The organism is Pseudomonas putida W15Oct28, from assembly GCF_000708715.2.
In the GTDB taxonomy this organism is placed as follows: domain Bacteria; phylum Pseudomonadota; class Gammaproteobacteria; order Pseudomonadales; family Pseudomonadaceae; genus Aquipseudomonas; species Aquipseudomonas putida_R.
This window is the reverse complement of sequence record NZ_JENB01000001.1, coordinates 228780-280012: the sequence shown is the minus strand read 5'-3', so window position 1 is coordinate 280012 and position 51233 is coordinate 228780. Positions and strand designations below refer to the sequence as shown.

Sequence of the window (51233 nt, the reverse complement as noted above, 5' to 3'; positions counted from 1 at the left end):
GGCGGCGGTTGCACGTAGACCGGCGGCGGCCCGTAATAGACCGGCTGGCGTTCGACGTACACCGTACGGTCACGCCCGCCATAAACCGTCGCGCCGACCACGGCGCCGACCACTGCCGCACCCAAGAGCGGGCCCGGCCCATACCAGCCACCGCCGCCATGGCCGCCGCCGTGGGCAGCCGCGGGCCCGCTGATGGCCAAGGCACCGACCAGCAGGGCGATGCCGGGAATGTGACGGTTCATAGAGCAACCTCGCAGAGAAACCCCACGTTCGGGGCCTTACTAATATGACTCCAGTCTCTGTCAGCTGAGCACAGGGGAACGGTAAAGGTTGTGTAAGGGACGACCAGTGGTTGCCTCTGTTACGCTGCACAAACGTTTCAGTTATGACAAAGGAGCAGGTTATGTCGACAACTCCCAGCAGGGATACCGTGCTGTGCATCTCCCTGGCCGGCCGCCCCGGCACCTTCGGCGTGCGTTTTCACAACCACCTGTACCAGCAGCTGGGTCTGGACTTCTACTACAAGGCCATGCGCACCGATGACCTGCCTGCGGCGGTGGCGGGTATCCGCGCGCTGGGTATCCGCGGCTGCGGCGTGTCGATGCCGTACAAGGAGGCCTGCATGGCCCTGGTCGACGAAATCGACCCGTCGGCGGCGGCCATCGAGTCGGTCAATACCTTGGTCAATACTGATGGCCACCTGAAGGCCTACAACACCGATTACCTGGCCGTGCGCCAGTTGCTGGCGCAGCATCAGGTCGATCCCGGCACCGCCTTTGCCCTGCGTGGCAGTGGTGGCATGGCCAAGGCCGTGGCCAGTGCCCTGCGCGATGCCGGCTTTGCCGAAGGCATCATCGTTGCGCGCAACGAGCAGGCCGGTCGGCAGTTGGCGGACATGTGTGGTTATCGCTGGGTGCGCGAGCTGGGCGACATCTGCCCGCCGATGCTGGTGAACGTGACGCCGATCGGTATGGCAGGCGGGCCGGAGGCAGAGGCGCTGGCGTTCTCCGAGCAGGCCATCGCGGCGGCGGAGCGGGTGTTTGATGTGGTGGCGATGCCGGCACAGACGCCGTTGATCCGCCGGGCCCAGGCGTTGGGCAAGCCGGTGATCACCGGGCTGGAAGTTATCGCGCTGCAGGCGCTGGAGCAGTTTGTGCTGTACACCGGAGTACGGCCGACGCGGGCGCAGGTGGATGCCGCAGTAGCCTACGCCCGGGACATCTAGGTACTCCGGTGCAGGCCCTTTCGCGGCTAAAGCCGCTCCCACAGGTACAGCGCAGCACCTGAAACCTGTGCGGTACCTGTGGGAGCGGCTTTAGCCGCGAAAGGGCCAGTACAGGCTACAACAGGGTCAGAACACCTTGTGCCCGTCATCCAGCTGCTGGTCGACCAACGCCCGGCCATGGGCCAGCGACACATGCTGCGCATTCTCAAGGTCGGAGAAAAACTTCATGGGCATCGACAGGCGCTTGCTGGTGTGCCCGTCGGGTGCGGTGATCAGGCAGCCGGCGGCATAGGGCAGGGGGGAGTCGGGGTGGGGCATCACGCTTGCGGTGATGGTGTGCTCGCGGTATTCACAGTGAAGAGATTGCATCGTCCTTACCTCGCTGTGGCATGTGAAGCAGTTACCTTCATATACCACAGCAAGGGGCCGGGAGTTCCCGGCCCGACGAGCGAACGGCGATGAACGCTTAGCCCTTGAGCTCGGTCGGCTGGATCACTTCGACCCAGTAACCGTCCGGGTCCTTGACGAAGGCCAGGTGGTTCATGCGCCCGTCCTGCAGGCGTTTCTGGAACGGTACTTCCAATGCTTCGAAGCGCGCACAGGCGGCGCGCACATCCGGCACCGAAATGCAGATGTGGCCAAACCCGCGCGGGTCGGTGTTGCCGTTGTGGTAGGCGAACTCGGCATCGTTTTCAGTGCCGTGGTTGTGGGTCAGCTCCAGTACGCCAGGGATCGACTTCATCCACTGGTGGCGTGCCGCGTCATCGGCGGGAATCTGTGCCGGGTCGACCAGGGCCAGGAAGTACAGGCTGAAGGCGGCTTCCGGGAAGTCGCGCTTGTCCACCAGGCGGAAGCCCAGCACGCGGGTGTAGAAGTCCAGCGACTTCTCGATGTCCTTGACCCGCAGCATGGTGTGGTTGAAGACGAATTGGGCGGTAGCGGCATCCGGTTGGGCGGTGACGCCAGGCAGGGTTTGCAGATCGTGCAGGCTCATGGGAACTCCTGAGACGGGGCCGGCGCAGGGCACCGGCAAAACAGACAGGCTGGCCATGATACGGCAGTGCGCTGATTGCGCAAATGAAAGCGCCCTGCACAAGGCAGGGCGCTGGAATTAGAGGCCCGCATGTGCGGGCGCGTGGGGTCGCTAGTCCTTTAGCTGTCTCGATACTGAGCCAGCCCTTGTGAAAAAAGTGTGAAGCAAGTGTGGACGTTTCATCAGCGTACCCAGCTTTCTACCGTGGCGCCCCCGTACTGTTCTTTCCAGGCCTTGAGGCCCCGGTGGTTGCCACCTTTGGTCTCGATCCGCTCGCCGGTGTGCGGGTTCTGATAAACCTTGACCACGCGCGGGCGGCGCTGTTGCTTGGGCGCTGTGCTGGTAGCCCTGCTCACCGCCTTGGGGTCGAGGATGGCGATGATATCGCGCAGGCTCTTGTCATAGCTTTTCATCAGGCCGACTAGTTTCTGCTCGAATTCGATTTCGCGTTTGAGGCCGGCATCCTTTTTCAAGGCTTCCAGTTGCGCCATCTGCTCCTGGAGCGCTTTTTCGGCAGCACGAAACTCTGCAAGTCTGGACACTGTAATCACTCCTGTACGTCGGTCGTGGCAGGGCGTGACGAACATTGAATACGCATAAAACGCCAGCCACGCGGGTGGGTTCCGCTGTTCGCTGATATCGAGTGTAGTCATTCATGGGTACTGGGTAAACTGCTAACTTTTGTAAGTAAGGCGGGAACTTTCCTAGTTTTGCGTGCGGTATTTTTCAGGTTTTTTACGTTTGCCTTTCAGCGCGTTTAGACCATGGTCCAATGGCCCGGGCCAGAGCCTTTGCGCGATCATTTCAGATGATGGTCGGCGCATGTTCGGCCTTGTCGCAGTGCCGTGGCCAGTTCGTGCCACAGTGTGTTAACTCGCCTTTGATTCTGGATGTTTCTTCGCATGTTTGCCCCTTTCCCCCTCGCCCCCGGGCGCCGTGTTGCCGGCCTGTTCCTGTTGTGTGCCGGCGTCAACGCCCAGGCCGCCGGTTTTCTTGAAGACAGCAGTGCCAAGGTCGAAGCACGCAATGTCTATTTCAACCGGGATTTCCGTGACGGCCACAGCAGTTCCAGCCAAGGCGCGTCCAAGCGGGAAGAATGGGCACAAGGTTTCATCCTTAATGTGCAGTCGGGTTATACCCAAGGCCCGGTAGGTTTTGGCGTGGATGCGCTGGGCATGTTCGGTTTCAAACTCGACTCCAGCCCGGCCGACAGTAACAGTGGCTTGCTGCCTTCTTCCGGGCACGATCCGCGGCACTCGGCTGACCAGTACGCGAAGATGGGGCTGGCGGCCAAGGTCAAGGTGTCCAATACCGTGCTCAAGTACGGTTCGATGATGCCGGATGTGCCGCTGCTCAAATACAACGACGGCCGCCTGCTGCCGACCATGTTCCATGGCGCCATGCTCACCTCTGAAGAACTGCGCGACCTGAAGTTCACCTTGGCCCGCCTGGACAAATACACCGCGCGGGACTCCACCGACCGCCAGGACATTCGCGTGCACTGCAAGAACAAGCGCTATGCCTGCGATATCGAGACTGACCACTTCGACCTGGCCGGTGTCGATTACCGCTTAAACGAGCGAATCAGTGCCCAGTACCAGGTGGCCAAGCTGGAAAACATCTACCGCCAGCACTTCCTTGGCCTGGTCGCCAGCCAGCCGTTGGCGGTGGGCAGCCTGTCGGCCGACCTGCGCCTGATCAAGAGTGATGACATTGGCAATGCCCGCGCCGGAGCCATCGACCATCATGCCTTCAGCGGCATGCTCGGCTACAGCCTGGGCGGCCACAAGATCAGTGCCGGCTGGCAGCGGATGTACGGCGACAGCGCCATGCCGTACCTGGATGGCAGCAACCCGTACCTGGTCAACTATGCGCAGGTCAACGACTTCGCCGCCGCTCAAGAGCGTTCCTGGCAGGTGCGTTACGACTATGACTTCAAGGCGCTGGGCGTGCCCGGCCTGACCTTCTTCACCCGTTACATCAACGGTGACAATATCAAGGTGCCGGGCAGCAATGCCGAAGGCAAGGAATGGGAACGCGACACCGAGTTCAAGTACCAGGTGCAAAGTGGCACTTTCAAGGATGTCAGCGTGCGCCTGCGTAATTCCACTTACCGTAGCAACTATGAAAAGTGGGCGCGTGACATGGATGAGACACGCGTGATTGTCAGCTACAACTTCTCGATCTTCTAAGCGAGCGTTTTGCCAAATACCGGCGGCCGCCTGACAATGGCTGCTGGTTCCCGCAAAGGGCAGGGCGATGAAAGACCTGTTGTTGATCGGCATCGGTGCGGGTGACCCGCGCCAGGTCACTTATGAAGCAGTCGATGCGCTGCGTAGCTCCGGCGTGTTCTTCGTGCTCGACAAGGGCGGGGAAAAGGATGAACTGGTCCTCCTGCGCAAGGCCATTCTGCAACGCTACCGCCCCGAGGGTGGTTATCGCCTGGTGCAGGTGGCCGACCCCGTGCGCGATGGCCAGGCGGATGACTACCTGGGCGCGGTGCAGGATTGGCACAGGCGGCGTGCTGCGCTGTATGCCCGGCTGATCGAGCAGGAAATGGGTGACGGGGAAACCGGCGCCTTTCTGCTGTGGGGCGAGCCAACCCTGTACGACAGCACCCTGCGTATTCTCGATCTGGTCCGCGAACGCGGCGTGGCGTTGCGCCTGCGGATTATCCCGGGTATCAGCAGTGTGCAGGCGCTGGCAGCACGTCATCAGGTGCCGCTCAACCGCATCGGCGAGCCGCTGACGGTGCTGCCAGGGCGGCGCCTGGCCGGGCAGGGGCCTATCGACAATGTGGTGGTGATGCTCGACGGTCAGTGCGCGTTTGCCCAGCTGGATGACCCGGAGCTGGTTATCTACTGGGGCGCTTACCTGGGGACCGAGGATGAAGTGCTGATTGCCGGGCCGTTGCAGGCGGTGAAGGCACGGATACTGGAAGTGCGTGAGCAGCAAAGGCGGCGCAAGGGGTGGATCATGGATACTTACCTCTTGCGCAGGAAGTTGTGAGGTGTGTTGCCTGTGCCGGCCTCTTCGCGGGCTTGCCCGCTCCCACAGGTGCTCCACTGTATGGTGGGCCTGTGGGAGCGGGCAAGCCCGCGAAGCAGGCGACACCGATCTCAAGGGTTACCCAGAATGGCCACCACCTTGTCCCGCAACTGGTCGATGCTGAACGGCTTGCCGATCAGGTGCATGCCCTCGGGCACATTGATGCTGTCGGCATAGCCACTGGCGAACAGCACGGGCAGCAACGGGCGCAACTCGCGTGCTTTACCTGCCAGCACCTCACCGCGCATGTCCGGCAATCCCACATCGGTCATCATCAGTGCCAGTGTCTGGCTCGGGTCTTCGAGCACCCGCAGGGCGGCTGCGGCGTCTTCTGCCTCGATGACCGAGTAGCCCAATTCGTCGAGCACTTCGACCATCAGCATACGGACGATGTCGTCATCTTCGACTACCAGAAGGTGCATGGTTCGGGTCCTGTGCAATGAATGTCTTTAATCTGTGCACTGGTTGGCAGCAGAAGTTCCCGAGGATACCGATCCCTGCAATCAGATGGAACGATTGGCGCACTACGCCTTCAAATACTGGCTAAATGCCCTGCCAGACCCGGTAAAGCTGGTTAGACTCGCTTATCAGGACGGCGCAGTGGCAGATAACAACAACGATTGATCCGCCACTTTTTTTCAATGGACTTTTCTTGCTCGGGCGTTTTCACATGATTCAAGCAGCCTCGATGGACCAGCGAAGCTTCCGCAAACTGCTGAGCCGTAACATTGGCCTACCCTTGGGGGTTGGCCTGCTGGGTGCGGTGGCCTTCGTCGCGGTGATCAACTACCTGCTTTCGGCCATGCAGTGGGTCGAGCACACCGACCGGGTGATCGGCAATGCCAACGAGACGGTCAAACTGTCGATCGACATGGAAACCGGCATGCGCGGCTTCCTGATCACTGGCGACGAGCGTTTCCTTGACCCCTACGAGGTGGCCAAGCCGCGCATTCTCGGCAGCCTGCAAAGCCTGCGCGGCATGGTCGAGGACAACCCGCAGCAGGTTGACCGCATCGAACGGCTGATCGCACTGCAACAGGCCTGGAACACCTTCGGCAGCGAGATGATTGCCTTGCGCCGCACCCAAGGGGACTATCAGGCGTCGATCGGCAATGGCCGTGGCAAGCGCCTGACCGATGAGATCCGCAAGGAATTCGACGGCCTGATCAGCACCGAGCAACAACTGCGCATGGCGCGCAACGAGAAGGTCAGCAGCGTTACCGTCACGGCTATTTCGGTGTTCGTGCTGTTGATCGTCGGCCTCAGCGCCTTGCTGGCCTACCTGGGTCGGCGTGACCTGCTGGCGTTGTCTGGCAGCTATGAAGAAAACGCCAAGGCCCAGCAACGTGCGGCCGAGCGCCTGGAGCACCAGGCCTGGCTGCGCAACGGGCAGACCCAGCTGGCCGAGCAGGTACTGGGGCAGCTGACCTTGCCCATGCTCGGTGACAACATCCTGCGGTTTTTTGCCGGTTACATGGGCAGCGTGGTGGGCGCGGTGTATGTGCGCGATGAGCATGGCCGCCTGGTGCGGGTGGCAACCTATGGCCTGGATGCTGAAGAGCAGGCCCGGGAGCAGGTAAAGGGCGATCATGACGGGCTGTTGGCGCAGGCCGTGCGCGAAGGGCGCTTGCTGTGCCTTGAAGACTTGCCCGAAGACTACTACCGCCTGAGTTCCGGCCTTGGCAGCGGCCTGCCACGCAACGCCCTGCTGATGCCGGCGATCGACGATGGCGGGATCAACGGTGTGATTGAACTGGGCTTCCTGCGGCCCCTGCAGGCGCGCGACCACGAGATGATGGAACGCCTGGGCGGCAACCTCGGCATGTCCATCGAAAGCGCCCGCTATCGTCAGCGCCTGCAGGAGGTGCTGGCCGAGACGCAACAGCTCAACGAAGAGCTGCAAGTGCAGCAGGAAGAACTGAAAACCGCCAACGAAGAACTGGAAGAACAATCCCGCGTGCTCAAGGAGTCCCAGGCCCACCTGGAAACTCAGCAGGCAGAGCTGGAGCAGACCAACGAGCAACTGTCCGAACGCACCGAGGCGCTGGACCGCAAGAACGACGAACTGGTCCAGGCACAGGAAGAGCTGCAGGCGCGTGCCGACGAGTTGCAGCGTTCGAGCAAGTACAAGTCCGAGTTCCTCGCCAACATGTCCCACGAGCTGCGCACGCCACTGAACAGCTCGCTGATTCTGGCCAAGCTGCTGTCGGAAAACGCCGAGGGTAACCTGAGCAATGAACAGGTCAAGTTCGCCGATTCGATCTACTCGGCCGGCAATGACCTGCTCAACCTGATCAACGACATTCTCGACATCGCCAAGGTCGAGGCCGGCAAGCTTGAAGTGCGGCCCGAAACCACCCAGGTGGTACGCCTGGTTGAAGGCTTGCGCGGTATGTTCGAGCCGTTGGCCGGGCACAAGGGGCTGACGTTCGAGGTCACTGCAGAGGCGCAGGTACCGGCCACCCTGTTTACCGACCGCCAGCGCCTGGAACAGATCCTCAAGAACCTGCTGTCCAACGCCATCAAGTTCACTGAACGTGGCAAGGTCAGCCTGAGCATCGGCTACCAGCCGGGCACTGGCATCGTGTTTGCCGTGCGCGATACCGGTATCGGCATTGCGGCTGACCAGCAGCAGGCCATTTTCGGTGCGTTCCACCAGGTCGATGGCACCAGCAACCGCCGCTATGGCGGCACTGGCCTGGGCCTGTCGATCTCCCGTGACCTGGCGCACTTGCTGGGCGGGCAGATCAACGTCGACAGCAGCCCTGGCCAAGGCAGCGTGTTCAGCCTGGTCCTGCCGGAGCGCTATGAAAGTGACGCGCAAGATGTTGAACCCCTCAGCCTGCGCCCGGCCGTCGACACGCTGCCACCGGCCCCGCAGGTGCCGGTATTGGCTGCGCCGAAACGCCCGGTGCAGGCCTTTGACGACGACCGTGAGCTTGCCCCGTTCAGCAACCGCTGCATCCTGGTGATCGAAGACGAACCGAACTTCGCCCGTATCCTGTTCGACCTCGCCCATGAACTGGGTTACAGCTGCCTGGTGGCGCAGGGCGCCGACGAAGGCTTCGAGCTGGCCGCCCAGTACATCCCTGATGCGATCCTGCTGGACATGCGCCTGCCCGACCACTCCGGCCTGACCGTGCTGCAGCGCCTTAAGGAGCTGGCCGGCACCCGGCACATTCCGGTGCATATCATTTCCGTCGAAGACCGGGTCGAGGCCGCCATGCACATGGGCGCCGTAGGCTATGCAGTCAAGCCCACCAGCCGCGAAGAGCTCAAGGAAGTGTTCGCCCGCCTGGAGGCCAAGCTGACCCAGAAACTCAAGCACATCCTGCTGGTGGAAGACGATGACCTGCAGCGCGAGAGCATTGCCCGCCTGATCGGCGACGACGATGTGGAGATCACCGCCGTGGCCATGGCCCAGGACGCCCTGGAGCTGCTGCGCGAGAACATCTATGACTGCATGATCATCGACCTCAAGCTGCCCGACATGCTCGGCAACGAGCTGCTCAAACGCATGACCGCCGAGGATATCCGTTCCTTCCCGCCGGTGATCGTGTACACCGGTCGCAACCTGACCCGCGAAGAAGAAGCCGACCTGCTCAAGTACTCGCGCTCGATCATCATCAAGGGCGCACGCTCGCCGGAGCGCTTGCTGGACGAAGTGACGCTGTTCCTGCACAAGGTCGAGTCGCAGCTGTCCAACGAACGCCAGCGCATGCTCAAGACTGCCCGCAGCCGCGACAAGGTGTTCGAAGGCCGCAAGATACTGCTGGTGGACGACGATGTGCGTAACATCTTCGCCCTCACCAGCGCCTTGGAGCACAAGGGCGCCATCGTCGAGATCGGCCGCAACGGGCGTGAAGCCATCGAGCGCCTGGAGCAGCATGACGACATCGACCTGGTGCTGATGGACGTGATGATGCCTGAAATGGACGGCTTCGAAGCCACCCGGCTGATCCGCCAGCAGCCGCGCTGGCGCAAGCTGCCGATCATCGCTGTGACGGCCAAGGCCATGAAGGATGACCAGCAGCGTTGCCTGCAGGCCGGTGCCAATGATTACCTGGCCAAACCGATCGACCTGGACCGCTTGTTCTCGCTGATCCGTGTTTGGCTGCCGCAACTGGAGCGAATTTGACTAGCGAACGTAACACCGACATTGAAATCCGCTTGTTGATCGAGGCCATCTACCTCAAGTACAGCTACGATTTCCGCAACTATTCCGGCGCTTCGATCAAGCGCCGGATCCTGCACGCGCTGCGCCAGTTCGACTGCCTGACGGTGTCGGCGCTGCAGGAGCGCGTGCTGCACGACCCCGGCATGTTCATGCAGTTGCTGCAGTACCTGACGATCCCGGTCAGCGAGATGTTCCGCGACCCGGGGCATTTTCTGGCGCTGCGCAACGAAGTGGTGCCGCTGCTGCGCACCTGGCCGTCGATCAAGGTGTGGATTGCCGGCTGCAGCACGGGTGAGGAGGTGTATTCCATGGCCATCCTGCTGCGTGAGGAGGGCCTGCTGGACCGCACTATCATCTACGCCACCGACATCAACCCGCGTTCGCTGGACAAGGCCAAGCAGGGCATCTACTCGATGCAGAGCATGCGCGAATACGCCGAGAACTACCGCATTGCCGGTGGGCGCAGGGACTTTTCCGAGTACTACACGGCGGCTTACGGCAACGCCATCATGGACAGCACCCTGCGTGACAACGTGACCTTTGCCGACCACAGCCTGGCCACCGACAGCGTGTTTTCCGAAACCCAGCTGGTGTCGTGCCGCAACGTGCTCATCTATTTCAACAAGGAACTGCAGGACCGCGCCCTGGGTCTGTTCCACGAGTCCTTGTGCCACCGCGGTTTTCTGGTGCTGGGCAGCAAGGAGTCGGTGGACTTCTCCGCTTACAGCGACCACTTCGAGCCGCTGGTCAAACCCGAACGGATCTACCGCAAATCATGAAGGGCGTGCGTGCGGTGGTGATCGGTGCCTCGGCGGGCGGCGTGACGGCGCTGTTCACGGTGTTGGGCGGGTTGCCGGTCGGCTTCAGCGTCCCGGTACTGTGCGTGCTGCACCTGCCCGATAACCGCCACAGTCAGCTGGCTGCAGTGCTGCAGCGCCGCCTGCACCAGCCGGTGCACGAGGCGCAAGACAAGCAGCCGCTGTGCGCCGGGCAGATCTACGTGGCCGGGCCGGGCTACCACCTGTCGGTGGAACGCGACTTCACCCTGTCGTTGAGCCAGGAGCCGCCGGTGCATTTTTCCAGGCCGGCAATCGACTACCTGTTCATGTCCGCGGCCGACGCCTACGGCGACGGCCTGCTTGGCGTGCTGCTCACCGGTGCCAATGAAGACGGTGCCCAAGGGCTTGCCTATATCAAGAACAATGGGGGCCGGACCATCGTCCAGGACCCCCGTGACGCACAGGTGGCGCTGATGCCGGAGGCCGCCCTGGCCCTGCACCAGCCCGACCATATTCTTACTCTGAGTGGCATCGAGCAGTTGCTCGCTGCCCTGGAACCCAGCGCATGCTAAGCCACACCATCGCCAAATTGCTGATCGTCGATGATCTGCCGGAGAACCTGCTGGCCCTCGACGCCCTGATCCAGGGCGAAGACCGCGAGGTACACCAGGCCCAATCTGCCGAGGCTGCGTTGTCGCTGTTGCTCGAACACGAGTTCGCCCTGGCCATTCTCGATGTGCAGATGCCGGGCATGAATGGCTTTGAGCTGGCCGAGCTGATGCGTGGCACGGAAAAGACCCGCAATATCCCCATCGTCTTCGTGACCGCTGCCGGGCGCGAGATGAACTATGCCTTCAAGGGCTACGAGAGCGGCGCGGTTGATTTCCTGTACAAGCCACTCGATACCTTGGCGGTGAAGAGCAAGGTGTCGGTGTTCGTCGACCTGTACCGCCAGCGCAAGGTGCTCGACCGCCAGTTGCAGGCGCTGGAGCGCAGCCGCCAGGAGCAGGAACTGCTGCTGGCCCAGCTGCAAGTGGCGCGCGGTGAGCTGGAGCATGCGGTGCGCATGCGTGATGACTTCATGTCGATCGTCTCCCACGAGGTGCGTACCCCGCTTAATGGCCTCATCCTGGAAACCCAACTACGCAAGATGCACCTGGCGCGTGGCAACCTTGCCGCTTTCAGTGAAGACAAGCTGCAGGCCATGGTCGAGCGCGACGAGCGGCAGATCAACAGCCTGATCCGCCTGATCGAAGACATGCTCGATGTGTCGCGCATCCGTACCGGCAAACTGTCGCTGCGGCCCAAGACGTTCGACCTGGGCCAACTGGTGCGTGGCCTGGTGGAGAACTTTGCGGCCCAGGCCACTGCACTGGACACGCATATCGAACTGCAACGCTGTGAGCCATTGCAGGGTGAGTGGGACGAATTTCGGATTGAACAAGTGGTGGCCAACCTGTTGTCCAATGCCTTGCGTTATGGTGAACGCAAGCCGGTACAGGTGCGCGTGTTCGCGCAGGGCGGCCTGGCGTGCGTGCAGGTGCAGGACCATGGCATCGGCATTGGCGCGGCCAACCAGCAGCGCATTTTCCAGCAGTTCGAGCGGGTCGCCACCCAGCAGGCCAGTGGCGGGTTGGGCTTGGGGCTGTATATATCGGAACAGATCGTCCAGGCCCACGGCGGGTGCATTCGGGTCGAAAGTGAAGAGGGCAAAGGCGCAGCCTTTACCTTGCAATTGCCGCTGGCTACATTCGAACAACAAAACGACCAGGCGCGGGCAACCTCTGCGTAAGCCTGGGGTCTGATGGCCAACTGTAAGAATTTCAAGGCGTTAACATGAGTGAAGATGCACAAGATGTGGTGTTGGTCGTCGAGGACGAACCGGCGATTCGCATGATTTTGCGTGATTACCTGGCAGGTGAGGGGTACCACGTGCTGGTGGCCGAAGATGGCGAACAGGCGTTTGCCATCCTGGCCAGCAAACCGCACCTGGACCTGATGGTGACGGACTTCCGCTTGCCGGGTGGCATCTCCGGGGTGGAGATTGCCGAGCCTGCGGTGAAGTTGCGCCCGGACCTGAAGGTGATTTTCATCAGTGGCTACCCGGCGGAGATTCTCGAGTCAGGCAGCCCGATCACCCGCAAGGCGCCGATCCTGGCCAAGCCGTTTGACCTGGATACCTTGCACGAGCAGATCCAGGCACTGCTGCGCTGAAAGCAAATCTTCAGGCGGAGTGCGGCCCCTGTAGGAGCGGCCTTGTGTCGCGATGGGGCGCGCAGCGGCCCCAAGGTCTTTGCCTCATCGCGAGATCGCCGGGGCCGCTGCGCGCCCCATCGCGACACAAGGCCGCTCCTACAGGTTCTGTGTTGGCCTGAGTGGCCTAGCGCAGGGTTCGCTCCAACCCTCCCGTCAACATGCTTTCCATCAACCCCAGCCCCTGTTCCTCGGGCAGTGCCTTCAACATCCCCGGCAACTGGTTCAGTAGCGTCGCCACCACCTGCGCCGTGGCCACCAATGCCTCCCCCTGCAACGTCGCCTGCGGCGCAATCAACCTCAGCAACCCTGCCTCATAACGCTTGCGCGCCAGCGCCAGGCGCGCCCGCTGGTCGTCGCTCAGGCAGCACAGGTCCCGTTCGGCCAGCCGAAACTGCATCGGCCGCTCGGCATGCAATTGCCAGTGCGCCGCAATCAGGCAGCCCAAGGCCGACGCCCCGCGGGCCATGGCCCGACGGCCCTGATCCAGGGTGGCCTGCAGTTCTTCGTACAACTCCTCGATCAAGTCGTACAAAAGGTCCTGCTTGCTGGGAAAGTGGTGGTACAGCGAGCCCGCCGTCAGCCCCACATGGGCCGCCAGCTCGCGCATGCTGACCTGGCCAAAGCCCTTTTCGGCAAACAGCGCCATGGCCCGGTCACGTCGCTCTTCAAAGCTGGCACAGCGCATTGCGGCATTGACCGGGGGCATGGCGCCTTGTCCTCAGTAGGTGAAGAAACCGCGGCCGGTCTTGCGCCCCAGCCAACCGGCCGCGACCATTTCCTTGAGCAGCGGGGCAGGGCGGTACTTGCTGTCGCTGAAGCCTTCATGGAAGGCCTCCATGATCGCCAGCAAGGTGTCCAGGCCAATCAGGTCGGCCAGGGCCAGCGGGCCGATGGGCTGGTTGCAGCCCAGGCGCATGCCGGTGTCGATGTCCTCGGCGCTGGCCAGGCCTTCCTGGCGCACGAATATCGCTTCGTTGATCATCGGCACCAGGATGCGATTGACCACGAAGCCTGGGCGGTTGCCGGCGGTGATCGGCGTCTTGCCGATCTTTTCGGTCACCACCAGCGCCTGGGCGTAGGTGCTGTCGCTGGTCTGCAGGCCGCGGATGATCTCGACCAGCGCCATCATCGGCACCGGGTTGAAGAAGTGCACGCCAATGAAACGCTCGGGGTGCTCGATGCTGGCGGCCAGCTGGGTGACCGATAGCGACGAAGTGTTGGTGGCGATCAGACAGTCGGCGGCGACGTTGGCGGCCACTTGCTGCAGGATGCGCTGCTTGAGCTGCAGGCTTTCGGTGGCGGCCTCGATCACCAGCTGCGCGCTGCTGAGCTGGGCGTAGTCGGTGCTGGTGCGGATGCGCGTTTTTGCCGCCGCCGCCTTGTCCGCATCCAGGGTGCCTTTGCTGACCTGGCGCTCGAGGTTTTTGCTCAGGGTGGCCACGCCGCGCTCCAGCGCCGCGTCGGAAACATCCACCAGCAGCACCTGGTAGCCGGCTACTGCACACACCTGGGCAATACCGTTGCCCATGGTGCCGGCGCCGATCACGGCGATCTGTTCAATGCTCATGTGTCAGGCTCCCTCAGACGCGCTCGAAGACCACGGCAATGCCCTGGCCGCCACCGATGCACATGGTGGCCAGCGCATAGCGGCCCTGAACACGCTGCAGTTCATGGATGGCCTTGGTCGCGATGATCGCGCCAGTGGCGCCCACCGGGTGGCCCAGGGAAATACCCGAACCGTTGGGGTTGACCTTCTCTGGGTCGAAGCCCAGCTCGCGGGCCACGGCGCAGGCCTGGGCGGCGAACGCTTCGTTGGACTCGATCACGTCCAGGTCCTGCAGTTTCAGGCAAGTCTTTTCCAGCACCTTGCGGGTAGCCGGGATCGGGCCAAGGCCCATCAGTTCGGGCTCGACACCGGCGTGGGCATAGCCCACCAGGCGCGCCAGCGGCTTCAGGCCCAGGCGACGCACCGCGTCACCGCTGGCCAGCACCAGGCCAGCCGCGCCATCGTTGATACCGCTGGCGTTGCCGGCAGTCACGGTGCCGTCCTTCTTGAACACGGTCTTCATGCCCGCCAGTTGCTCGGCGGTGACGTCGCCACGCACGTGCTCGTCCACGGCGAACTGCACGGTGCCTTTGCGGGTTTTCAGCTCCACCGGGACAATCTGGCTGTCGAAACGGCCTTCGGCAATGGCGCGGGCGGCACGGCGCTGGCTGGTCAGGGCCAGTTCATCCTGCATCTCGCGGGTAATGCCGTGTTTGGCGGCGACGTTTTCCGCGGTGATGCCCATGTGGAAGTGTTCGAACGGGTCTTGCAGTACGCCGACGGTGTAGTCGATGCCTTGCAGGTCGCCCATGCGCGCGCCCCAGCGTGCCTGCGGCAGCAGGTACGGGCCACGGCTCATGGACTCGGCACCGGCGGCCACGGCCACGTCGGCATCACCGAGCAGCAGGCACTGGGTGGCAGAGACGATGGCCTGCAGGCCCGAGCCGCACAGGCGGTTGACGTTGAAGGCAGGTGTTTCCTTGGGGATGCCGGCGTTCATCGCGGCAACCCGCGACAGGTAGGCATCGCGCGGTTCGGTCGGGATCACGGTGCCCATGACCAGATGGCCGATCTGCTCGGCGGCCACGCCCGAGCGCTCGATGGCGGCGCGGGTGATGGTCGTGGCCAGGTCGGCCAGGGGCAGGTCCTTGAGCGAGCCTCCAAAACCACCGATGGCGGAACGCACGGCACTGACGACGTAGATTTCTGGGCTGCTCATAGAGGCTCCGTAAGCTTAGGCATGGCGGGAGCGGGCCAGGCTCTGCGAGAATGGCCGGCGGTCCCGGAGTGGGATCGAGTCTAGGCAAAGGCTCTGTTGCAGCCTATGCCGGATCTGTTCAAACAACCTGGCACTTTTTGCCACTCAGCATAGACAGCGAAAACCACCATGCGCGATAGCGATTCGGTCGCCGTGTACTTCCTCAATGCCATGCTCCACGCCCTGCGCGATAGCCCTGCCGAGCGTGATGCGCAGCTGCGTGCCGTGGGCATCGACCCGCACTTGCTCGAACAGCCCCAGGCGCGTGTACCGGCCAAGGCCTTCTCCGAACTGTGGCTGGCACAGATCCAGCGCCTGGACGACGAGTTTTTCCGCCTCGACAGCCATGGTATGCCGCTGGGCAGTTTTGCCCTGATCTGCCGGGGGCTGATCCTTGAACCGAACCTGGAAAAAGCCTTGCGCCAGTGCCTGGGTGGCTTTGGCCTGTTCCTGCGCGACCTGCGCGGCAGCCTGACGGTGCGCGGTGGGCGCGCGCTGATCAGCGTGCAGTCGAACATTGCCGACCCACTGACCCGGGTGTATGCCGAGGAAACCTACCTGGTGCTGATGATCGGCATGTTGTGCTGGCTGGCCGGGCGGCGGGTCGCCATCGACCGCACCGAGCTGGCAGTGCCGCGCCCGGCCCAGGAAGACGACCTGCTGTTGTGGGGCCCGGACTTGCGCCTGGGCAGCGGGCGTACGGAAGTGGAGTTCGACAGCGCCTACCTGCGCCTGCCAGTGGTGCAGGACCTGGCGACCCTGAAAACCTTTCTGCGCAGTGCGCCCCAGGGGTTGGTGATCCGCTTTCGCAACCAGAACGGGCTGGTGGCCGAGGTGTACCGGCACCTGCGCGCGCGGCACTATGGGCAGTGGCCGACCTTGGCGGCGCTGGCGCAGCAGCAGGGGATCAGTGCCAGTACGTTCCGCCGGCAGCTGGAGCGGGAGGGGCGGTCGTACCAGCAGATCAAGGATGAGGTGCGCCGGGCGATGGCCTTCGAGCGGTTGCGCGAGGGGGTGTTGAGCATTGCGGAGATCGCCGAGCAGGCCGGGTTCCAGGAGCCCAGTGCGTTTCACCGGGCGTTCAAGAAGTGGACCGGGCAGAGCCCCGGCAGCTATCGGGCGCGGTTGGCCGGGCGTTGATGTGTCACCTGTGCGGGCCTCTTCGCGGGCGCGCCCGCTCCCACAAGTACAGCGCAGCCTCAAGGTTGTGCGACATCCCTGTGGGAGCGGGCATGCCCGCGAAGAGGCCCGCACAGGCTGCCGGTCAATGATCAGGCCGGTACCATGGCAAACCCGACACCGAAGCGGTTCCAGGCATTGATGGTGGCAATCGCCAGGGTCAGGTTGGCCACTTCGGCCGGTTCGAAGTGTTCCTGCAAGGCTTCGTACTCCCCCTGCGGTGCCCCACGCTCAGGCAGGCGGGTCAGGCTCTCGACCCAGGCCAGCGCCGCACGTTCACGCGGGGTGAAGTAGGCGGTTTCGCGCCACACGCTCAAAGTCTGCAAGCGTGCTTCGGTCTCACCGGCCTTGCGGGCATCGTTGGCGTGCAGGTTGACGCAGTAGGCGCAGCCGTTGATCTGCGAGGCCCGCAGGCGCACCAGCTCCAGCAGGGCGCTCTCCAGGCCGCTCTTGGCCAGGGCCTGTTCCAGGCCGACCATGGCTTTGTAGGCTTCCGGGGCGTGCTTGGCCCATTCGATACGGTTGTGCATGGCTGTCTCCAAAAGGTATGGGGTGGGAATGGCTCTACTGTAGCGCCGCCCTTTGGCCTCCCCGATAGCCAATTGCACACATAAGCCGGAGGCCAATCGTCCATTCAGGTGGCCACTGACAAGCATCCAATCTCTTCATTTCTGCCAGGCCCGCCAAGCCGGGATAATGGCCGGGTCCTGCTACCCGAGAACCGATGCACAATGAGAGCTGCCTTGAACCTGTTGCTGGTGATTTTGCTGGCGCTGAACCTGCGGCCGATACTGACCAGTATCGGGCCGTTACTCGAACCCATGCGCGCCAGCACCGGCCTGGGCTACCAGCAGGCCGCCCTGCTGACGGCGTTGCCGGTGCTGTGCATGGGCCTGGTGCCGTTGCTGCAGCCGTGGCTGCGTCGCTGGATCAGCGAGCACGGCGGCATGCTCGGGGGCCTGGCGGCCATTGCCCTGGCCTGCCTGTGGCGCCTGCAACTGGACAGCGCCTGGGCGCTTATCGCCAGTGCGGTGGTCGCCGGCCTGGGCGTGGCGGTGGTGCAGGGCATGATGCCGGGGCTGGTCAACCGCTGGTTCCCCAGCCGCCTGGCGGGGGCGATGGGGCTGTACTCGGCAGCGTTGATGAGTGGTGGCGGTATGGCTGCCGTGCTTGGCCCGCATATCAGCGGGCACTTCGGCCACTGGCAAGTCGGCCTGGGCCTGTGGGCGATCCCGGCACTGCTGGCGCTGCTGGCCTGGGCCGTGCTGCGGCCTCGGCAGGGGCCGCCAACGCTGGCCGGGGCCGCTGGCGGGCACTGGTTCGGCACGCGCCGGGCCTGGTTGCTGGCGTTGTACTTCGGCCTGATCAATGGCGGCTACACCAGCATGGTGGCCTGGCTGCCGGCGTACCACATCGAGCACGGCGGCAGCGCTCAGGGCGGCGCAGACCTGGTTGGCCTGATGACGGTCTTCCAGGTAGCCGGTGCACTGGGCTTGCCGCTGTTGCTGCGGCGCTGGGCGGATCGCCGCCCAGGCCTGTGGTTGGCGCTGGCGATCCAGCTGGCCGGTTTCCTCGGCCTGCTGCTGGCACCTACGCAGGCTTCGGGGCTGTGGGTCGCGATGATCGGTTTTGGCCTGGGCGCCTGCTTCAGCCAGAGCCTGACGCTGACCCTGGAGCACCTGAAAACGCCCGCCGAGGCCGGCAGCCTGGCGGCGTTCGTGCAGGGCATCGGCTTCATCATCACCGGTATCGTGCCGTACATCACCGGCTGGCTGCGTGACGTGAGTGGTGACTTCCAGGCGTCGTGGACGCTGCTCACCGTGACCGTGCTGGCCATGCTGCTGGTGACCACCTGCTTCAACCCGCGTGGCTACGCCGCAGCCATCGAGCGCCCGGCCCCGACAGGCAAGGCCGCGCCGGTCAGCTGAGGCGTTGCAGGGTATCGCGCACCCGGTCCAGTGCCGGGTCGATGTCCAGCAGTTCGATGGCGCCGAAGCCCAGCAACAGCCCCGGGCGTACCGGCGCTTCGCTGAAGAACGGCGCCAGCGAATACAGGCCGACTTCCACCTTGCGCGCCAGGTTGGCCAGCAACTCGACATCCACCCCGGGCTTGGCCAGGGCACTGAGGTGGAAGCCGGCGCTGGCGGGGATGGCGCTGAGCCACGGCGACAGGTCACCGCCCAGGCGCGTCAGGATGCGCTCGCGCCGGGCGCTGTAGACCTCGTGGCAGCGGCGGATGTGCTTGTTCAGGTGGCCTTCCCCCAAAAAACGCGCCAGCGCCCACTGCAGCAATGTCGGGCTGTGCCAGTCGCTGAGGTGCTTGGCCACACAGGCGGCCTGCAGTACGGCAGGCGGCAGCACGGCATAGCCCAGGCGCAACTCGGGTAGCAGCGTCTTGGAAAAGGTCCCCACATAGGCCACCAGGCCATGCCGGTCGAGGCGCTGCAGGGCATCCGAGGCCGGCCCGTGGTAGCGGAACTCGCAGTCGTAATCGTCTTCGATGATCAGTGCACCCAGTTCGGCGGCCCGGGCCAGCAGGGCGTGGCGGCGTGGCTCGCTCATCGGCATGCCCAGCGGGAACTGGTGCGAGGGTGTTACGTAGATCAGCCGGGTGCCATCGGCGATCTGCTCCACGCACAGGCCTTCATCATCCACCGGCACGGCCTGCAGGTTGGCGCCCAGGGCCAGGAACAGTTGCCGTGCCGGCGGGTAACCGGGGTCTTCCATGGCCACCTGGCAACCCGGCTCGACCAGTACCCGGGCGATCAGGTCCAGTGCTTGCTGGGCGCCATTGCACACCAGCAGGTCGGCCGCGCTGCAGTGCACGCCACGGGCGTAGGCGATGTGGTGGGCGATCGCCTCGCGCAGCTCCGGCAGGCCCTGGGCCGTGAACTGCCGCTCGGGGTGGCGCTGGCTGCGGCGCAAGGCGTAGTTCAGGCAACTGCGCCACTGGTCGAACGGGAACTGCGCCTTGCTCGAAGCACCGCCGACAAAGTCATAGCGCGAGGGCGCTTGCAACTGGCGTTGGGCGAGCACGGTAGCGCGCTGCTGCCAGCGTTCGAGGGACGCGGCACCGGCCAGCGGAACGCTGGCTGATTCATTGCTACGCAGTGGTTGGCGCGGGGTGATGAACGTGCCGCGGCCGACTACGCCGCTGAGCAGGTTATCGTAGGTAAGCCGCGAATAGGCCTCGGCCACGGTCTTGCGCGACACCCCCAGTTGCTCGGCCAGCAGGCGGGTTGGCGGCAGCTGGGTGCCGGCGGCCAGGTGGCCACTGTCGATACCGGCGCGCAGTTGCTGGTAAAGCTGGTCGGCCAGGCCTTTGCGGCCTTCCAGGCGAATGTGCAGTTCCATGGGGCGGTCCGGAGCGGGGGAGTGCTCAGGATAGCGGATTGGCCAGGCAAGGGCATGGGGCCGCCTTGCGGCCCATCGCCGGCAAGCCAGCTCCCACAGGTATCGCGTATGCATCAGGTTTGACGCGGTCCTGTGGGAGCTGGCTTGCCGGCGATGGGCTGCAAAGCCGCCCCAAAAAACTCAGAACCGGGCTGTGCTCACGGTGATGTAGCCCTTGTCCGCCACCGCGATGCGTATCACCGTCTCGTCTTCCGGCGCCTTGCGGTTGCGCTTGATACGCACGCCATCCACTGCGGCAGCTTTCAAGTGTTCGGCGATGGCCCGCCCGTTGGGGTCGAAGAACACCTCGCTGGCCAGCAACTCGATACGTTCGATCAGTTGCCGGGAGTGCTCGTCGGTGGCGCAGAAGAACATCACCCCCGACAGGTGGGGGTCTTCGTCGGGGTTGCTGATGTCATGGGTGAGCATTTCGCGCAGGCTGCTGCGCAGTTCGGCAATGGAGCGGGCGTACAGGTGCATACGGAGCCTCCTCTGGATCGCGACCTTGCGTTGTCCAGCTCCGATCTTGTTTTCTGTGCGCAGAGGCAGCAAGTAGGACGCTTCCGAGAATGCTGTGGGAAATTTCTGAAGGCGCCGGAATGCCACCCCTGACTGGCAGGTAGCACAGGTCTGCGGCACAATTCGCCCGTCTGATACCTGCCTTGCCGAGGATTGCCATGAACAGCCATTTCCAACCCGTCGACCTGAAAAAGGCCTATCGCCTGCTGAACCATGGCCCGACGGTGCTGGTGTCGGCCAGCCACGAGGGGGTGGACAACGTGATGGCGGCCGCCTGGGCCTGCGCGCTGGATTTCGACCCGCCCAAGGTGACCGTGGTGCTCGACAAGATCGCCCGCACCCGTCAGTTGGTGGAGGGCAGTGGCTGGTTCGTGATCCAGGTGCCGACCGCCGCCCAGGCGCACCTGACGCACCAGGTCGGTACCCGCAGCCTGTTCGACCAGCCCGACAAGCTGGCCAGCATCGGTGTGCAGCTGGCGCGGGTCGAAGGGCATGCGGCGCCGCTGGTGCAAGGTTGCTCGGCCTGGCTGATGTGTCGGGTGATCGAAGAACCGCATAACCAGAGCACCTATGACCTGTTCATTGGCGAGGTGGTGGCGGCCTGGGCTGATGACCGGGTGTTCCGGGATGGGCACTGGGCCTATGAAAATGCCGACCCGCAGTGGCGCAGCTTGCACTACGTGGCGGGTGGGCATTTTTATGCGATTGGCGAGGCGGTGGTGGTCGACTCGCAGGGTTGAGCACCATCGTAAAACGCTGCGTGGTAGGTGTGGGAGCGGGCATGCCCGCGAAGAACCCAGCGCGGTGGATGGCACCGGCTTCGCCGGTGTTCGCGGGCACGCCCGCTCCCACAGTGATCGCGCAATCTTTCAGGTTTTGAGCAAGACAGTTGCTCCCACAATGATGGTGGTGGCCCTTCCCTACAGTTGAACCTCCTGCTTGAAGCGCAACCGCCAGCCATGCAACAACGGCTCGGTATAGCCGCTTGGCTGCTCCCGCCCTTTGAACACCAGCTCCCGCGCAGCGCGGAAGGCATGCGATGCCTCGAAACCGGCCGCCATCGGCCGGTACGCCGGGTCCCCGGCATTCTGCTGGTCGACCACCCTGGCCATGCGCTGCAGGGTCGCTTCGACGTGTTCGTCATCCACCACCCCATGGTGCAACCAGTTGGCAATGTGCTGCGCCGAAATACGCAGGGTGGCGCGGTCCTCCATCAGGCCCACATCGTGAATGTCCGGCACCTTGGAGCAACCGACCCCTTGCTCGACCCAGCGCACCACGTAACCGAGGATGCCTTGGCAGTTGTTGTCCAGCTCGGCCTGGACATCAGCGACGCTCCACGGCCGTTCGGGGCTGACAGGAATGCTCAGCAGGTCATGCAGCAACGCCTGGCGCTGGGCGCCCAGGTCAACCTGTTCAAGCGCCTGTTGCACGGCGGCTACGTCCACCTGATGGTAGTGCAGCGCATGCAGGGTGGCGGCAGTGGGCGACGGTACCCAGGCGGTGTTGGCACCGGCCTTGGGCTGGGCAACCTTTTGTTCGAGCATGGCCGCCATCAGGTCGGGCATGGCCCACATGCCCTTGCCGATCTGCGCCTTGCCGCGCAGGCCACAGGCCAGGCCGACCAGCACGTTGCTGCGTTCGTAGGCCTGGATCCAGGCGCTGCCTTTCATGTCGCCCTTGCGCAGCATGGCGCCGGCTTCCATGGCGCTGTGCATCTCGTCCCCCGTGCGGTCGAGGAAGCCGGTGTTGATGAACACCACCCGTGACGCGGCGCTGGCGATGCAGGCCTTGAGGTTGACGCTGGTGCGCCGCTCTTCGTCCATGATGCCCATCTTCAGGGTATGCGCAGGCAAACCCAGCAGGGCCTCGACGCGGCCGAACAGCTGGTCGGCGAAGGCCACTTCGGCCGGCCCGTGCATCTTCGGCTTGACGATGTACAGGCTGCCTTCGCGGGAATTGCCGCGGCGCTTGAGGTCGTGCAGGCCGATCAGGCTGGTGACCACGGCATCGAGGATGCCTTCGGGGATTTCCCGGCCATCTCGGTCATGGATGGCCGGGTTGGTCATCAGGTGGCCGACGTTGCGGATGAACAGCAGCGAGCGGCCCGGCAGCGTCAGCGGTTGGCCGTTTATACCCTGGTACTGGCGGTCGGCGGCCAGGGTGCGGCTGAAGGCCTTGCCGCCTTTGCTGACCTGCTCGCTGAGGTCGCCCTTCATCAGGCCCAGCCAGTTGCGGTAGACGTTGACCTTGTCGTCGGCATCCACGGCAGCTACCGAGTCTTCGCAGTCGATGATGGTGGTCAGCGCGGCTTCCAGGACGATGTCCTTGACCCCGGCCAGGTCTTGCTGGCCGATTGCACTGGTCGGGTCGATCCGGATTTCGAAATGCAGCTGGTGGTGCTGCAGCAGGATCGCCGTGGGGGTGTTCGGCGCACCCTGGTAGCCCTGTAGTTGTGCAGGATTCTGCAACCCGACCTGACGGCCGTCGGCCAGCGTCACGTGCAGCGTGCCCCGGTTGATCACATAGGCTTTGGCGTCGCTGTGTGACGCACCGTCGAGGGGCGCGCTGGCGTCGAGGAACTGCCGGCCATAGGCAATCACCTTGGCGCCGCGTACCGGGTTGTAGCCCTGGCCGCGTTCGGCGCCAGCGCTTTCGGCAATGGCATCGGTGCCGTACAGCGCATCGTAGAGGGAACCCCAGCGGGCGTTGGCGGCGTTAAGGGCGTAGCGGGCATTGCTCAGCGGCACGACCAGCTGCGGGCCGGCTTGCACGGCGATTTCACGGTCCACATTGGCGGTGCTGATCTGCACGTTTTCGGGGGCCTCGACCAGGTAGCCGATGCCTTGCAGGAAGTGCTGGTAGGCGGCCATGTCGCGGATCGGGCCGGGGTGCTGGCGGTGCCAGTTGTCCAGCTCGGTTTGCAGGCGCTCGCGTTCGGCGAGCAGGGCGCGGTTGTGCGGGGCGAGGTCGTGGACCAGGGTGCTGAAGCCTTGCCAGAAGGTGGCGGCTTCGATGAAGGTGCCGGGGAGGACTTCGTCTTCGATGAAGCGGTGGAGGGTGGGGGCGACCTGGAGTTCGTTGGGCATTGTCTGTTCGCTCGATGTTCTGTCTTCGGGAGTTCAGTCGCCTGTGCGGGCCTCTTCGCGGGCTTGCCCGCTCCCACAGGTACTGCGTGGGATTCGGGACCTGTGCGGTCCTTGTGGGAGCGGGCAAGCCCGCGAAGAGGCCAGCTCAGGACTCAGAGGGCAGCCGCGCCAGCCTTGGCTACCTGGGCATCCTGTTCGGACTTGACCCCGGACACGCCAATGGCACCCACCACCTGGCCATCCACCCGCAGTGGCACGCCACCTTCCAGGCTGGTCAGCAGCGGTGCGGTGACGAACGCGGTGCGGCCACCATTGACCATTTCCTCGTAATCCCGTGTTTCCTTGCGCCCCAGCGCGGAGGTACGGGCTTTCTCCACGGCAATGTAGGCACTGGCCGGCGCACAACCATCCATGCGCTCCAGGGCCAAGGGGTGACCACCGTCGTCGACCACGGCGATGGTCACGTTCCATTGCTGGGCCAGGGCTTCCTGGCGGGCGGCGGTCAGCACACGGGCGACTTCGGCCTGGCCGATCACGAACTTGCTATGCATGGGGGTTCTCCGGGTTCAAGGCTGTTTCGACGATTTCGATCCAGTGCCTTACCGGCGTGCGTCCGGCCCCGTCGAGGTGAGCCTGGCAGCCGATGTTGGCGGTGGCGATGACTTGCGGTTTGCCGCTTTCCAGTGCGTTGAGGCGGTTGTCACGCAGTTGTAGCGATAGCGCCGGTTGGGTCAGCGAATAGGTGCCCGCCGAGCCGCAGCACAGGTGACCGTCCGGCACCGAGGTCAGGGTAAAGCCCAGGCGCGTCAGCAGCGCCTCTACCGCGCCCCCCAGTTTCAGGGCGTGTTGCAGCGTACAGGGGCAATGGAAGGCCAGGCGTTGTTCGGCGCACAGGCCCAGTTGCTCGACCGGCTCATCGCGCAGTACTTCTACCAGATCGCGGGACAGGGCGCTGACCCTTGCCGCTTTGGCGGCGTAGCGGGGGTCGTGCGCCAGCAGGTGGCCATAGTCGCGCACGAACGCGCCGCAGCCGCTGGCGGTTTGCACGATGGCCTCGGCGCCTGCTTCGATGGCCGGCCACCAGGCGTCGATATTGCGCCGTGCACGTTGCAGGCCTTGTTCCTGGGCATTGAGGTGGTAGTCCACCGCGCCACAGCAGCCGGCCTGGTGGATGGGTTCGATGCTGATGCCCAGGCGGTCCAGCAAGCGTGCGGCGGCGGCATTGGTATTGGGCGACAGGGCCGGCTGCACGCAGCCTTCCAGCATCAGCACCCGGCGCACATGGCGCGGTGCCGGGCGCTGGCCGGGTGCGGTCATCCGCGCTGGCAGCTTGCTTTTGAGGGCGGCCGGCAACAGTGGGCGCAGGGCCTGGCCGCTGCGGGTCAGGGCCTTGAACAACGCCGGGCGCGGCACCACCGCGCGCAGGCCCTGGCGCAGCAGGCGCTGGCCAAGCGGGCGTGGCACCTGCTGTTCGACCACGGCGCGGCCGATGTCCAGCAGGTCGTGGTACTTCACCCCGGATGGGCAGGTGGTTTCGCAGTTGCGGCAGGTCAGGCAGCGGTCCAGGTGCAGTTGGGTGCTGGCGGTGACCGGCTCGCCTTCGAGCATCTGCTTGATCAGGTAGATGCGCCCGCGCGGGCCGTCCAGTTCATCGCCCAGCAGTTGGTAGGTGGGGCAGGTGGCGGTGCAGAAACCACAGTGCACGCAGGACCGCAGGATGCTTTCGGCCTCGTCGGCGCGGGCCAGCCGGCGGGATGTTTCGCTCAGGTTGGTTTGCATGGTCTGGCCTCACAGGTCCGGGTACAGGCGGCCAGGGTTGAACACCCCCTGGGGGTCGAGCTGCTGCTTGAGGGCGCGGTGGTAACGCATCAATGCGGCGGGCAGGGGTGGGCTGCTGGCTGCACCGGGGGCGTAGCAGGTGGCGTGGCCACCCACCTTGGCGACCTGGTCGCGAATCGCCTGCGCCGGTGCACTGGACTTCAACCAGCGCTGGGCGCCACCCCAGTCGATCAGTTGCCGGCCGGGCAGGTGCAGCTCGCCGGTGGCGTTGGGCAGCGACAAACGCCAGAGCGGTGCAGGGTCATTGAAAAACGCCAGGCGCTGTTCGCGCAGGTCGCTCCAGAAGCCGCTGTCGAGGGTTTCGCCGCCCAGGCGCTGGCGCGCCGACCGCACCGAGCCTTCACCGCCTTCCAGGCGCAGGTACAGCGCGTCGCCGTCATGGCAGGCGGCGCTGATCGGCAATGGCTGCTGGCCCCACTCGGCCAGCGCTTCCAATGCCTGGTGGCAACCCATCGGCAGGCGCAGGCTCAGGCATTCGCGCGGCCGCGGCAGCACTTTCAGGGACACTTCGGTCAACAGCCCCAGGCAACCAAAGCTGCCCGCCATCAGCCGGGATACATCGTAACCGGCCACGTTCTTCATCACCTCGCCACCAAAACGCAGCAGCTTGCCGTGGCCGGTGATCACCCGCGTGCCGAGCACGTAGTCACGTACCGACCCGGCCCACGGCCGCCTGGGGCCAGACAGGCCCGCCGCGACCATGCCGCCCAAGGTGGCCTCGGGGCCCAGGTGCGGGGGTTCGCAGGGCAGCATCTGGCCAGCCGCGTGCAGGGCAGCTTCGATGTCGCGCAGCGGTGTGCCTGCACGGGCTGTGAGCACCAGTTCGGTCGGGTCGTAGCTGACGATGCCACGGTGGCTGCGGGTGTCGAGTACTTCGTCGGTTACCGGGTTGCCGAGCATGGCCTTGCTGTTGCTGCCCTGGATACGCAATGGCGTGCCCTGGTTCAAGGCCTGGTTGACCTGCTCCAGCAGGGCCTGGCTGATGTCGCGGTCCATGCTCATCAGAAGCGCTCCAGGTCGGGGAAGGGCAGCTGCCCGTGGTGCACGTGCATGGCGCCGAACTCGGCGCAACGGTGCAAGGTGGGAATGTTCTTGCCGGGGTTGAGCAGGCCCTGGGGGTCGAAGGCGGCCTTGACCGCGTGGAACAGGGTGATTTCGTCGCTGTTGAACTGCGCGCACATCTGGTTGATCTTTTCGCGGCCTACGCCGTGCTCGCCGGTAATGCTGCCGCCCACCGCCACGCACAGTTCGAGGATCTTGCCGCCGATGGCTTCAGCCCGCTCCAGTTCGCCGGGCAGGTTGGCATCGAACAGGATCAGCGGGTGCATGTTGCCGTCGCCGGCGTGGAACACGTTGGCCACGCGCAGGCCGTATTCGCTGGACAGGTCACTGATGCCCTTGAGCACCCGCGGCAGTTCGCGGCGTGGGATGGTGCCGTCCATGCAGTAGTAGTCCGGGGAGATGCGCCCCACCGCCGGGAAGGCGTTCTTGCGCCCGGCCCAGAAACGCACGCGCTCGGCCTCGTCGCAGGCCAGCCGCACCTCGCGGGCGCCGGCTTGCGTCAGCACGGCGGCCACCCGTTCGCAGTCGTCGTGCACATCGGCCTCCACGCCATCCAGTTCGCACAACAGGATAGCCGCCGCGTCCACCGGGTAGCCGGCGTGGATGAAGTCTTCGGCAGCGCGGATTGCCAGGTTATCCATCATTTCCAGGCCGCCGGGAATGATGCCGGCGGCAATGATTTCGGCCACCGCCCGGCCAGCGTCCTCGACGCTGTCGAAACTGGCCAGCAGCACCCGCGCCACTTGGGGTTTGGGCAGCAGTTTCACGGTAACTTCGGTGACGATACCGAGCATGCCTTCAGAACCGGTGAACAGTGCCAGCAGGTCGAAGCCGGGGCTGTCCAGGGCATCGCTGCCCAGGGTCAGGTGTTCACCTTCGACTGTGAGAATGTCCACCTTGAGCAGGTTGTGCACGGTCAGGCCGTACTTGAGGCAGTGCACGCCACCTGCGTTCTCGGCAACGTTACCACCGATGGAGCAGGCAATTTGCGAGGACGGGTCGGGTGCGTAGTACATACCATGGGGTGCGGCGGCCTGGGAGATGGCCAGGTTGCGTACGCCGGGCTGCACCCGGGCATAGCGGCCCTGCGGGTTGACTTCAAGGATGCGGTTGAAGCGCGCCATCACCAGCAAGATGCCCTTGGCCAGCGGCAAGGCACCGCCCGACAGGCCGGTACCGGCGCCACGCGCGACCACCGGTACGCCGCGCTGGTGGCAGAGCTTGAGCAGCGTCTGCACCTGCTCCAGGCGCTCGGGCAGCACCACCAGCAGCGGCACCGTGCGATAAGCCGACAGGCCATCGCATTCGTAGGGTTTGAGGTCTTCTTCGCGGTGCAGGACTTCGAGGTCCGGCAGGGCACTGCGCAGTGCCTGCAGCAGCTCTGCCTGGTCCACGGCGGGCAGCGCGCCATCGACGCGTTCGTCGTACAGGATATTCATCGGCTCACTCGGCAACGGTTTTTGTTGTTGTTGGCAAAGCGGTCACCGTTGCAGCCTGCGCGTGCCAGCTGCAGCGGTCGAGCATGACGGGCACTGGTCCTACCAGTTTTCTTCCAGGGTACTGGTTATTGATGGGTTTACCCGGCTAGATTGGGGCAGGTGGTCTAACTGGTCCTACCAGCAGGAGGTGCGCAGTGGTTACTGATGGCAAGGCCAAGGTCGCCGACCAGGTGGCCGAGCGGGTCGAGCGGCTGATCGTCGACGGTGTGCTGAAGGTGGGCCAGGCCCTGCCTTCGGAGCGGCGGCTGGTAGACAAGCTGGGTTGTTCACGCTCGGCCCTGCGCGAAGGGCTACGCATTTTGCGTGGGCGCGGCATCATCGACACCGAGCAGGGGCGAGGCTCGTTCGTCGCCGACCTGACGGGGCAGGCGGGCGCCACACCGTTGATGCACCTGTTCAGCTCGCAGCCACGCACACTGTTCGACTTGCTGGAGGTGCGGGCGTTGCTCGAGGCCGAATCGGCGCGGCTGGCGGCGTTACGTGCCACCGAGGTCGACCGCTTGCTGATCCGCCGGCGTTATGAAGAAATGCTGGCGGCCCACGAGGCGGCGCAGGCGCTGGACGCCCGTGAGCACGCCCGCCGTGACCATGCCTTCCACCGGGCGATCAGCGAGGCGTCACATAACCCGGTATTGGTGCATACCTTGCAATCGCTCAGTGACCTGACCTTGAGCACCGTGTTTGCCTCGGTTAACAACCTGTATTGCCGCCCGGCGCAGAAACGCCAGATTGATCGGCAGCATGCGCGGTTGTATCACGCGGTGATGGAGCAGCTGCCCGAGCAGGCGCAGCGGGCGGCGCGTGAGCATATCAACGGGATACGCGACAGTTTGCGGGAGATCGAGCAGGAAGAGCAGCGTTTGGTCAGGGCGACCATGCGCATGGATGGCTGGGGGTGATGTTGCCTGTACCGGCCCTTTCGCGGGCTTGCCCGCTCCCACAGGGATTGCTGCGGGCCTAAAGCCTGTGCAGTATCTGTGGGAGCGGGCGAGCCCGCGAAAGGGCCGGCACAGGATTGCCTTAGTGATCAGCTATGCGGTCATCCTGGGAAAGAATAGCCCTGGCCAGTTCTTCATCATTTGCCTGGAGGCCTGGGTGGTCCTTGCGGGCCTGTTCCAGCGCCGACTCTACATAGGCGCCACGGATTGCACCGCCGCTGGCGACGAAGGCAGAAAGTTCGTCACGGGCCGGGATGATCCGTTTGTCGTCCTTGAAGGTCGAATACAGCGAAGCGGAAACACCGGCCGAGGTGGCGACGTCGCCCGCATCGACGCGGGCCAGGGCAGCACCGGCAGGCAGCAGGAGCAGCAGCGCAGGGGCGAGGAGTAGGTGGCGCATGACATGTTCTCCAGTAGCGTGAAGCACAGGGAAATAAACCACTCAGTGCTTAAGAGGGCCGGGGAGTGCGGGTAGTTCCCTTTGCTGGCTGGAGATTGTCGGGGCCGCTGTGCAGCCCATCGCGACACAAGGCCACAATCGTAGAACAAAATCACACTCATTGATTGAGCGGGGACTCTGTGGGAGCGGGCTTGCCCCGCGAACACCGGCGAAGCCGGTGCCATGCACCGCGTTGCCCCATTCGCGGGACAAGCCCGCTCCCACAATGACCACTGTTCTTTGCGTGACTGCACAGCCCCGAGGCCCGTTCAGGCCAACTGGTAGGTGGTCTTCACCCGGGCAAAGAATTGCCGCGCATGCGTCCCCTGCTCACGCAGTGCGAATCCTTTTTTCAGAAACCTGGCGGGCGACGAAGTCGCTGATGTTGTCCACGGCGCTGTCCATCAGCTGCTGCATGGCGTCTTCGCTGCTCCAGGCGATGTGCGGGTTGAGCAGGAAGTCGTCGCGGTCGATCAGCTGGAACAGCGGGTTGCTGGGGTGCAGCGGCTCCACTTCCACCACATCCAGCGCCACACCGCCCAGGCGCCCCTGTTGCAGCGCCTGGATCAGCGCCGCTTCGTTGACCACGCCGCCGCGGCCGGTGTTGACCACGATGGCATCGGGCTTCATCAATGCCAGTTGGCCGGCATCGATCAGGTTGTGGGTTTCTGGCGTGAGCGGGCAATTGATCGACAGCACGTCGCAGCTTTTCAGCAGCTCGGCCAGCGGCCGGCAGTCGGCGCCCTGGCGCTTGCCGCCACGGTCTTCGAACAGCACCTGCATACCGAACGCCCGCGCCAGGTGCGCCAGGCGCAGGGCAATCGGGCCGCTGCCGATGATCGCCAGCTGTTTGTCGCGCACATCGCGGATGCGGTGGTTGAAGTAGATGTTCTGGTACGGCTTGTCGCCGGCATGCACCTGGCGCATCAGGCGGGTGAAGGCGGCCGGACGGCGGAACAGTTCAAGGATCATCGCCAGGCTGTGCTCGGCCACGGTGTTGGCGGCATAGCCGGGTACGCTCGATACTTCGATGCCGTGGGCTTCGCAGTAGTCGACATCGACGATGTCGCGGCCGGTCAGGGCCAGCGAGATCATCTTCAGCCTGGGCAACTGGCGCAGGTGCTTTTCGCGCAGCGGCACGCTACAGGTCAGCGCCACCGTCGCGTCTTTCAGGTGCTCCAGCACCTGGTCGGGGTGGGTGTAGGCAAACTGCTGCCAGCTGTGTTCGCAGTCAGGGCGCTTGAGGCGGGTGGAAGGCGCCAGGCCTTCGTCGTCAAGGAAGACGATATGTTCGCTCACGGTCTTGTCCTTATTTTTTTTGCGCGGGCACGTAACCGGCTGGCGCCATGCCGACCAGTTGGCGGGTGATGAAACCGGCATCCTGGTCGTGGTCTTCCAGCGATTCCTTGCGCACCAGCGCATCGCGTACCAGGTGCGCACCAAAGAAGCGGAACGGCTCTGGCGGCAGCAGCTTCATCTTCTGGTTGACCAGGCCACAGTTGGCCCACTCGTCGGTGGCATGGGTGGCCAGCGACTTGATGATGCGGCTGGCAAACACGGTGGTGGCCACGCCGTTGCCGGAAAAACCGATGCCGTAGCTGACGGTCTGGTGATGGTCGAGGTAGCCGAAGTTGGGCAGGCCCTTCATGGTGCGGTCGATTGGCCCGGTCCAACTGCTGACCACCGGTACATCCTGCAGCTGCGGGTACAGGCGGCGCAGTTCGGCAGCCACCTTGTCGGCGGCCGGCGAGGGTTTTTCATACAGGTTGCCGATGCGTCCGGCATAGGCGAACTGGCCCAGCGGCTTGCCGAACACCACGCGCCCGTCCGGGGTGTTGCGCCAGTAGTTGAGCACGGTGCGCGAGTCGGTCATGCATTCGCCGCCGCTGAAACCGATGGCGTCGAGCTTGGCCTTGACCGGCGCGGTGGCGACCATGTCGCTGGACATGATCGCGATCATCCGGCGCAGCTCGGGAAATTGCGCGCCCCAGGCGTTGAGCGCCAGCACCACGTGGTGGGCTTTTACATGGCCTTTGGCGGTGTGCACCACCGGGTGCTTGCCGCGCTGCAGGTGAGTGAACGGCGATTTTTCGAAAATCTGCACGCCCAGTTTCAGTGCCACACGGCGCAGGCCGCGGGCCAGCATGGCGGGCTGTACGGTTGCCGCGTTGGGGTCGAAGATGCCGCCCAGCACCAGCGGCGAGCCGACGCGGCCGCGGATGGTCTGGCGGTCCAGTTCCTGAAACGGGTTGACGTCGAGTTTCTGCAGGCCGTCGGTGAGCACGCGCCAGGAATTCATCTGCCGCTGGTTGGTGGCCGTCCACAGCCAGCCGTCCTTGCGGTACTGGGCGTCGATGCCGTGCTCCTGGCAGAAGCTGCCGATCTCGTCGATGGCCGATTCGGCCGCCTCGCAGATGCGCCGCGCCTCGACATCCCCGCAGATGGTGCGCACCGACAGGTACTTGCCCCACCAGTTGGTAGCCACGCCCCCGTTGCGCCCGCTGGCACCCGAGCCGCAGCGGTCGCGCTCGACGATGACGATGGTTTTTTCCGGGTGCGCCTGTTTCAGGCGGATGGCCGACCACAGGCCAAGGAAGCCACCGCCGACGATGCACACGTCGGCTTGAATCGAGTCCTGCAGGGCAGGGGCCAGGTCGTTGTCCAGGTCAAGCGCCTGGGCATACCAGAATCCACGGTACATGAGGGGTGCCTCTGAGCATGTTTGTCTTGTGCCTACATGATGCTCAGCCGGGCCAGGGGGCTGATATTACAGCCATGACAATTGATAGAACGGCGCCGCCTTTTGTCACGCATTTCCTATTTGTGGTGATGCATATGATATGACGGACGCAGGGCGCGCTTTAGAATGGCGCCATTACGGATGTCACGAGGCCAGCGTCCATGTTTGCCGAACAACAAGAACAACCGGTACAAGCCCCCGTCATCACTGCGCAGGTCAAACCCGAACTGCGGGTAGGCTTCGTGCTGATGAACCACTTCACCCTGGTGCCGGTGGCGGGGTTGGTGGACTCGCTGCGCTTTGCGGCGGACAAGTCATTCCGCAGCCAGCAGGTGTTCTGCCAGTGGGACTGGATGACGCTGGACGACCAGCCGATCACGGCCAGTTGCGGGATGCCCATTTTGCCGACCAAGCCGCTGAACCTGTTTGCCCAGTACGACTATGTGGTGCTGGCCGGTGGCCTGCTGGACGAAACCCGCAACCCGCCGGCCTGGCTGCTGGATGCGCTGCGTGAGGTGCATGCGGCGAATATCCCGATCATCGCCCTGTGCTCGGGGTCGTTCGTGCTGGGTAAAGCCGGGCTGCTCGATGGCCGGCGCTGTGCGCTGCATTTCACCCTGCGTGATGAGTTCAAGGAGCGCTTTCCACTGTCCACGGCGGTGATCGACAAGAGCTACGTGGACGACCGCGGCATCATCACCTGCCCGGGCGGCACGGCCATTGAGCTGGCGGCCAACCTGATCCGCCGGCATTGCGGCGCAGTGCGGGCGCAGAAAGGGCTGGAGTACCTGCTGGTGGATGAGCCTGCTGCAGAGCAGGACAAGGTGGCCAGCGAATGCGTGTACCAGAACGACCGCGTGCAGCGGGCGATCAGTTTCATGCGCGCCAACCTGGACGCCTCGATGACGCTCAAGGCCGTGGCCGAAGCGGTGGGCACCCACCCCCGGCAGTTGCACCGCGAATTTGTCGCCAATACCCAGGAACCGCCGGCCAACTACTGGCGCAAGCTGCGCCTGGACCATGCCCGGCGGTTGCTGGTGAACACTAGCCAGAACATCACCACCATTGCTTTGGCCTGCGGGTTTTCCGATGCGTCGCACTTTATCTTGTGGTTCCGCAAGCAGTATGGCGAGACGCCGTATAGCTTCCGCAAGCGCAGGCATGAAGTGGAGCGGTTTGACTGGCATGGCGACAAGGTGGGGCTGGACCCGGAATTGTAAGCGCCTAACACTCTTCTTGCTGAGGGACGGGGTCTCTGTGGGAGCGGCCTTGTGTCGCGAAAGGGCCGCAACGCGGCCCCAGGATTTCAGCCTTGATGCAAACATTGCTGGGGCTGCTTTGCAGCCCTTTCGCGACACAAGGCCGCTCCCACACCGACCGCGCCGACCTCAAGGCATGTGCTATCTCTGTGGGGCTAGAACTGGCCGAAGGCTTGAATCTCGATGCGGTACTCGGGGGCAGCCAGGGCTGCACCTACACAGGCCCGCACCGGTGGCTGGTCACCGACCCAGGCGTCATATACCTCATTCATCGCGGCAAACTCACCCATATCTGCTAGCCAGATCTGCATGCGGGTGAGGTTGCCTTTGCCTGCGCCGATCTGCGCCAGCCACTGCTCCAGCTGCGTCAGCACGCAGCGGGTTTGCGCAGCAATGTCGCCTGGCAGCAGGGCCACAATACCGGAGGTTTCGATATGGCCATCCACCAGCACCATCTGGCTGGCCCGTTTGCCGGGGTTGATACGTTCAATCATCGGCTCATCCCTTAGAACAGTACGTAAGTCTTGCGCAGGGTTTCGCGAATGTCCCATACACCCTCGCAGTTCTCCGGGAACAGCACTGCGTCGCCGGCGCGCAGCTCCACCGGCTCGCCACCGTCGGGGGTGAAGGTGCACCAGCCGCTGACAATGTGGCTGAACTCACGGTTTTTCAGGTGTCGGCGGAACACGCCCGGGCTGCTTTCCCATACGCCGATGCTGGCGCCGACGGCTTCGTCGGTCTGGTCCTGGGCGGTGGCGGCCTGGGCGACGGGTTCACCGATCGGCAGGCGGGCCGGGGCAGGGGCCCCCAGCGACGCGAGGGGGGCATTGCGCACGACAGTCAGTACTTGGCTCACGAATAGGCTCCTTCAGGCTTTACGAACAACGGGTTTGGCAGCGCAAGTGGTGCGGGTGGAGTTACCCAGCGCCGCGGCTTGCTGCAGGTCGAGCTTGCTGGTCTCGGGGGCCAGCCACCAGGAAATCAGGGCGCCGAACAGCGAGATCAGGGCAGCAGCGAACATGGTGTTGGCAATGCCGTAGGAGGCCAGGGAGATCGGCACCAGGTACGTGCCCACCGCCGCGCCGATGCGTGACAACGAAGTGGCCAGGCCCACCGCCGACGCACGGATTTCGGTGGGGAACAGCTCGTTGGGGTAGACGTATTCAAGCACCTGGGCGCCGCCGATCAGCACGGCATAAGCGCCGAACAGCACCAGTACGGTCGTCGGCGAGGCATCCGGGAACACCCCCAGCAGCACCAGCGACATGCCCGACCAAAGGAAGCTGTGGATCAGCATGTTGCGCCGGCCCAGGCGGTTGATCAGCTTGGTGGCCACCAGGCAGCCCAGGGTGAACAGCAAGGTGATGGCGATGGAGCCAAAGGCCGCCCAGTCACCGGTCAGTTGCAGTGCCTGCAGCACTTTGGGGGCAAACGAGTAGATGGCGAACAGCGGCACGATCGCGCAGGTCCAGAACAGGGTGACGAAGGCCATGCGCTTGCCGTAACCGGAGTGGAACAGCGACCACACCGACACCGGTTTGTCGCTGGTCTGCTCCGGCAGGTCGGCAATGGAGTAGTCGGGCCCATAGACTTTCTTGATCACGGCATCGGCTTCGGCGGTTCGGCCTTTGCTCAGCAGCCAGCGTGGCGACTCCGGTGTGCCACTGCGGGCAACCAGGAACAGCGCACCCGGTATCAGGGCGCTGGCCAATACATAGCGCCAACCGTCTTCACCGCCCACGCGCAGCAGCAGTTCGCCGACCATGTAGGCCACGGCGGCCCCGGCAAACCACATCAATACCATGGCGGCCAACAACGGCCCACGCTGCTTGCGTGGCAGGAACTCGGCCAGTAGCGACGTGGCGATCGGGTAGTCGGCACCGACCGCGATACCGATCAGCAACCGCCAGGCGAACAGGGCCCAGGCCGACTCGACCCAGAACTGCGCCACCGAGAAACCGACGATGGCGACCAGGTCGACCAGGTACAGCACCTTGCGCCCGTATTTGTCGGTGAACCAGCCACCGAGAAAACCACCCAGGAAGACACCGATCAATGCTGACGCGGCGATCAGCCCTTCCCACAGGGCCGACAGCTGCAAGGCATTGGTGATTTGCAGCATGGCGACGCCGATGATGCTCAGTACGTAGCCATCGAGAAAAGGCCCGCCAGCAGAATAGACTGTCAGTTTGCGGTGGAACCCGTTGAGCGGCGCATCTTCTACGGAGCGTTTGGAAACGGACATACGGCTTACCTCTTGTTGTTATGTGGTGCACTAACGTGGCGGCACTATGGCACCGGCTTGCGCGGGCGCCCTATAACGGCTCGGACGAGTCATGGGATGGGATGACCGCGGGTGCCGAGGCCTTGCGCAAGTGGTCATGGATGTTCCAGGGGCGGCAGCGAGGGCTTTTCGGTGGGGCCGACGATGCTGTTGTCGGCCCTGTGATGCTTATTGCTCGGTCAGCTTGGAGCGCGTCAACAACCCATCCAGCACCGTGCCTCCTTGTCAGCTTTCCAGGCCGGCGCGGCGCTGGCCCCAGTGCAGGTTGAGGTTGACGCCCGCGCTCAGCAGCGGCTCCGGCGGGTTACGGTTGGGGCCTGCGGAGCCCAGCAGGAAGTCGATCAGCTCGTCGCGTTCGCCGCTCAGCCAGTCGGCCAGCAGGGTGCCGGTAGCGGTGCCACGGGTGATGCCAAGGCCGTTGCAGCACAGCGCCGCGTGCACGTTGGGCGCGAGGGTGCCGAAGTGCGACAGGTGGTTGCGCGACAGGCACATAGAGCCACCCCAGGTGTATTCGAACGCCATGCCCGACAGCATCGGGAAGCGCCGCTCGAACGAATCGCGGTGCTGGCGCCCGGCACGGGCGATGTGGCGTGGGTTGGCGCGGCCGTCGGCATTGAAGCTGAAGCTGTTGCGCACCAGCAGGCGTTGGTCCGGGGTGCGCCGCAGGGTGCTGCCGAACGGGTCTGCCGGGATGATGCCCCAGGTGTTCTTGCCGCCCAGGCGGGCTTGTTCGTCCTCGGTCAGCGGGCGGGTCATGCTGGCGTAGGTGAAGATCGGCAGCAGGCGGCCAGGCAGGAAGCCGAAGTACGAGGCAAAGGCATTGTTGGTCAGCAGCAGTTGGTCGGCGACGATCTCACCGTTGGCGTGCTTGAGGGTGATGCGCCGGCCCTGCTCGATGTGGGTGATGGTGGTGCGTTCGTGCAGGGTCACGTTGCCCGGCAGGCTGTCGGCCAGGCCTTTGGCCAGGGCGGCCGGTTGCAGCAGCTGGGTGCCCGGGGTGTACAGCGCCTTGCGGTAGAAAGTGGTGCCGAAGTGCTCGGGCAGGTCGCGGGTATCGATCATCTGGTAAGGCTGGCCGAGTTTTTCCAGGCCGCTGCGGTAGGCTTCGAGCACCGCCAGGCCTTTGTCTTCGACGGCCGCCTGGTACTTGCCGTCCGGGCGGATCTGGCAGTCGATGCCGTGCTGGTTGATCAACTCGCGCAAGATCGCCTGCGCGCGCAGGTTGAGCTTGAGGTTCATCCGCGCCGTGGGCAGGTCGCCGATGTAGTCGGCGGCGCCAATGTCGTGTGGCAGGTCGATGGCAAACCCGGAGTTGCGCCCGGAGGCGCCGAAACCGACTGCCTGGGCGTCGACCAGGATCACTTCGTCGTCAGGGTGGTGCAGGGCCAGTTGCCGTGCGGCGGCCAGGCCGGTGAAGCCCGCGCCAAGCACCACCCAGCGCGCCTCGCTCCGCCCCCGGTGCGCGGCGCGTGGCTGGCGCGCAGGGCTGAGGTGGAACCAGCCGCAACCGTTGTCGTCCGCGGGGGTAGAGGTGTTTCTGTACATGGTTTTTATCCGTGTTGTTTTCTCCACTATGGCATTGGCGGTTGGGCGGGGACTATGACGGGAGGGACGGGGAATGGGATGTTTTGGCTGAGGGCATTGACCGTTCCGGGCCGGGCGTGATTTGTTCGGGCTACATGATCATTCAAAGGAAATTGAAGGTCCCACCATGCCCGACTACAAGCTGCATTGCTTCGCCGAATCAGGCAACGCCTACAAGGCTGCGCTCATGCTCGAACTCACGGGCCAGGACTGGCAGCCAGTGTTCGTCGATTTCTTCCATGGCCAGACCCGGGAGCAAACCTGGCGTGACGAGGTGAACGAGCAGGGCGAGGTGCCGGTGCTGGAGCACGCGGGCAAAACCTTCACCCAGTCTGCGCTGATTTTGGAATACCTTGCCGAACAGACCGGCCAGTTCGGCCCGCGTGACGCTGACGAAAAACGCGAGATCTGGCGCTGGATGCTGTTCGACAACCACAAGTTCACCAGCTATTACGCCGCGCTGCGCTTCCTGTTCTGCCTGAAGAACACCGGCGAAACGGACGTGACCCGGTTCCTGCGCGAGCGTGCCACGGCGGCTTACCGCATTGTCGACGCGCACCTGGCGAAGACGCCGTTCATGGTCGGCGGCCGGCTGACCATCGCCGACCTGTCGTTAGCGGGGTACGTGTTCATGCCGGAGGACACCGGTATCCCGTTGGCCGAGTTTACCCATATCGAGGCATGGAAGGCGCGGATCCAGGCGCTGCCGGGGTGGAAGCACCCGTATGAACTGATGCCACGTACGGCATCCTGACCTCTCCATACAGGCACAGCTTGGCCCCAAGCCGACGCAGTACCTGTGGGAGCGGGCGCGTCGATGCGTCGAACCGCCGCGAACACCGGCGAAGCCGGTGCCATTCACTGCGCTGGATTCTTCGCGGGCACGCCCGCTCCCACAAGAAAAGCGTCGGCTTCGGGCCCATGCTGTACCTGTGGGAGCGGCTTTAGCCGCGAAGAGGCCGGTTCAGGTATTACCAAGATCAGATCGACAACCGCACCACCCGGTTGTCCAGCACCTGCTGTTCCTGCCCGCGCCGCTTGTTCACCACCAGCTCGCCAATCGCAATCAGCCGCGTGCGGGTGATGTTGCGCGATAACCCCAGCAACTGCGCGGTATGCACCTGGTTGTAGTGGCAGAACCGATAGGCCGAGCGCAGGAGGGCATTTTCCACTTTCTCGTACAGGTCGCCCGACTGCTCCTCGTACAACCGGCTGAACGCTCGCTGCAGCAAGTCCTCCACGCCATTGCCTGCCGGTTCTTCCTCCTGCCGCTCGATACGCAGGTTGGACAAACGCAGGTCCTGTGCCTGTATCGTACCGTCGCCACAGGTCAGCAAACTGTGGTGAATCACGTTTTCCAGCTCGCGAATATTGCCCGGCCAACTGTATTCCACCAGCTTGGCCTGGGCCGTGGGGCTCAGTTCTATCGGCCCGTAACCCAGCCGGTCGCTGTAACTGCGGATGAAGTGCCGGGCCAGCGGCAGGATGTCACCCGGGCGGTCGCGCAACGGGTGCAACTGCAGGGTCACCACGTTCAGGCGGTAGTACAGGTCTTCACGGAAATGCCCGGCATTGATGGCCTTTTCCAGCTGCACGTTGGTCGCAGCCAGTACCCGCACGTTGATCGGGATGCTCTTGCGCGACCCAAGCCGCACCACCTCGCGCTCCTGCAGCACGCGCAGCAGCTTGACCTGGATCGGCAGCGGCAGGTCGCCGATTTCGTCGAGGAACAGCGTGCCGCCGTTGGCCTCCTCGAACCAGCCGGCCTTGGCCGACAGCGCGCCGGTGAAGGCGCCTTTTTCATGGCCGAACAGTTCGGCTTCCACCAGCGATTCGGAGAACGCGCCACAGTTGACCGCAACAAACGGGCCGTTGCGCCGGCCGCTGAGGTTATGGATGTGGCGTGCGACCAGCTCCTTGCCCGTGCCGGTTTCGCCAATGATCAGGACGCTGGCCTCGCTGGGGGCGACCTGTTGCAAGTGGGCGAGCAGCGCCTGCGACCTGGGGTCTTCGAAGACCTGTGCGGTCGCCCTGATCGAGGTAGCCAGTGTCGGTGACGGGGGGAGGGTCAGCAGTTGCATGGGCAGGCCTCAGGAGTAGAAGGATGGGGCAGGGCGTTTGTCGTTGAGGGCCCACTCGCCGAGTTCGTGGATGCGGTAGTCCACCGGGTCGTGCAGGGTTTGCGTGCGCAGGTTGCGCCAGTGCCGGTCGAAGCGCAGCGAGGCATGGGTGGCACGGGCACCGGTGACTTCGAACAGGCGGTTGCAGATATCCAGGCCGTGGCGGCTGGCGGCGACCTTGGCGGTGCCGATGGCCAGCGCCAGGTCGCCGCGCTCCTCGGCGGTGAGGGCATGTTCCTTGGCCCAGGCAGCGTCCAGCTGGCGCGCCGCCCGTTCGATCAGCAGGCGTACGCTTTCCAGTCCGACCCAGAACTCGCCGTAATGGCGCAGCACGTAAGGGTCTTCGGTAGTGCTGGCGGCGCTGGAGCGAAACCACGGCCGGCTTTCCTTCAGCGTGTACTGGCGGGCTTCGTCGAAGGCGCCCTCGGCAATGCCGAGGAACAGGTTGGCGAAGTGCAGCTGGGCAATCAGAGGCCGCAGGGCGGCAAACGGGGTGCTCAGGGGGCCCGGGTCGAGCAGCAGTTCATTGTGCTCGACCCGCACACGTTCGAACGTGGCGCTGCCACTGTCGGTCTGGCGCTGGCCGATGTTGTTCCAGTCGCTGTGCAGGCTGATGCCGGTGCGGCCGCTGGGAATGGCGGCAATCAGCAGCTTGCCGCCGGCACGTTCGTCCACCGCCGAGGCAATGAGCATTTCCGAGTCGCTGGCGCCGGAGCAGAAGCTTTTCTTGCCAGAGAACTCGCACCAGCCGTCGAAGTGCTTGACCACCGTGCGCGTGTCCAGCGGGTTCAGGGCATTGCCCCAGAACCACTGTTTGCGGGCGGTTTGTTCAAACCACGGCTGCCACTGGTCCGGGCGCGAGAACAGGCGCACGGTGGCCAGCATCAGGTGGTGAAAGCCGAATACATGGGCGATGGAACTGTCGACCCGGGCGAATTCGCGCACCACCGCGAAGGTGTCGTGCCAGTTGGCGCCCTGGCCGCCGAAGGCCTGCGGGATCGCCAGCGACAGCAGGCCGCTGCCACGCAGGGCATCGCGCTCGGCTTTCGGCGTACCGCCGCGCTCGTCGCGCTCGACGGCGGTCTGGGCAAACTGCCCGGCCAGTTCGCGGGCGATGGCCAGGGCCGGGCGCAGCGGGGTATTTACAGGTGCATTCATGGCCGCTCCTCAGGCACTTTTACGCAGTGCGTAGTGGGCGCCGAACAGCGGCACGGCACGTTCGGCGGCCAGGCGGATACGGGCAGCGAGCGCATCGCTGGAAACCCGGTAGTCGGCCAGTTCCGCCTGGCTGGCGAACACGCCGATGGGCAGGGTCAGGGCCTGCAGGAAGCTGAACAGCGGGCGCAGCTGGTGGTCGAGCACCAGTGCATGGCGTTCGCTGCCACCGGTGGCGGCAAGCAGTACCGGGGTGTCGACCAGGGCGTCCTGGCCGATCAGGTCGAACAGGTGCTTGAAGTGGCCGGTGAAGCTGCCGCGGTACACCGGGGTGGTCACCACCAGCAGGTCGGCCCGCTCTACCAGACGCAGCTGCTGTTCGACGGTTTCGGGCAGTTCGCTGCGCCACAGGGCGCTGCCCAGCGGGCGGGCAATGTCGCCCAGTTCGATCAGGTGCGGCTTGATGTGCAGGTGTTCGGCCAGTTCGGCGAGGATCGCCTCGGTCAGGGCTAAGGTACGCGATGGGCGGGAAGTGCCGCCGGACAAGGCTACGACGTTCAGTGGGGTGCTCATGGGCAGGTCTCCGGTTCTGGTTGAGCGGGACTTTGCTTGAGCAATCGTCGTGCCGGGTTCTAGTGTTCTTGTAAATCAACACGTTAGCAGTTTCACAAAGGTGCGCTGCTGTTGCCGGGCGGGCGTTTCGTGTTGATCGGGTGTTGCGCTGCCAACAGTTGGCCAAGTGTTGGCGGCTGTGCAGTGGGGAGAGTTATAGAGGATTACTTTCCAATAAAAAAAGAATAAGAATTCATATTCTTATTCCATCTTGCTGGTGTACGGCGGTTTTGCCGGTCCTGACGATGCCCTGCACGAAGGCCACCAGTTGCTCCCTGGCAGTGATTACCGTCCCCCATTGCGCCTGCCCGCACAGCAAGCCCAGCACAGCATGAGCAATCGACCGCGCCCGCGGTGCCGTCAGCCCGCACTCGGCGGCGACGATGTCGCTGAGTAGCCCGCTGTATTCAGCTTTCAACTGTTCAACCTGCAACAGTTGGTCCTCGTTCAGGTTCATGGCTTCTCGCGTCAGCAACACGAGTTTGTCCGGGTTGGCCTGGCTGTAGGTCACAAAGGCCTGCACGAAACAGGGCAAGCGTTCACTGGTGGCTCGGGCGCCTTTGAGGCATTGTCGGGTTTCATACAGCAGGTCGGTCAGGCTCGACTCGATCAGCTCGAACAGCAGGCCCTGTTTGCTCTCGATATGGTGGTATAGCGAGCCGGCGCGCAGGCCCAGGTGGCTGGCCAGGTCACGCAGGCCGATGGCCTGGTAGCCATGGCTGGCAAACAGCGCGGTGGCCGCATCCAGCAAGCGGTCCCGGGCGTGTGGGGTGGGTACGGGCGAGAGGCTGGAAGCGGGCATGGCAGCACCTGTCGGCGAATTGATGTTTGACCAAATGTAAGACAACAGGCATCTTACGTAAAGACTCAATCGCGGAGGTGTTTTGTGGATAATCAAACGGTGGTGATCGTAGGTGGTGCCTCGGGTCTGGGCCTGGAAACAGCCCGGTTGATGGTGAAGCGTGGCGCCGGCAAAATCGGCCTGATCGACCGCAACGAGCAATTGTTGGTACACGCTGCAGAAGCGCTGCGCGGGCAGGGTGTGGAGGTGGCAATCGCAGTCGGTGACATTGCCCGCAAGGACACCGCCCACGCAGCCTTCGCCCAGATCGTCGAAGGCCTGGGCCGGGTGCATTGCCTGGTCAACAGCGCGGCCATCTACCCGCGTCAGGACATCTTCGAGATCAGCGACGAAGAGTGGGACCTGGAAAACGCCGTCAACATCAAGGGCACCTACCACATGATGGTCGCGGCGGTGCGCCACATGCAGCAGTACGTGGCAGCCCCGGCGGTGACCGGGCGTATCGTCAACGTCACCTCGGTGGATGCCTTCAAGGCCCACCCGCAAAACGCCCACTATGCGGCGACCAAAGCTGCGGTGGTAAGCCTGACCAAGTCCTTCGCCCAGGCCTGTGCCAAAGACCAGATCCTGGTCAACTCGGTGGCGCCGGCCGGTTTTGCCACCGAGCGTGCCAAGCAGTTGGGCTTCCTTGGCGAACTGGCCGCCGCCAACCCGCTGGGCCGCGCGGCGGAGCCGGCAGAAATCGCCGAGTGGATCGTGATGATGGGCAGCAGCCGCAACAGCTACGCCACGGGTGAAAACGTGATTGTCAGCGGGGGTTACATCTATGCCTGAAGTCGCATTCCCCGAGGGCTACCAGCGCGCGCTGGTGACCGGGGCTACCAGCGGTATCGGCAAGGCCATCGTGCTGGCGCTGCGTGACGCCGGCCTGCAGGTGATTGCTGTGGGGCGCAGCCCGCAGGCGCTGGCGGAGCTTGCTGGCGAGCCGGGTGTGACCACCTTGCAGGCGGATGTGCGCGACTACCGGTCGCTGGCCGCCGCGCTGGAAGGGCAGGCGGTGGATGTGCTGGTCAACAACGCGGGCATTCTTTCTACCCGTGCGGCGTTCCAGGACATCGACGAAGCCGAGATCGACAACATGCTCGACATCAACCTCAAGGCGCCGCTGCACCTGGCGCGCCAGGTGTTGCCGGGCATGGTCGGGCGGGGCAGGGGGCATCTGTTCTTCATCGGCTCCAGTGCCGGCCGCGCGCCGCATCCGGGTGCGGCGGTGTACGGGGCGTCCAAGGCCGGCGTCAGCCTGTTCTGCGATGCCTTGCGCTGTGACCTGCTGGGCAGCGGGGTGCGGGTGACCGAGATTGCCCCGGGCAGGGTGCAGACCCAGTTGTACAAGACTGCGATGGGCATGCAGGCAGCGGGTAGCGAGCTGTATGACGGTTATGAGTCGATCCAGCCTGAAGACATCGCACAGCTGCTGCTGGCGGCGCTGAAGATGCCGCGGCAGGTGGATGTGTCGCGGCTGGAAGTGTTCCCCACGGCGCAGGCGGTGGGTGGCGGGCGGATGGTCAAGACTGCGGGTTGATCTAGCAGTTGTGTTGCCTGCACTGGCCTCTTCGCGGGCGCGCCCGCTCCCACAGGTACCGTGGCGCTTCTGTGGGAGCGGGCATGCCCGCGAAGGGGCCGGTACAGGCAAGGCAGATTTGAGCGAATAGGTGCTTGACCACCTGTAAGACAACATATAACTTACATTAAGACCGCTTCAGCCGGTCGAGACAACTACAAAGCACTGCAGGGGATATGACGATGACTGCGACATCATGCCGGGTCGGCGTGGACATAGGCGGTACCTTCACCGATATCGCGCTGGACGTGAACGGCGTGCTGCATTCGACCAAGATCCTGACCGACTACGAGCTGCCCGAGCGGGCCATCCTCACCGGCGTGCGCCAGGTGGTGGAGCAGGCAGGCCTGGCGCTGTCGGACATCGATCAGTTGATCCACGGCACCACCCTGGCCACCAACGCCCTGATCGAGCGCCGTGGCGCACGCACGGCCTTCATCACCACCGAAGGCTTCCGTGACACCTTGGAAATGCGCACCGAAAACCGCTTCGAGCAGTACGACATCAACATCGTGCTGCCGCCGCCGCTGATCGATCGCGAACACCGCTACACCCTGCGCGAGCGCCTTGATGTCAAAGGCCAAGTGCTGATTGCCCCTGCGCAGGCCGAAATCGATGCCCTGGTCGAGCGCATCGCCGAAGGCAACTACCAGAGCGTCGCCATCGGCTTCATCCACAGCTACGTCAACGGCGCCCACGAGCGCCAGCTGCGCGATGCCCTGCAGGCGCGCTTGCCGCAGTTGTCGATTTCCATCTCCAGCGAAGTCTCGCCGCAGATGCGCGAGTTCGAGCGCTTCAATACCGTGTGCGCCAATGCCTACGTCAAGCCGCTGATCAAGTCCTACCTGGACCGCCTGGTGGTGACCCTCAAGCAAGAAGGCGCCGATTGCCCGGTGTTCATGATCCACTCCGGCGGCGGCATCATCTCGGTGCAGAGTGCAGCCGAGTTCCCGGTGCGCCTGGTGGAGTCCGGCCCGGCCGGTGGTGCCATCTTTGCTGCCGACATCGCCCGCCGTTACCAGCTGGAGAGCGTGCTGTCGTTCGACATGGGCGGCACCACGGCAAAAATCTGCCTGATCGAAGACCAGGTGCCGAAAACCGCGAAAACCTTCGAAGTCGCACGTACTTACCGCTTCAAGAAGGGCAGCGGCATGCCGATTTCCATCCCGGTGGTGGAAATGGTCGAGATCGGCGCCGGTGGTGGTTCCATCGCCAGCATCGATAGCATGCGCCAGATTCGCGTTGGCCCGCACAGCGCGGCTTCCGAGCCTGGCCCGGCCTGCTACGGCCGTGGCGGCCTGGAGCCGACCATCACCGACGCCAACCTGCTACTTGGCCGCCTGGATGCCGACAACTTCGCCGGTGGCGCGCTGCGCCTGTCCAGTGACAGCGCTGCCAACGCCATGGCCCGTGTCATTGGCCAGCCGCTGGGCATGCAGGCCGACACCGCTGCATTCGGCGTGTGCGAAGTGGTCGACGAGAACATGGCCAACGCCGGCCGTGTGCACGCGGTGGAAAGCGGCAAGGACATCGCCGACTACACCATGATCACCTTCGGGGGTGGTGGCCCGCTGCACGCTGCGCGGCTGTGCGAAAAAATGGGCGTGGCGCGTTTCATCGTCCCGGCCGGTGCTGGCGTGGGCTCGGCCATTGGCTTTCTGCGTGCGCCGTTCGGCTACGAGGCCGTGCGCAGTGCCTTCGTGCGCCTGTCCGAGTTCGAGGCCGCGCAAGTCAATGGCCTGATCGACGAGATGAAAGCCGAGTCGCTGGGCTTCCTGCGCCAGGGCATGCCGGAAGGTGAGCCGGAAATGGACTGCACCGCGTTCATGCGCTACGTGGGCCAGGGCTGGGAAATCCCGGTTGCCCTGCCTTTCAAAGCCTTCAGCGCTGCCGACACGGTGGAGTTCAAGGCGCGCTTCGAAGAAGCCTATACCCGCTTCTTCGGCCGCCCCATCGAAGGGCCGGACATCGAGATCGTCAGCTGGTCGGTCCGGGCCAGTTCGCCGCTGCCGCCGGTGGCACGCATCGAAGAAGTGGGCGCTGCCTACCGCGCCCATGAAGTCACGCGGCGCCAGGTGTTCGACGTGGCCGCTGGCGGTTTCGTCGAAGCCGGCATCTACCCACGCGAAGAGCTGCAGGTCGGTGCCCGCGTCGACGGCCCGGCGATCATCGTCGAGCGCGAAACCTCGACCTTCGTCACCTCCAACTTCACCGCCACGGTTCAGCCAGACGGCTGCCTGCTGGTCGTGCGCCGCTAACGCCTGATTCGGAAGCCAGAACCATGAGCGATACTTTGATCGACATTCAAATGCAGGTGATGTGGAACCGCCTGGTCTCGGTGGTCGAAGAACAGGCCCTGACCCTGATCCGCACCGCGTTTTCCACCAGCGTACGTGAAGCCGGCGACCTGTCTGCCGGGGTGTTCGACCGCGCCGGCAACATGCTGGCCCAGGCAGTCACCGGCACCCCGGGCCACGTCAATACCATGGCCGAGGCGGTGGTGCACTTCATCAACGACATCGGCGAAGACAACATCTTCGAAGGCGATGTGTACGTGACCAACGACCCGTGGAAGGGTACCGGCCACCTGCACGACATCACCATCGTTTCGCCGTCGTTCTACAAGGGCAGGCTGATCGGCTACTTCGCCAGTACCGCCCACGTGGTGGACATCGGTGGCCGCGGCTTTGGCCCCGATGCCCGCGAGGTGTACGAGGAAGGCCTGTTCATCCCGATCATGAAGCTGTTCGAGCGCGGCAAGGTCAACCGCGACCTGATCAACATCCTGCGCAACAACGTGCGCGAGAACGACCGGGTGGTGGGCGACTTCTATGCACTGTCGGCGTGCAACGAGACCGGTCACAAGCGCCTGCTGGACATGCTCGATGAGTTCAAGCTGGATGACCTGGAGCACATCGGTGGCTTCATCCTGGAGCACAGCCGCCGCGCTACCCTGGACTGCTTCAAGTCGCTGCCCCACGGTACCTACACCAACAGCATGACCCTGGATGGCTACGACGTGCCGGTGACCCTGGCGGTAACCCTCACCGTTGGCCCCGATGGCATCAAGAGCGATTTCACCGGCACCTCGGGCATGAGCCAGTTCGGCATCAACGTGCCGCTGGGTTACGCCAAGGCTTATGCCTGCTATGGCATCAAGTGCATCGTCGCGCCGGAAATCCCGAACAACACCGCGTCGCTGGCGCCGTTCGAGGTCACTGCGCCGGAAGGCTGCATCCTTAACGCCAAGCACCCGGCGCCGGTGTCGGTGCGCCATGTGCTGGGCCACTTCGTGCCCGACCTGGTGCTCGGCGCACTGCACAAATGCCTGCCCGGCAACGTGCCGGCCGAGGGCGCCAGTGCCTTGTGGAACCTGCACCTGAGCGTGCGGCCGCTGGAGAGCAACCCGAACGGCCGGAATGCCGAGATGCTGATGTTCAACAGTGGCGGCATGGGTGCCCGTTCGGCGATGGATGGGCTCAGTGCCACGGCGTTCCCCAGCGGCGTGCACACCATGCCGGTGGAAGCCACCGAGCATGCTGGCCCGGTGGTGGTGTGGCGCAAGGAGCTACGTGAAGGCTCTGGTGGCGCCGGCCAGTTGCGCGGTGGCCTGGGCCAGGAGATCGAAGTGTCGGCGGCCGCGGGCTACAGCTTCCGCTTCAGTGCCATGTTCGACCGTATCCAGTACCCGGCACGCGGCCTGGAGGGCGGCAAAGCGGGCGCCGAAGGTTATGTCGGCCTGGACGATGGCAGCCTGCTGCGCGGCAAGGGCCAGCAGTTCGTGCCTGCCGAGCGTCGCCTGGTGCTGCGCTTGCCCGGTGGTGGTGGCTACGGTGACCCGCGCCAGCGCGACCCCAAGCAGGTTGAACGCGATGTGCGTGCGGGCTACATCAGCGCCGAACAGGCACGCAACGACTACGGCTTTGACGCCGCCCAGGAGCGCTAGAAAATGGACTTGCAAAGCAGCCGCGTGCGTGCGGTAAAAAGCTCGCCAAGCATGGCGGTGTCGGTACTGGCCAAGCAGATGCTGGCCCAGGGCGAGCCGGTCATCAACCTGGCCCTGGGCGAGCCCGACTACAACGTGCCGGCTCACGTGATCGACGCCGCGTACCAGGCAATGCTCGCGGGCAACAACCACTACACCGGGCCCAATGGCCTGGAGGTGTTGCGCCAGGCCATCGTCGACAAGTTTGCCCGGGAAAACGACCTGGCCTACGGCCTGGACGAAATCTGCGTGGGCAATGGTGCCAAGCAACTGTTGTTCAATGCCTTCCTCGCTACGCTCGAGCCGGGTGATGAGGTAATCACCCCGGCGCCGTACTGGGTCTCGTACACCGACATGGCCCTGCTCAATGGTGGCGTGCCCAAGGTCATCCCATGCAGCGCGCAGCAGGGCTTCAAGCTCAAGCCCGAGCAGCTGGAGGCGGCCATTACCCCGCGTACCCGTTGGGTGATGCTCAACTCGCCGAACAACCCGAGCGGGGCGATTTTTACCCGAGAAGAGTTTGCTGCGCTGGGCAAGGTGCTGGAGCGGCACCCGAACGTGCTGATCATCTCTGACGAGATCTACGAGCACATCGTGCTGGGCGATCAGCCGTTCGTGTCCTTCGTCACGGCGTGCCCACAGTTGCGTGAGCGCACCTTGCTGATCAACGGTGTGTCCAAGGCCTATGCCATGACCGGCTACCGGCTGGGCTACGCCGCCGGGCCAAAGGGCCTGGTCGTTGCGATGAACAAGACCCAGTCGCAGACCACCACCTGCCCGTCGAGCATTTCCCAGCTGGCGGCCGTGGCGGCGCTGAACGGGCCACAGGACTTCGTGCGCGAAGCCAACCGCGAGTACCAGGCGCGTGGCGCGCTGGTGGTGCAAGGGTTGGCGCAGATCCCGGGCCTGCAATTGCAGATGCCACAGGGCGCGTTTTATGCCTTCCCCGAGGTCAGTGCCTTCATTGGCAAACGCACCCCCGACGGCCAGGTCATCGGCAACGATGCCGACCTTTCGGCCTACCTGCTGCGCGTCGGCAAGGTCGCGACCGTGCCGGGTTCGGCGTTTGGCCTGGAGCCCTACATTCGTCTGTCGTTCGCCACGTCGCGGCAGGAACTGGAACAAGCCCTGGGGCAGATGCGCGATGCATTCGCGGCACTGGCCTGAGCCCACCAAGCATTCGAGGTAACACATGAGCAAGCCTTTCAAACGCCTGCTGATCACCGGCGCTGCCGGGCGCCTTGGCAGCGTGCTGCGCAAGCACCTGGCCGCCTTCGCCGATGAACTGCGCCTGACTGACATCGCAGACATGGGCCACGCTGCGCCCCATGAGCAGCTGGTGCGTTGCGACCTGGCCAACTTCAACGATGTGCTGCCGCTGACTGAAGGCGTCGACGCCATCGTGCATGCGGGTGGCGTACCGCTGGAGGACACCTTCGACAAGATCCTCAACGGCAACATCGTTGGCACCTACAACATCTACGAAGCGGCGCGGCGCAATGGCGTCAAGCGCGTGGTGTACACCAGTTCCAACCACGCCATCGGCTTCTACGACCGCACCGAAACCATCGACGCAACCGCCGCGCACCGCCCGGACAGTCTGTATGGCGTCAGCAAGTGCTTCGCTGAGGACCTGGGCCGCTATTACTGGGACAAATTCGCCATCGAGTCGGTCAACCTGCGCATCGGCTCGTCGTTCCCCGAGCCACTGGACCGGCGCATGCTCGCCACCTGGCTGTCGTTCGACGACTTCGCCCAGCTCACCGAGCGCTCGCTGCTGGCGCCGCGGGTCGGGCACATGATCGTCTATGGCATGTCGGCCAACCGCGAAAGCCTGTGGGACAACCGCCTGGCCTCGTCCATCGGTTACGTGCCCAAGGACAGCGCCGACGACTACCGCGACAAGGTGCTGGCCGAGCATCCGCCACTGGACCCGAACGAACCGGCCGCGCGCTACCACGGCGGCAACTTCGCCGGCGCCGGGCACTTCGAAGACCCCAAGTGACCTGCGCTGACCTGTGGGAGCGGGCGCGCCCGCGAAACATGCGACGCGGTGCATGGCACCGGCTTTGCCGGTGTTCGCGGGCATGCCCGCTCCCACAGGGTCCCTGCTACTTTCAAGAGAGCTAATTCCATGGCTTCCACCGCTAAACAACAGAATTACGATGTGGTGATCGTCGGTGGCGCGGTCAACGGCAGCGCCACCGCCTACTTTCTGGCCAACAACCCGGACTTCAAAGGCTCGGTGCTGGTCATCGAGCGCGACTGGACCTACAACAAGTCGGCCACCGCGCTGTCGAGCAGCTCGATCCGCCAGCAGTTCTCCAACCCGATCAACATCGAAATCTCCAAGTTCGGTGCCGAGTTCGTGCGCAGCTTCCCCGAAGTGATGGAGGTGGACGGCGACCGCCCGGACCTGGCCTTCCACGAGAACGGCTACCTGTTCCTGGGTGACGACAAGGGCTATGAAGTGCTGCGCCGCCTGCACGACACTCAGGTATCCCACGGCGCCGACGTGCACCTGCTCGACCCCGAGCAGCTGCAGCGCAAATTCCCCTGGGTGAACATCGACAGCCTCGCCGGTGCCAGCTACGGGCGTAGTGGCGAAGGCTGGTTCGACAGCCTGGGCATGCTCAACGGCTTTCGCCGCAAGGCGCGCTCGATGGGCATCGAGTACATCGAGAACGAAGTGGTGAGTATCCAGCGTGAAGGCGACCGGATTACCGGCGTGCAACTGGCCAGTGGCGAGCGCATCGGCTGCGGCCTGCTGGTCAACTGTGCCGGTACCCGCGGTACCAAGGTGGCGCGCATGGCCGGCCTGGATATCCCGGTCGAGCCGCGCCGCCGCTCGCTGTTCGTGTTCGATTGCCGCACTCCGCTGGAAGGCACCGTGCCGCTGACCATCGACCCGACCGGGGTGTTCTTCCGCCCCGAAGGCAAGTTCTACCTGGGCGGTACCTACCCGAAAAACGACCCGGAAGTGGACTTCGAAGATTTCGACGTGCTGCACGAGGAGTTCGACGAAGAGGTGTGGCCGATCCTCGCCGAGCGGGTGCCAGCGTTCGAAGGCATCAAGGTGGTCAACTTCTGGGCCGGGCATTACGACTTCTGCGTGCTCGACCACAACGCCATCGTCGGCCCGCACAACGAGGTGAGCAACTTCCTGTTCTGCAACGGCTTCAGCGGGCACGGCCTGCAGCAGGCGCCGGCCATTGGTCGCGGGCTGTCCGAACTGATCACCTATGGCGGCTACCGCTCGCTCGACCTGGGCGCGCTGAGTTACCAGCGGGTGATCGACAACAAGCCGTTCCTGGAAGATTCGGTCATCTGACCGCAGCGCCTGAGGGAGAACAACAATGAGCAACTCCGAAGTGAAGCGCAGTGGCGGCCAGGTACTGGTCGATGCCTTGCGGGTGAATGGTGTCGAGCGTGCGTTCTGCGTGCCAGGCGAAAGCTACCTGGCGGTGCTCGATGCGCTGCACGATGTGCAGGATGAGATCGACCTGATCGTCTGCCGCCAGGAGGGCGGTGCTGCCTACATGGCCGAGGCCTACGGCAAGCTGACCGGCAAGCCGGGCATCTGCTTCGTCACCCGCGGCCCGGGTGCCACCAACGCCTCGGTGGGCGTGCACACGGCCTTCCAGGACTCCACGCCGATGTTGCTGTTCATCGGCCAGGTGGCCCGTGACCAGATCGAACGTGAAGCCTTCCAGGAGGTGGACTACCGGCGCATGTTTGGCCAGATGGCCAAGTGGGTGGTGCAGATCGACGATGCCGCGCGCATTCCCGAGC

General features: G+C 64.3%; 49 protein-coding genes (1 of these 49 only partly in view). 22 read left to right on the top strand and 27 right to left on the bottom strand.

The features are described 5' to 3' along the window. On the bottom strand, positions 1-242 hold a 242-nt coding region (locus tag AK81_RS01210), incomplete at its 3' end, for a hypothetical protein (RefSeq protein ID WP_043196137.1). 161 nt (positions 243-403) lie between these two features. Here AK81_RS01210 and AK81_RS01205 point away from each other — a divergent pair. After that, positions 404-1225 (top strand): shikimate 5-dehydrogenase, encoded by an 822-nt coding sequence (locus AK81_RS01205; RefSeq protein WP_043196136.1) that lies wholly within the window; start codon positions 404-406, stop codon positions 1223-1225. A 126-nt stretch (positions 1226-1351) separates the two neighbouring features. Here the strand turns inward: AK81_RS01205 and AK81_RS01200 are convergent, their stop codons facing one another. The 3 genes from AK81_RS01200 to AK81_RS01190 form a co-directional block, all read right to left on the bottom strand. Further along, positions 1352-1594, bottom strand: a complete 243-nt coding sequence (locus AK81_RS01200; RefSeq protein ID WP_043196135.1) for a hypothetical protein — start codon at positions 1592-1594, stop codon at positions 1352-1354. A gap of 97 nt (positions 1595-1691) precedes the next feature. Beyond that, the gene (gene gloA, locus AK81_RS01195; RefSeq protein WP_043196134.1) at positions 1692-2219 is read right to left on the bottom strand and encodes a lactoylglutathione lyase; all 528 of its coding nucleotides are present in this window, start codon (positions 2217-2219) and stop codon (positions 1692-1694) included. 221 nt (positions 2220-2440) lie between these two features. Then, positions 2441-2800 (bottom strand): histone-like nucleoid-structuring protein, MvaT/MvaU family, encoded by a 360-nt coding sequence (locus tag AK81_RS01190; RefSeq protein WP_043196132.1) that lies wholly within the window; start codon positions 2798-2800, stop codon positions 2441-2443. A 360-nt stretch (positions 2801-3160) separates the two neighbouring features. Between AK81_RS01190 and AK81_RS01185 the strand changes: the two genes are divergently transcribed. After that, entirely contained in the window at positions 3161-4450 is a 1290-nt protein-coding gene (locus AK81_RS01185; RefSeq protein ID WP_043196130.1) for an OprD family porin, read from the top strand. A 67-nt stretch (positions 4451-4517) separates the two neighbouring features. Continuing rightward, positions 4518-5267, top strand: a complete 750-nt coding sequence (gene cobF, locus AK81_RS01180; protein WP_043196129.1) for a precorrin-6A synthase (deacetylating) — start codon at positions 4518-4520, stop codon at positions 5265-5267. 110 nt (positions 5268-5377) lie between these two features. On the opposite strand, the gene AK81_RS01175 is transcribed toward cobF, so the two are convergent. Next, complete coding sequence (locus AK81_RS01175; protein WP_043196128.1) at positions 5378-5728, bottom strand: response regulator; 351 nt, start codon at positions 5726-5728, stop codon at positions 5378-5380. A gap of 248 nt (positions 5729-5976) precedes the next feature. Between AK81_RS01175 and AK81_RS01170 the strand changes: the two genes are divergently transcribed. Genes AK81_RS01170 through AK81_RS01150 form a run of 5 tightly spaced genes read left to right on the top strand, consistent with a single transcriptional unit; the run spans position 5977 to position 12476 of the window. Beyond that, on the top strand, positions 5977-9444 hold the full coding sequence (locus AK81_RS01170) for a response regulator (protein ID WP_043196127.1): 3468 nt from the start codon (positions 5977-5979) through the stop codon (positions 9442-9444). Beyond that, on the top strand, positions 9441-10262 hold the full coding sequence (locus AK81_RS01165; RefSeq protein ID WP_043196126.1) for a CheR family methyltransferase: 822 nt from the start codon (positions 9441-9443) through the stop codon (positions 10260-10262). Before AK81_RS01170 ends, AK81_RS01165 begins: the two co-directional genes overlap by 4 nt. After that, complete coding sequence (locus tag AK81_RS01160; protein WP_043196125.1) at positions 10259-10834, top strand: chemotaxis protein CheB; 576 nt, start codon at positions 10259-10261, stop codon at positions 10832-10834. Before AK81_RS01165 ends, AK81_RS01160 begins: the two co-directional genes overlap by 4 nt. Further along, on the top strand, positions 10828-12054 hold the full coding sequence (locus tag AK81_RS01155; RefSeq protein ID WP_043196123.1) for a hybrid sensor histidine kinase/response regulator: 1227 nt from the start codon (positions 10828-10830) through the stop codon (positions 12052-12054). Before AK81_RS01160 ends, AK81_RS01155 begins: the two co-directional genes overlap by 7 nt. A gap of 44 nt (positions 12055-12098) precedes the next feature. Further along, a complete protein-coding gene (locus AK81_RS01150) occupies positions 12099-12476 on the top strand; it encodes a response regulator (protein ID WP_009686481.1) in 378 nt (125 codons plus the stop codon). A 166-nt stretch (positions 12477-12642) separates the two neighbouring features. On the opposite strand, the gene AK81_RS01145 is transcribed toward AK81_RS01150, so the two are convergent. The 3 genes from AK81_RS01145 to AK81_RS01135 are packed head-to-tail and all read right to left on the bottom strand — an operon-like array spanning position 12643 to position 15283. Further along, positions 12643-13224 carry a TetR/AcrR family transcriptional regulator gene (locus AK81_RS01145; RefSeq protein ID WP_043196121.1) on the bottom strand — a complete coding sequence of 194 codons (582 nt, stop codon included), beginning with the start codon at positions 13222-13224 and terminating at the stop codon, positions 12643-12645. Between the two features lie 12 nt (positions 13225-13236). Beyond that, positions 13237-14085, bottom strand: coding sequence for a 3-hydroxybutyryl-CoA dehydrogenase (locus AK81_RS01140; protein WP_043196120.1), 849 nt, complete (start codon positions 14083-14085; stop codon positions 13237-13239). Positions 14086-14098: 13 nt separating this feature from the next. Beyond that, a complete protein-coding gene (locus tag AK81_RS01135) occupies positions 14099-15283 on the bottom strand; it encodes an acetyl-CoA C-acyltransferase family protein (protein ID WP_043196118.1) in 1185 nt (394 codons plus the stop codon). Positions 15284-15451: 168 nt separating this feature from the next. Here AK81_RS01135 and AK81_RS01130 point away from each other — a divergent pair, with 168 nt between their 5' ends. Then, positions 15452-16462 (top strand): AraC family transcriptional regulator, encoded by a 1011-nt coding sequence (locus tag AK81_RS01130; protein WP_043196116.1) that lies wholly within the window; start codon positions 15452-15454, stop codon positions 16460-16462. 131 nt (positions 16463-16593) lie between these two features. Here the strand turns inward: AK81_RS01130 and AK81_RS01125 are convergent, their stop codons facing one another. Further along, positions 16594-17031 carry a carboxymuconolactone decarboxylase family protein gene (locus AK81_RS01125; RefSeq protein WP_043196115.1) on the bottom strand — a complete coding sequence of 146 codons (438 nt, stop codon included), beginning with the start codon at positions 17029-17031 and terminating at the stop codon, positions 16594-16596. 201 nt (positions 17032-17232) lie between these two features. Between AK81_RS01125 and AK81_RS01120 the strand changes: the two genes are divergently transcribed. Continuing rightward, positions 17233-18429, top strand: a complete 1197-nt coding sequence (locus AK81_RS01120) for a cyanate transporter (RefSeq protein WP_043196114.1) — start codon at positions 17233-17235, stop codon at positions 18427-18429. On the opposite strand, the gene AK81_RS01115 is transcribed toward AK81_RS01120, so the two are convergent. Continuing rightward, positions 18422-19855, bottom strand: a complete 1434-nt coding sequence (locus tag AK81_RS01115; protein ID WP_043196112.1) for a PLP-dependent aminotransferase family protein — start codon at positions 19853-19855, stop codon at positions 18422-18424. The two genes, AK81_RS01120 and AK81_RS01115, sit on opposite strands and share 8 nt — an antisense overlap. A 180-nt stretch (positions 19856-20035) precedes the next feature. Further along, on the bottom strand, positions 20036-20374 hold the full coding sequence (locus AK81_RS01110) for a hypothetical protein (protein ID WP_043196110.1): 339 nt from the start codon (positions 20372-20374) through the stop codon (positions 20036-20038). Positions 20375-20571: 197 nt separating this feature from the next. Between AK81_RS01110 and AK81_RS01105 the strand changes: the two genes are divergently transcribed. Then, on the top strand, positions 20572-21153 hold the full coding sequence (locus tag AK81_RS01105) for a flavin reductase family protein (RefSeq protein ID WP_043196109.1): 582 nt from the start codon (positions 20572-20574) through the stop codon (positions 21151-21153). 180 nt (positions 21154-21333) lie between these two features. Here AK81_RS01105 and AK81_RS01100 read toward each other — a convergent pair whose 3' ends face one another. The 5 genes from AK81_RS01100 to glcD form a co-directional block, all read right to left on the bottom strand. Then, positions 21334-23502, bottom strand: a complete 2169-nt coding sequence (locus tag AK81_RS01100) for a malate synthase G (protein WP_043196108.1) — start codon at positions 23500-23502, stop codon at positions 21334-21336. Positions 23503-23654: 152 nt separating this feature from the next. After that, positions 23655-24053 (bottom strand): heme-binding protein, encoded by a 399-nt coding sequence (locus AK81_RS01095; RefSeq protein WP_043196107.1) that lies wholly within the window; start codon positions 24051-24053, stop codon positions 23655-23657. Then, entirely contained in the window at positions 24046-25281 is a 1236-nt protein-coding gene (gene glcF / locus AK81_RS01090) for a glycolate oxidase subunit GlcF (protein ID WP_043196105.1), read from the bottom strand. The genes AK81_RS01095 and glcF overlap by 8 nt, the downstream gene beginning before the upstream one ends. A gap of 9 nt (positions 25282-25290) precedes the next feature. Then, entirely contained in the window at positions 25291-26343 is a 1053-nt protein-coding gene (gene glcE / locus AK81_RS01085) for a glycolate oxidase subunit GlcE (RefSeq protein WP_043196101.1), read from the bottom strand. Beyond that, positions 26343-27842, bottom strand: a complete 1500-nt coding sequence (glcD, locus tag AK81_RS01080; RefSeq protein ID WP_043196099.1) for a glycolate oxidase subunit GlcD — start codon at positions 27840-27842, stop codon at positions 26343-26345. Before glcD ends, glcE begins: the two co-directional genes overlap by 1 nt. Positions 27843-28036: 194 nt before the next feature. On the opposite strand from glcD, the gene glcC reads away from it, so the two are divergent. After that, positions 28037-28801, top strand: coding sequence for a transcriptional regulator GlcC (glcC, locus tag AK81_RS01075; RefSeq protein ID WP_043196097.1), 765 nt, complete (start codon positions 28037-28039; stop codon positions 28799-28801). A gap of 121 nt (positions 28802-28922) precedes the next feature. Here glcC and AK81_RS01070 read toward each other — a convergent pair whose 3' ends face one another. The 3 genes from AK81_RS01070 to AK81_RS01060 all read right to left on the bottom strand — a co-directional run bounded on the left by AK81_RS01070 (position 28923) and on the right by AK81_RS01060 (position 31980). Beyond that, positions 28923-29240, bottom strand: coding sequence for a DUF2388 domain-containing protein (locus AK81_RS01070; protein WP_016487609.1), 318 nt, complete (start codon positions 29238-29240; stop codon positions 28923-28925). Positions 29241-29609: 369 nt separating this feature from the next. Continuing rightward, the gene (locus AK81_RS01065; RefSeq protein WP_043196095.1) at positions 29610-30578 is read right to left on the bottom strand and encodes an NAD(P)-dependent oxidoreductase; all 969 of its coding nucleotides are present in this window, start codon (positions 30576-30578) and stop codon (positions 29610-29612) included. 10 nt (positions 30579-30588) lie between these two features. Then, positions 30589-31980, bottom strand: a complete 1392-nt coding sequence (locus tag AK81_RS01060; protein WP_043196093.1) for an NAD(P)/FAD-dependent oxidoreductase — start codon at positions 31978-31980, stop codon at positions 30589-30591. A 200-nt stretch (positions 31981-32180) separates the two neighbouring features. On the opposite strand from AK81_RS01060, the gene AK81_RS01055 reads away from it, so the two are divergent. Beyond that, positions 32181-33239, top strand: coding sequence for a GlxA family transcriptional regulator (locus tag AK81_RS01055; RefSeq protein ID WP_043196090.1), 1059 nt, complete (start codon positions 32181-32183; stop codon positions 33237-33239). Positions 33240-33433: 194 nt separating this feature from the next. Here AK81_RS01055 and AK81_RS01050 read toward each other — a convergent pair whose 3' ends face one another. The 4 genes from AK81_RS01050 to AK81_RS01035 form a co-directional block, all read right to left on the bottom strand. Beyond that, positions 33434-33772 carry a RidA family protein gene (locus AK81_RS01050; RefSeq protein ID WP_043196087.1) on the bottom strand — a complete coding sequence of 113 codons (339 nt, stop codon included), beginning with the start codon at positions 33770-33772 and terminating at the stop codon, positions 33434-33436. A gap of 11 nt (positions 33773-33783) precedes the next feature. Next, the gene (locus tag AK81_RS01045; protein WP_043196085.1) at positions 33784-34134 is read right to left on the bottom strand and encodes a cupin domain-containing protein; all 351 of its coding nucleotides are present in this window, start codon (positions 34132-34134) and stop codon (positions 33784-33786) included. Positions 34135-34146: 12 nt separating this feature from the next. Continuing rightward, a complete protein-coding gene (locus tag AK81_RS01040; protein ID WP_043196084.1) occupies positions 34147-35523 on the bottom strand; it encodes an MFS transporter in 1377 nt (458 codons plus the stop codon). Positions 35524-35787: 264 nt separating this feature from the next. Beyond that, on the bottom strand, positions 35788-37107 hold the full coding sequence (locus AK81_RS01035; RefSeq protein ID WP_043196083.1) for an NAD(P)/FAD-dependent oxidoreductase: 1320 nt from the start codon (positions 37105-37107) through the stop codon (positions 35788-35790). A 166-nt stretch (positions 37108-37273) separates the two neighbouring features. Here AK81_RS01035 and AK81_RS01030 point away from each other — a divergent pair, with 166 nt between their 5' ends. Further along, on the top strand, positions 37274-37900 hold the full coding sequence (locus AK81_RS01030) for a glutathione S-transferase family protein (RefSeq protein ID WP_043196080.1): 627 nt from the start codon (positions 37274-37276) through the stop codon (positions 37898-37900). Positions 37901-38126: 226 nt separating this feature from the next. Here AK81_RS01030 and sfnR read toward each other — a convergent pair whose 3' ends face one another. The 4 genes from sfnR to AK81_RS01010 all read right to left on the bottom strand — a co-directional run bounded on the left by sfnR (position 38127) and on the right by AK81_RS01010 (position 41835). After that, entirely contained in the window at positions 38127-39227 is a 1101-nt protein-coding gene (sfnR, locus tag AK81_RS01025) for a sigma54-dependent transcriptional activator SfnR (protein ID WP_043196078.1), read from the bottom strand. 9 nt (positions 39228-39236) lie between these two features. Further along, positions 39237-40424 carry an acyl-CoA dehydrogenase family protein gene (locus tag AK81_RS01020; RefSeq protein WP_043196077.1) on the bottom strand — a complete coding sequence of 396 codons (1188 nt, stop codon included), beginning with the start codon at positions 40422-40424 and terminating at the stop codon, positions 39237-39239. Positions 40425-40433: 9 nt separating this feature from the next. Next, positions 40434-40994: an FMN reductase gene (msuE, locus tag AK81_RS01015; protein WP_043196075.1), complete on the bottom strand. Its 561-nt coding sequence runs from the start codon at positions 40992-40994 to the stop codon at positions 40434-40436. A gap of 232 nt (positions 40995-41226) precedes the next feature. Then, a complete protein-coding gene (locus AK81_RS01010) occupies positions 41227-41835 on the bottom strand; it encodes a TetR/AcrR family transcriptional regulator (protein WP_043196073.1) in 609 nt (202 codons plus the stop codon). Positions 41836-41919: 84 nt separating this feature from the next. Between AK81_RS01010 and AK81_RS01005 the strand changes: the two genes are divergently transcribed. The 8 genes from AK81_RS01005 to AK81_RS00970 all read left to right on the top strand — a co-directional run. Further along, positions 41920-42669 carry an SDR family NAD(P)-dependent oxidoreductase gene (locus AK81_RS01005; protein WP_043196070.1) on the top strand — a complete coding sequence of 250 codons (750 nt, stop codon included), beginning with the start codon at positions 41920-41922 and terminating at the stop codon, positions 42667-42669. Beyond that, positions 42662-43417 carry an SDR family oxidoreductase gene (locus AK81_RS01000; RefSeq protein ID WP_043196069.1) on the top strand — a complete coding sequence of 252 codons (756 nt, stop codon included), beginning with the start codon at positions 42662-42664 and terminating at the stop codon, positions 43415-43417. The genes AK81_RS01005 and AK81_RS01000 overlap by 8 nt, the downstream gene beginning before the upstream one ends. A 221-nt stretch (positions 43418-43638) precedes the next feature. After that, positions 43639-45714 (top strand): hydantoinase/oxoprolinase family protein, encoded by a 2076-nt coding sequence (locus tag AK81_RS00995; RefSeq protein ID WP_154100710.1) that lies wholly within the window; start codon positions 43639-43641, stop codon positions 45712-45714. A 23-nt stretch (positions 45715-45737) separates the two neighbouring features. Beyond that, positions 45738-47402: a hydantoinase B/oxoprolinase family protein gene (locus AK81_RS00990; protein ID WP_043196066.1), complete on the top strand. Its 1665-nt coding sequence runs from the start codon at positions 45738-45740 to the stop codon at positions 47400-47402. Positions 47403-47405: 3 nt separating this feature from the next. After that, the gene (locus AK81_RS00985) at positions 47406-48608 is read left to right on the top strand and encodes a pyridoxal phosphate-dependent aminotransferase (RefSeq protein WP_043196064.1); all 1203 of its coding nucleotides are present in this window, start codon (positions 47406-47408) and stop codon (positions 48606-48608) included. A 25-nt stretch (positions 48609-48633) separates the two neighbouring features. Further along, complete coding sequence (locus AK81_RS00980; RefSeq protein ID WP_043196063.1) at positions 48634-49446, top strand: NAD-dependent epimerase/dehydratase family protein; 813 nt, start codon at positions 48634-48636, stop codon at positions 49444-49446. Between the two features lie 129 nt (positions 49447-49575). Continuing rightward, positions 49576-50772: an NAD(P)/FAD-dependent oxidoreductase gene (locus AK81_RS00975; protein ID WP_043196061.1), complete on the top strand. Its 1197-nt coding sequence runs from the start codon at positions 49576-49578 to the stop codon at positions 50770-50772. A gap of 25 nt (positions 50773-50797) precedes the next feature. After that, on the top strand, positions 50798-51233 hold the start of the coding sequence (locus AK81_RS00970) for a thiamine pyrophosphate-binding protein (RefSeq protein ID WP_043196059.1). The gene runs 1250 nt beyond the window's last position; the window shows 436 of its 1686 coding nt (coding positions 1-436); it begins with the start codon at positions 50798-50800; its stop codon lies off the right edge, out of view.

Excerpts from the sequence above, each read along its gene's own strand:
- AK81_RS01205 (WP_043196136.1), top strand. The coding sequence starts at position 404 with ATGTCGACAACTCCCAGCAGGGATACCGTGCTGTGCATCTCCCTGGCC.
- AK81_RS01010 (WP_043196073.1), bottom strand. The coding sequence starts at position 41,835 with ATGCCCGCTTCCAGCCTCTCGCCCGTACCCACCCCACACGCCCGGGAC.
- AK81_RS01000 (WP_043196069.1), top strand. The coding sequence starts at position 42,662 with ATGCCTGAAGTCGCATTCCCCGAGGGCTACCAGCGCGCGCTGGTGACC.
- AK81_RS01110 (WP_043196110.1), bottom strand. The coding sequence starts at position 20,374 with ATGCACCTGTACGCCCGCTCCATTGCCGAACTGCGCAGCAGCCTGCGC.
- AK81_RS01120 (WP_043196114.1), top strand. The coding sequence starts at position 17,233 with ATGAGAGCTGCCTTGAACCTGTTGCTGGTGATTTTGCTGGCGCTGAAC.
- AK81_RS01050 (WP_043196087.1), bottom strand. The coding sequence starts at position 33,772 with ATGATTGAACGTATCAACCCCGGCAAACGGGCCAGCCAGATGGTGCTG.
- AK81_RS01155 (WP_043196123.1), top strand. The coding sequence starts at position 10,828 with ATGCTAAGCCACACCATCGCCAAATTGCTGATCGTCGATGATCTGCCG.
- AK81_RS01130 (WP_043196116.1), top strand. The coding sequence starts at position 15,452 with ATGCGCGATAGCGATTCGGTCGCCGTGTACTTCCTCAATGCCATGCTC.
- AK81_RS00990 (WP_043196066.1), top strand. The coding sequence starts at position 45,738 with ATGAGCGATACTTTGATCGACATTCAAATGCAGGTGATGTGGAACCGC.
- AK81_RS01105 (WP_043196109.1), top strand. The coding sequence starts at position 20,572 with ATGAACAGCCATTTCCAACCCGTCGACCTGAAAAAGGCCTATCGCCTG.
- AK81_RS01145 (WP_043196121.1), bottom strand. The coding sequence starts at position 13,224 with ATGCCCCCGGTCAATGCCGCAATGCGCTGTGCCAGCTTTGAAGAGCGA.
- AK81_RS01140 (WP_043196120.1), bottom strand. The coding sequence starts at position 14,085 with ATGAGCATTGAACAGATCGCCGTGATCGGCGCCGGCACCATGGGCAAC.
- AK81_RS01035 (WP_043196083.1), bottom strand. The coding sequence starts at position 37,107 with ATGTACAGAAACACCTCTACCCCCGCGGACGACAACGGTTGCGGCTGG.
- AK81_RS01125 (WP_043196115.1), bottom strand. The coding sequence starts at position 17,031 with ATGCACAACCGTATCGAATGGGCCAAGCACGCCCCGGAAGCCTACAAA.
- AK81_RS01160 (WP_043196125.1), top strand. The coding sequence starts at position 10,259 with ATGAAGGGCGTGCGTGCGGTGGTGATCGGTGCCTCGGCGGGCGGCGTG.
- AK81_RS01175 (WP_043196128.1), bottom strand. The coding sequence starts at position 5,728 with ATGCACCTTCTGGTAGTCGAAGATGACGACATCGTCCGTATGCTGATG.
- AK81_RS01135 (WP_043196118.1), bottom strand. The coding sequence starts at position 15,283 with ATGAGCAGCCCAGAAATCTACGTCGTCAGTGCCGTGCGTTCCGCCATC.
- sfnR (WP_043196078.1), bottom strand. The coding sequence starts at position 39,227 with ATGCAACTGCTGACCCTCCCCCCGTCACCGACACTGGCTACCTCGATC.
- AK81_RS00975 (WP_043196061.1), top strand. The coding sequence starts at position 49,576 with ATGGCTTCCACCGCTAAACAACAGAATTACGATGTGGTGATCGTCGGT.
- AK81_RS01040 (WP_043196084.1), bottom strand. The coding sequence starts at position 35,523 with ATGTCCGTTTCCAAACGCTCCGTAGAAGATGCGCCGCTCAACGGGTTC.
- cobF (WP_043196129.1), top strand. The coding sequence starts at position 4,518 with ATGAAAGACCTGTTGTTGATCGGCATCGGTGCGGGTGACCCGCGCCAG.
- AK81_RS01030 (WP_043196080.1), top strand. The coding sequence starts at position 37,274 with ATGCCCGACTACAAGCTGCATTGCTTCGCCGAATCAGGCAACGCCTAC.
- AK81_RS01170 (WP_043196127.1), top strand. The coding sequence starts at position 5,977 with ATGATTCAAGCAGCCTCGATGGACCAGCGAAGCTTCCGCAAACTGCTG.
- AK81_RS01100 (WP_043196108.1), bottom strand. The coding sequence starts at position 23,502 with ATGCCCAACGAACTCCAGGTCGCCCCCACCCTCCACCGCTTCATCGAA.
- AK81_RS01150 (WP_009686481.1), top strand. The coding sequence starts at position 12,099 with ATGAGTGAAGATGCACAAGATGTGGTGTTGGTCGTCGAGGACGAACCG.
- AK81_RS01200 (WP_043196135.1), bottom strand. The coding sequence starts at position 1,594 with ATGCAATCTCTTCACTGTGAATACCGCGAGCACACCATCACCGCAAGC.
- AK81_RS01115 (WP_043196112.1), bottom strand. The coding sequence starts at position 19,855 with ATGGAACTGCACATTCGCCTGGAAGGCCGCAAAGGCCTGGCCGACCAG.
- glcD (WP_043196099.1), bottom strand. The coding sequence starts at position 27,842 with ATGAATATCCTGTACGACGAACGCGTCGATGGCGCGCTGCCCGCCGTG.
- AK81_RS00985 (WP_043196064.1), top strand. The coding sequence starts at position 47,406 with ATGGACTTGCAAAGCAGCCGCGTGCGTGCGGTAAAAAGCTCGCCAAGC.
- AK81_RS01060 (WP_043196093.1), bottom strand. The coding sequence starts at position 31,980 with ATGTACCGTGGATTCTGGTATGCCCAGGCGCTTGACCTGGACAACGAC.
- msuE (WP_043196075.1), bottom strand. The coding sequence starts at position 40,994 with ATGAGCACCCCACTGAACGTCGTAGCCTTGTCCGGCGGCACTTCCCGC.
- AK81_RS01095 (WP_043196107.1), bottom strand. The coding sequence starts at position 24,053 with ATGCATAGCAAGTTCGTGATCGGCCAGGCCGAAGTCGCCCGTGTGCTG.
- AK81_RS00995 (WP_154100710.1), top strand. The coding sequence starts at position 43,639 with ATGACTGCGACATCATGCCGGGTCGGCGTGGACATAGGCGGTACCTTC.
- AK81_RS00980 (WP_043196063.1), top strand. The coding sequence starts at position 48,634 with ATGAGCAAGCCTTTCAAACGCCTGCTGATCACCGGCGCTGCCGGGCGC.
- glcF (WP_043196105.1), bottom strand. The coding sequence starts at position 25,281 with ATGCAAACCAACCTGAGCGAAACATCCCGCCGGCTGGCCCGCGCCGAC.
- AK81_RS01185 (WP_043196130.1), top strand. The coding sequence starts at position 3,161 with ATGTTTGCCCCTTTCCCCCTCGCCCCCGGGCGCCGTGTTGCCGGCCTG.
- gloA (WP_043196134.1), bottom strand. The coding sequence starts at position 2,219 with ATGAGCCTGCACGATCTGCAAACCCTGCCTGGCGTCACCGCCCAACCG.
- AK81_RS01055 (WP_043196090.1), top strand. The coding sequence starts at position 32,181 with ATGTTTGCCGAACAACAAGAACAACCGGTACAAGCCCCCGTCATCACT.
- glcE (WP_043196101.1), bottom strand. The coding sequence starts at position 26,343 with ATGAGCATGGACCGCGACATCAGCCAGGCCCTGCTGGAGCAGGTCAAC.
- AK81_RS01020 (WP_043196077.1), bottom strand. The coding sequence starts at position 40,424 with ATGAATGCACCTGTAAATACCCCGCTGCGCCCGGCCCTGGCCATCGCC.
- AK81_RS01070 (WP_016487609.1), bottom strand. The coding sequence starts at position 29,240 with ATGCGCCACCTACTCCTCGCCCCTGCGCTGCTGCTCCTGCTGCCTGCC.